This is a genomic window from Dictyobacter halimunensis (genome assembly GCF_036245075.1).
On sequence record NZ_BSRI01000001.1, the window covers coordinates 1555697 to 1613367 of the forward strand.

Below are 57671 nucleotides of genomic sequence, written 5' to 3' on the forward strand. Positions count from 1 at the left end.
CGGCAATCGAGGGCAGCGCATCGACCAGCATTCGCTATACGTTCCGCTTTACCGGCTGGCCGAGCCTATCTCAGCTGGTGGCGGTGGCGGTGGCGACAGCGGTCTATACCGTCCTGTCCTGGCTGGGGGTTGTAACCTTGCCAGGACCCGCATTCGGCGTGAGCACCATATTTATCGCGATCGGCTTTGGCCTTCCCTTCGCCCTCTGGTTTGGCGGCTGGGCCTTCGTCATCGCCTATATCGGCAACTTTGTGGGAGCGGGACTGCTCTCTGGCATTCCAGTGCTGGTGGCGATTCCGTTCGGCGCCGCCGACTTCATCCAGCTGTGCATCCCTATGCTGCTCTACCGCTTCCTCGCCTATCGCTTCGGCGTCAGCCCGGTCGGCAAGGATGTCTTCACAGTGCGCGGCTTCATCTTTTTCTTGCTGTGCGCCGTTATCCCCAACAATATCATCGGTGGCCTCTATGGCAACCTGGTGCTGCTGCTGACGGGACAGGAGCCGGCCAACGCCTTTATTCCCGGCTGGGTCACCTGGTCAGGTGTCAACATCATCATTGTGCTGGTCATCGGCTCGATCCTGCTTTCGACCCTGACTCCGATCGTTGAGCGCTTCGGCCTGACCATTCGCGACGCCCTGCGCTAATTGCCTCTCTACCCGATAGAAAACCAGCCCGCGCCTCTCAGATGGGAGAGGCGCGGGATTATTTTTTTTGCCGCTATTGTTGCACTGATTAGAGAATGACCAGAAATGAAAGAACTGAGGTAATCGACGATGGTAGAGATCTCGATCATGATCGAGGGTCAGAATGGGCTGAACTGGCCGTATTGGAAGCGAATGGCGGTGGAGGTTGATCAACTTGGCTTTGCCGGGCTCTTTCGTTCGGACCACTATACCAATCCCAATCCACCCGATTTAGATTCGCTGGAGATGATTGTGTCGCTGACCTACCTGGCTGATCGGACACAGCATATCCATTTTGGCCCGCTGGTGGCGCCGGTATCTTTCCGCGAGCCAACCATGCTGGCCCGGCAGGCCGCGGCCCTCGATGATCTGAGCAATGGGCGCATGATCCTGGGACTGGGGGCTGGCTGGCAGGAACGAGAACACAGTTTATTTGGCTACCAATTAGGGAATGTAAAGACGCGCATGGACCGTTTTGAGGAGGCGCTGGAGGTGATAACACGTCTGCTGCGCAGCGACGAGCCGGTCACCTTTGAAGGCCACTTCTTTCAGGTGCGCGGTGCCACGCTACTACCCCGTACTCAACGACCGGGTGGACCACGCATCATGATCGGCGGCAACGGCATCAAACGCACCCTCCCCCTGGTCGCGCGCTATGCCGATATATGGAACACCGTTGCTCCAACTCCCGCTGATTTCAAAGAGCGCTCCCAGATCCTGGATAGGCTGCTTCAACAGGCGGGACGCCAGCCGGATGCGGTCAAGCGCACCGTGATGCACAGCGTGGTCTTTGCCCGCGATAGAGCGGAATTGGAACACAAGCTCAGCCAGTACCGCCAGGAGCCGGAGTTCACGACAATGAATACCGATGGGCTGGTCAAGCAACTGATAGCGGCCAACAAAACGATCATTGGGACACCGGACCAGATCGTCCAGCAGCTTCAGGCCTATGCGGACGCCGGAGCCCAGGAAATTATGCTGCAGTGGTTTGATTTTGAGGATATCGAGGGATTGCGCGCATTCGCCAGTAGCGTGCTACCACGCGTGTCTACTTTATAGCTGAAAATGTTTTGCGGCAACTGCATATGTACAGTTGCCGCAAAACATTTTCAGTGATTGCCAACACCGCAGGCTTGCAACTTTAGAGCTGTCGCGTTGGGCGACGTGGGATGGCAAAGGGGACTGTTTTCTGCCGGTGGGCTTCCATCTGCCCTGGCTGAGACTCTGTTTCCGCCTGCATGGATAATGGTGGTCGTGACTCATCAATGCGCGGCGGCAGAGGCGATGGTGGCAGGATGCGATGCAGATAGCGGACCCGCGGACGAGCCTGGCCGGGCAGCAGACTGCTGAGGCGCGTCCTTAAGACATAGGTAAAGGCCTCCAGTACAATGCTGCGCGACATTTTGGACTGGCCGAGCCGGCGATCGACGAATATGATGGGTGTTTCGGCCACGGTGAAGCCCTTATTCAAGACCCGGTAGGTCATCTCCACCTGAAAGGCATAGCCACGCGATTGGACGCTATCCAGGTCAATGGCCTCTAAGACCTCGCGCCGATAGCAGCGAAAGCCGCCGGTACAATCGCGCACCGGCAGACGCAGCACGGCTCGCGCGAAGATATTGCCGCTACTACTGATCAGGCGGCGCGGCAGCGACCAGTTGGGCGTACTTCCACCAGGAATGTAACGCGAACCAATCACCAGGTCAGCATCTTTAATAGCGCTTAGAAAAGCAGGTAGGTGCTGTGGATCGTGAGAGAAATCCGCATCCATCTCAAAGGCGGCATCATAGTGATGGCTTATCGCATACTTGAAGCCAGCGATGTATGCCGTGCCCAGACCCAATTTGCCCGGCCGGTGTATACAATGAATCCGTCCATCCTGCTGGCTCAGCTCCTCCACCAGCTGGCCCGTCCCATCTGGCGAATGATCATCCACAACCAGCACATCTGTCTCAGGTACGTAGGCAAAAATACCATGGAGTAACGAGGGCAGGTTTTCAACTTCATTATATGTTGGAATGATAATCAACGTTTTCATGATCTTCCCTTTTGGTGCTGTTAGTTTAAATTCAGGTTTCTGTTCACACAACGTTAAACAGACCTATTCAGCTACACAACAAAGTGTACCGTTTCATCCAAATCTCCTTTACTGTCAGACATACTTTTTACAGGCGCGCGTCCGCTGCGCGGACGCGGGGAGGGATGTTGGTGGGTCGGGTGCGCGAATGCGCACCCGACCCACCAACATACAAATAGCCCCTCAACACCGCAGGTGCGAAAATCCAGGCGCAAGGCAAGCAATAACCATACAAAAAGTAAGCACTGCAGGTGCTCTTGGGTCGTCTGCCTCAAAAAGCTCTGGTACCACGTACTAAAAGGGAGATACAGAAAACATATAGGATTATGCCTTCCCGGTTTCCAGGGCAGAAAGCTATCGTGTTTTCGGTACACAGAGTGCAATGGAGGAAGATGAATAGATGAAAGCTGAAGATACGCAGAAAGCGTTAAAGAAAGCTGGCCTGGAGCGCTTGAATGACTACGTTCAGGTCCTGGTGCAGCCCGCGATCAGCCTGAAGGCGTCGCCCGTGAAAGATGAGGCAGGATTGAAGGTCGGCATTTCGAAAATAGGTGGCATACCAGATCTACCCCAGGGACAGCAATGGCCGATGAAAAAGGATGTGCCCCTGTCATTTGTGGCTCAGATCCGGCTGGATGAGGTCGCGCACTACGATACCAATCATCGATTACCCCAGCAAGGTATGCTCTGGTTTTTCTATGATTCCAGCCAGGAAACGTACGGAGAAGATCCACAGGATGCTGGCGGCTGGAGCGTCCTCTACAGCAGCGACGTCCAGCATCTGCAGCCCGCCACGGTTCCCACAAAGCTGCCGGAAGAGGCCCGATTCAAAACCAGCACGGTTAGCTTCGATGCGATGTCGACGATGTCCCAACAACCCCAGTTGGAGATTGCCGACCTTGCCTGGAATAATGATGATCAGGCAAAATATGATACGGTATACGCCCGCTTTACAGGCAAGCCCTCGACCCAACCGCACCATCAGATGCTTGGCTATCCTGAGACGCTGCAGGATGACATGCGCCTGCAGTGCCAGATGATGACCAACGGCATCACCGATGCCGATGATCCAAAGGTGGCTGAACTCTCAAAGAGCGCCAACGAGTGGCAGTTGCTGTTGCAGGTTGATAGCGATGAGCGTATCAACATGAACTGGCCCGGCTCTGGTATGCTCTACTATTGGATTAAGCTCGCCGATCTACAGGCACAGAAATTCGACGCCACCTGGCTGGTGGCCCAATCTTCCTGAGCTCTCGGTAGATCACCACAACTGAAGGATCAGGCAGAAGGAGACGTTGGATGATGCGCAAAGGTATGATGTGGGTGACGCTGTTCACGCTTCTTGTCGTTTTTTTCAGTGCGTGTGACCTTCCCTTTACTACAGCTATCCTGACTGGCCACCAGTCAGGTAGGACACAAACCACGTCCTGGGGCGCCTCCGCTTCCTTTGATAGTGCTGCTGTAGCCCCTGCCTGGGGCCACCGGACCAAAACCAGTGGCTGCCAGGCGCAGGGCCCGCTCCAGGATATGGCGTGCACCCCCGGCGATATCTTCCCCAATCTGACAACAGCACAGGTCTGTACTCCGGGCTATGCCACCTCTGTACGCAACGTGCCGGTGAGCCTCAAAAACCAGGTCTACACCTCCTACAGCATCAAGAAACGCGCACCGGGACAGTATCAGATCGATCACCTGGTGAGCCTGCAGCTGGGCGGCACAAACGATATCTCGAACCTGTGGCCGGAGAGCGCCACACCGATTCCGGGCTATCATGAAAAAGATAAAGTCGAAAACTATTTACGCGACCAGGTCTGCAGCGGGAAGCTGAGCCTTCAGGATGCCCAGATCCAGATCGCCACGAACTGGCTGGCAGTATACAACCGCATGCCATACAAATCATCCAACAAATACAACGGCCGTTCTATGAAACTTACCCGAATATGGACATGCCATACGCAGTGTTCACTTCCTGCTTCCTCCAGGGCAGTTTCACTCGCTCTCGCGAGCGAGCCAGCGCTGCTCTGTCCACAGGCGTCCATTCCGACAGAACTTGCCGTACTCTTCTTCGTTATCCTGCCGCCTTGAGGGCAAGATTGATGGAGGCATTCCGGTCGCGATCGATCACCGAGCCACACTCCTCACAGTGGAAGAGGCGGTCAGAGAGCGTGAGATCCTCATCCATCCAGCCACACCACGAACACGTTTTGCTCGACGGCTCCCATTGAGACACCGTGTAGACCAGCGAGCCGGCCTGCTGCGCTTTATACTCCAGCTGCCGGCGGAACTCGGCAAATCCCATGTCTGCGATGGCTCGACTCAGTTTCCGATTCTTCAGCATGCCGCTCACCTGCAGATCCTCCAACACGATGCACGTCGGACGCTGCTGATCGGGCTTGGTTTTCGCCACAATCAGCGAGGTCACCTGATGCACCGTGTCTTTGCGCAGGTTGGCGATATGGGCATGCAACCGGGCCAGTTTGCGCGCCGCTTTCTGCCGATTCTTACTGTCCGGCTGTTTCCGCGCATGCTGACGGCTGCATCGTCGCAGCTGTTTGAGATGCGATCCCAGCGCTCTGGGATTGCCAAATACCCGACCATCCGAGAGGGTCGCCAGCGCTTTGATCCCCAGGTCGATGCCGATGGTCTCTCCCAGCGCGATCCCTGCCTCAGGTTGTTCCTCCTCCACCTGCACACTCACATACCAGCGCCCCGCGTGTTCCGAGACGGTGGCCGAGAGGATGTGCACGCCTGTGGTGGGAAGATAGCCACGTTCTTTGAGGCGCAGCTTGCCCAGGCGGGGCAATTGCACCCAATCCTCCCCAATATGAATGGCACCGGTGAGACGGAAACTGCCAATGCCGTGCTTTTTCGACTTGAAGCGTGAATACCCGAGCTTGCCACGCCACGTGCCCTGCTTCTTCCTGGCACAGCGTCTCCAGAAGTGTTTGAAGGCCTGTTCCAGATCGCGTAAGCTCTCTTGCGGGGCGGCTTTGCTGACGTCATACATCCAATGCAGCTCGGTTTGCTTGAGGGCGTTGAGTTCTTTGTGTAAGCTGATGGCCGTGGGCGCTTTGCGCCCGGCGGCATGCTCCTCTTGATAGCGGCGCAAACCCCAGTTGAACGCCCAACGGGCGGTGCCGGCGTGTTTGAGGCAGGCGGTTCGTTGCGCATTGTTGAGCTTGAGCTCGGTTTTATAGCCACGGACGACGAGCGTCATACCTCCTCCTCTTCCTCCATCTGCTTCTCGATACAGGCTTTGATCTGTGCGGCACGGCGTGTACTGTTGCGCCGACCGTAGATACGGGCCGCCATGCTGCTGATCACGCTGACGAAATCGTCAACCAGATCATCGGTGGTCTCGCTGGGAAAAATAACTTCGACGCGCCTGCCTTCATTGGCGAGCAACTGTTCAATGTAGTGAAAGCCAAAGCGGGTCAGGCGGTCCCGGTGCTCAACTACAATCGTGCCGATGCTGTGATCTTGCAGCAGTTTGCTGAGCTTCGGGCGTTGGTCATTGAGTCCGGAGGCGATCTCGGTCACTTCTTTGGCGACCTGATAGCCACGCGCGAGGGCATAGGTGCGTAATCGCTCCATCTGACGGGCCAGATCCTCTTTCTGAGCCGCCGAGGACACCCGCGCATACAAGGCAATGCGCCCGGTTGAGGGTGCCGCGGCGGGTTGATCGCGCACAATGACGGTTCCCGTGGCCGTTTGATAGGCATCGAGCTGTCCGGCTTTATACCATCTCCAGGCCGTTTTGTAGGAGATGCCCTGCTGTTTGGCGTACTGGCTTAATTTCATGGCTATAGTTTACCATGGATTGCCCCTATCCGTCAATATAATAAGAAACTAGTTATTATCCCTCTGATTAAAAAAGTGTTGCGTCTCTGACGACACCACCCCGACTGAAAATATTCATTTTCAGAGGAGGCAATCACAACGAAAAAGAGGCCATGCAACGACAACGCTTACTGGCCTCTTATTCTTCTGGAAAGGTACGAATAATTAGATGCTCAGCGGACTACTCGCCCTTCCGTACTGGCTGAAGGTCTGTTATTTCCCATATAGGAGAACAGATAATCCATAAACAAGAGAGGCAAACGCCACCAGCATCAAGAAAAAGTGTTGCGCGCAGACCAATGGCAGTGCCGAGGAAACCGCCTAACAGGGAGGAAAAGGCAACAACACCGCCAGCAATAAAACGTATGGTGGCATTGACCCGCCCTTGCAAGTTGTTTGGAGTTCTGATCTGGCGCAAACTCAGTTGGTTAATATGGTATCGCGGCCGACTTCTCCATCGCTCTGCCTGCCTTCATCTAAAAATTCGGCTTTGCAGAGACCCCTGTGCTTCAGCCATGGGGAGGAAGCAAAGCCGCTCCTTTCCTTGTTTTGTTGACCTTTCACAAAAGAAACTGGCAAAGGCCCAGAGACGACATGCCAGGAAGAAAAAAGGGTCCAAAAACCGTGACAAGGCTCGTCTCAAGGTGGCTCGTATCCATGCCCGTATCGCTGATCGCCGCCGTGATTTCTCCCACAAGCTTTCGACACGCCTGATCCGTGAAAACCAAACGATCTGTGTTGAGAGCTTGCAGGTCAAGAACATGGTCAAAAATCGCAGTCTCGCTAAAGCGATCAGCGATGTCGGATGGAGTGAGTTGGTGTCTCAACTGGAATACAAAGCGCAGTGGTATGGCAGGAACCTTGTCAAGATCGACACGTGGTATCCTCCTCCAAACGCTGCTTTGACTGTGGACATATTCTCGACTCCTTATCGCTTGATGTGCGAATGTGGACCTGCCCGGAATGTGGCGTGGTCCATGACCACGATAGCAACGCCGCAAAAAACATCAGGTCCGTGGGACTCACGGTCCTTAACGCCTGTGGAGAGGCCGTAAGACCCGGTGCGGTGAAAACCAAATCGGGCAAGCCTCTACGAAGCAGGAAACCCTAGAGGTGACTCGAGGAATCCCCCGGATTGAGCCGTGGGGAGGATGTCAACAAGGTTCCCATCTACCAGATACTCTTCATCCTCTACTGGTTCTGGGCCAACCTGATGAGTCCGCGCTTCCACATCCCGACCCTGGTCGGCACCATGCTCAATGCCACCAGACCCTGGGAGCAGAAGGCCTTCTTTCACTTCCAGTGGGTCTTCCTCAAACTCAATCCAACCATCACTCAGGGACTGCTGAGCATTGCCCTACTCGTTGGCTCTGGATTCGCCGCTATCGCCCTGGCCTGGTTCTACCTGCGATGGAAGAAAGGTTTGTGAGAGGGATAGGCAGAATGGTACCTCGCACCGGCTCCACCTATCCCTCTCAAAAGCGGCAGGCCGCTCCCCTGGCATGCGCTTTTGCGACATGCACTCTAGATTCACGACCAGATATCGATAGAAACTGACATTTGTATCTCTCCAGTGTTACAATAAATTTCAACGACGAAGCTACCAGATACACATGTATTTATGCATTTGCACACAGAAAAGAGGAATACACTTGCCTTATCACTACCTAAAAACCCAGCGCGCATTAGCAGCGACGTTACAGCGCATTGAGAAGGCTATCTACACACCTCTGGCAGAGCTACAGACCGAGGCATGGATTACGCCGGAGCCGGTGCCGTTCGCGGAGCGCCAGTCGGGTCGGCATGCGACGATCGCCCTGAGTCAGAGTTGGGGGAAGCTGTGGGACTGCGCCTGGTTCCATTTTACCGGCCAGGTGCCCGAGCAGGCTGCCGGACAGGCTGTCGTGTTGTTGGTCGATCTCAGCGGCGAAGCCTGCGTCGTGGATGCGAGCGGCGATCCTTTACAGGGATTGACCACGGTGAGCTCCGAATTTGATTACAGTCTGGGCAGGCCGGGCAAACATGTATTTCCTCTGACCAATCGTGCTCAAGGCGGCGAGAGCATTGACCTGTGGGCCGATGCAGGCTGCAATGATTTATTTGGACGCTATCAGGACAGTGGTACATTGAAGGAGGCGCATGTAGCGCTCTTCCACGAGGAGCTGTATCACCTCTACTACGACTTCGAGGTCCTGCATGAACTGATGACGAAGCTTTCACCAGATACCGCGCGCCAGCAGCGTATCTTGTTCGCGCTCTCTCAGGCGGACGGTGAGCTGGTGGAGTATACATCGGAGGAGGCCAGTCGGGCCCGTGCCATCCTTGCTCCCGAGCTGGCAAAAAGCGGCGGCACGCCTTCCTTGCGATTGAGCGCCATTGGTCATGCCCACATCGACCTGGCCTGGCTCTGGCCGATACGCGAAACCATCCGCAAAGGGGCGCGCACCTTCTCGACCGCGCTGGCCCTGCTGGATCGCTATCCCGATTATATCTTCGGCGCCAGCCAGCCGCAGCTCTATCAGTGGATGAAAGACTATTATCCACAGCTCTTTCAAAGGATCGCGCCCAAAGTCGCCGAGGGTCGCTGGGAAACGCAGGGCGCGATGTGGGTTGAGCCTGACACCAATATCTCAGGCGGAGAGGCTCTGGTACGTCAGATCATCTACGGCAAGCGCTTCTTCCGCGAAGAGTTTGGTACCGAGCCAAAGATGCTCTGGCTCCCCGATGTCTTTGGCTATTCGGGCGCCCTCCCCCAGATCCTGAAAAAGGCTGGTGTCGATTACTTCCTGACCATCAAGCTATCCTGGAACACCTACAACGTGTTTCCGCACCACACCTTCTACTGGCAGGGCATCGATGGTTCACGGGTACTGGCCCATATGCCGCCCGAAGGAACCTATAATAGTTCAGCCGCGCCACGCGCCCTGCTCGCCGCCGAAAAGAACTTCGCCGATAAGGCCATCTCCGAGTACAGTACGCTGCTGTTCGGCATCGGCGACGGCGGTGGCGGTCCTGGAGTCGAGCACCTGGAGCGTCTGGCACGCGAGAAGAATCTGGCTGGCCTTCCCCCGGTCAAGCAGGAGCCGATCGAGACATTTTTTGAGCGCATCGCCACTGATACTGACGACTATGGAACCTGGGTCGGTGAGCTCTACCTGGAAAAGCATCAGGGAACGTATACCACCCAGGCCCGCAACAAGCGCTTTAATCGTAAGCTGGAACTGGCGCTGCGTGAGCTGGAGTTTGCGGCCGTGCTGGCAGCCCGTACGCCAGGCTATACCTATCCGACAACCGAGCTGGACGCGATCTGGAAGGAGGTCCTGCTCTATCAGTTCCACGATATCCTGCCCGGCTCCTCCATTACGCGCGTCTACGATGAATCTCTGGCACGCTATGCACAACTGTCCAACCAGGTGCAGGACCTGACCCACCAGGCGCGGGCAACATTGCTCAAGCAGCCAGAAGATACCACAGGGGCCGTTACCCTCTTTAATTCGCTCTCGTGGGAGCGCCAGCAGTGGCTGCAGGTTGAGGGAGCGTGGCGCCACGTTACCGTGCCCGCCCTGGGCTACGTCTCCCTTGAGCAGGCCAGTAACGGTGACGCGAAGGATGTGGGAGCACAGCTAGAGGCCAGCGCGAACGTGCTACAGAACGATAAGCTGCGCGTCCAGTTCGCCCCCGATGGCAGCATCCAGTCTATCTTTGATAAGGACCTGCAGCGCGAGGTGCTTGAGTCCGGAGCGTATGGCAACCGGCTGGCGCTTTATCATGATGAAGGCGATGCGTGGGACTTCTCGATCCAGTACGATGAGCAGACGCCGCACTACTTTAAGCTGGAGGAGATGTCGGTTCGCGTCAATGGTCCCCAGGCCATCGCGGAGCAGCATTATCGTTTCGGGCAATCAACCCTGCAGCAGCGCATCATATTGACGGCTGGGAGCCCGCGCCTGGATTTTGTCACCCACGTCGACTGGCAGGAAAATCATACGATGCTGCGCACCAGCTTCCCGCTGGCCGTGAACGCCTCCGAGGCGACCTGCGATATCCAGTTTGGTTCGATCAAGCGTCCTACCCACCGCAATACCAGCTGGGACATGGCCCGTTATGAGATCTGCGCCCACAAATGGATCGATCTCTCGCAGTGGGATCATGGCGTCGCCCTGCTCAATGACTGCAAATACGGGCATAAAATCACCCAGAACACGCTGGATCTCAACCTGCTGCGCAGCCCATCATATCCCGATCCAGCCGCCGATCGCGCGGAACACGATTTTACCTATGCCCTCTATCCCCACGCCGGAAACCACATCACCGGCAATGTGATGCGCGCTGGCTACGAGCTCAATGTTCCCATCCAGTATGTACAGGGCGAACCCCAACAGGGCTCGTCGAGCGTCACCTCCCTCGCGCAGGTGGCGGCGGAAAATGTGATCATCGAGACCATTAAGAAGGCCGAGAAGGGAGACGATATCATCATTCGCCTCTATGAGGCCTCGGGCTCCAGCACCCGAACAACCCTGACCGTCAACGTGCCCATCAAAGCGGCCAGCAGCACCAACCTGCTGGAAGCAGTTGAGGCCACGCTACCAGTACAGGATACCCATACGATTGAGCTCGACTTCAATCCATTTGAGATCGTCACCCTCCGCATCCAAATATAGGTATGCATAAGAATTATTTCCTTGAAAAGAGGTTGAAAAATGTTATTTGCAGTGATTGGCTGCAGCGCAGGAAAGACTCGCGACGAGATTATGGCCATCTACCCTCGCCACAAAGCATTCCTGGATCAGTTCCTTGCTCGTGGAGAGATAGTGGGAGTAGGCCCTTTCACAGACTCAGGAGGCGGAAATATGGCGCTCTTCCGCAGCCGGGCTGCAGCCGAAGCCTTCGCCAGGTCAGATCCATTCTACCTGGAGGGTGCCGTGAAAGAATATCAGATCAAGGATTGGGGCGATACCATGCTTTCTTGATCGAGGGGTTGACGAACCGTTGGTAGGCGAAAAACGGATTCACATATCAGGCGAGAATGCTCATGGCCGCACCGGAGGGACAAGCATGGAGAGGCGGGCATGGAGGATGGAAAACGGGGAAGTCAATTCCCCGCCAAATCTACGAGTCGGGAGTATTACCAGGTATGCTCCTCTCCATCAATCTATACGGAACGGGGTACCGATTTGCGAAAAAAGGCTGGTATGTGCACTAACAATAGGAAGGGGAGAGCGATATCAGCGATGAGGCTGTACGTCAGGGTTGTGCTGCTGTAGCGCGCCATGGCAAAGGTATAGGTGAGGTTGGCGATCATCGGGATCCAGCAGGCCCACCAGGCCCAGCGGGCACGTCTGCGGAATGGAAGAATGACGATGACCAGGAAAAGCAGACCGAAAACGAGCTCATGCACGGCATACGTTACCTCTAACAGCGTGGTGTAACTCGTGATGCGGGGTGATGCGATCTTTGCGGCGTTCCAGGTCATGCCGGTAATGCTGTGGAATACCTCCAGGTGATCGGAAGGCAGACCGACGCGGGCATCAGACGTAAGATCAGAGAGAGAGGCGAAGAGGAAGAATCCTCCAATAAGCATAAGCAGAATCCAGGCCACCAGCAAGAAAACTGGCTGTTTGGAAGCGACGCGTTTCTGGGAAGTATGAGTTTCATGCGTCAATTGCGCCATCTCATTTGAGATGGGTTGTTCATCGAATTGTGCGTCCATAATGTATCCCCTCATATGAGAATATCGGGCTACAATTGATCATTGTTGTATTTAAGCATGGCCAGGGCAGCGGGAACAGCGCCAAGAAACAAAAGGGCACAGATCAGATATTTCGCTATGTTTTGAAAGACGACGATGTGAATGGGAAAGATAACAATGGTAAGGGGGGCTGGAGAGGGCAAAGGCCCAGGCAGTCCATGCGGGAATGATACGGAGCCGCCCCAGCATAAATCCGATGAGGATGGCGCTGAGCAGGTGGCCGATGATATAGATGAGCAGGTATGCCGTCATGAAGGTGTCACCGTTGAAGTGCCTCCAAAGGTCGGCAAACTGACTGGTAGCCCCGGACTGAACAATATCGTAGGCCAGGTCATCCAGACCCATAAGGGCTGCCCAGGGAATCCAGCCGATGAGTGAGAGTGCCGCCGAGAGCGTAGCAAGCCAGGGTGCACGTCTCATGCCCAGCAGCGACATACCCAGGTAGCCTGACGGGAGGAAGAAGGAGGCAGCCATTCCACCAATAAGGTGGAGAATATTAGCAGTTGGACTGGCCGCTGCGCTGGCGGCGAGAGGATCGCGTAGATTTCCGTCCCACGTGACGAGATAGAGCGTAATGCTCAATGGTGCAAGAATAATACAGGCCGCCAGCAGGAGACGCTGGAAGGCAAAGGCCTGGGATGCTGATCGTTGCTCGGAACGAGAAGCCGGTAGTTCCATCTCTATGTTCCTCCTTGCATAAAAAAGACTATCGATTCAGATAGATAGGTTAACGCCAGCTACGAGAGTGGTTCATGATGCAGGCGGCAAACAACGCGGTCGCGCAATGCTTGCCCCCACGTTATTTCAAGCTGAATCTGCTCGATTTTGAGGCGCATAAACGCCTGAACGCCTTCAGAAAAGGTATCGTTCATGTGTACATGTTTCTCGGCATCGGCTCCAAAGCGGTGAACTTCGGCCTGCTTATCCCGAATGAAGTTCTGACAGGCAAGCAAAAAGTGCTCAATCAAGAAAAGTTGCCGTTCCGGTGGCAAAAACTCCAGGTGCAAAGCTTTTATGTGGAAACGTGGGATATCCAGCTGAGAGGGCGCATCTAGCATGAGTTGTAAAAAGCGCTCACGACCAGCCGGAGTAATCGCCAGGACGCGAGAAGGGCGATCCGAAGGGAAAGGCGCCTCCGAAGACGCCGCTTCCGTAACGAGGCCAGACTGCTCAAGCTTTGCCAGCAAACCAGACAGAGTTCCACGACTGATGTTCCCAGTTGGACCAAGAATATTGTTGGCGATTTTAGCTAGCCGATAGGCATGCAGAGGCCAGTGCATAAGCAGACCAAGAACAAGCAGTTCGTTCATCATACGCCCTTTTTTACGCGACCAGTCGCAAGTGATAGTTTATTTCAAACCGTTTGTTTAAATCTATTAATGATGAGTATACCTGAAAACATAGAGGCCTGTCAAGGAATACAGAAAACGCACTGAGACTCCACGACGTGGTTAAACGTGCCTATAAAGAATTTAAAAGACTGGTCGTTTTTGTTTCACCTTCAGAAACATGTACGCAAGCCATAGTAGATTAAAGGATGGTGTTCATGAAAGCTATTGGATTATATCGCTATCTACCGATTGATGATCCGGAGAGTCTGATCGATCTTGAGATCGATACCCCTACCCCCGGTGGTCGTGACCTCCTGGTCAGAGTACAGGCGATCTCAGTTAACCCTGTTGATACCAAGATACGCGCACCCAAACCGCAGCAAGAACAGGAACCGAAGATTTTGGGGTGGGATGTGGCCGGAGTCGTCGAACAGGTAGGGCCTGAGTGCCAGTTATTTCAGCCGGGCGATGAGGTCTATTACGCCGGGAGCGTCGCACGTCCAGGTGGCAATAGCCAGTTTCACCTGGTCGAGGAGACCATCGTAGGGCACAAACCCACAAGCCTGGATTTCGCGCAGGCGGCCGCGCTCCCCCTCACCTCCCTGACGGCCTGGGAAGGTCTGTTTGATCGTCTGGAAATCAGCCAGGATGCAGCCGCCAATGCCGGCAAAAGTATCCTGATCATTGGGGCCTCCGGTGGCGTTGGTTCGATCGCCACCCAACTGGCTCATTTCGCGGGACTCAAAGTGATCGGTACTGCTTCACGGCCGGAGACGATTCAGTGGGCAAAGGACCATGGTGCCACCGAAACCATCAATCACCATCAGCCCTTTGGCGAGCAGTTAAAGGCACTGGGGATGGAGAACGTCGACTATATCTTCTGCCTGAACAGTACAGATAAGCACTGGGAGAATATGGTGGACGTCATCACCCCGCAAGGGAAGATCTGCTCCATCGTCGAAACGCATGGACCAATAGATCTCAGCGCGCTCCAATCCAAAAGCGCGACCTTTGTGTGGGAGTTTATGTTTACGCGCTCGCTGTATCATACCAACGACATGATCAAGCAGCATCAGATCCTCGACTTACTGACCAAACTCATCGATAGGGGCAAAATCAAAACGACGCTGACCGAACGTGTATCGCCCATCAACGCGGCCAATCTGCGCGCCGTCCACGCCAAACTGGAGAAGGGCAGCACCATCGGCAAGATCGTATTGGAAGACTTTCGTTAGCCATCCCTGCTTACACCTCGATAACCAATAATAAAGGAATGCAGGACTTGCAAATCCTGCACTCCTTCTAGACTGTAAAATAGGAAGAGAGGATGCATACCCGGCATGGAGACTGAACAGCTGGCAATTTTTAGCGAGACTATGGAGCGCATCGGTGTGCGCACGCGCGCGGAAGTTCACAGCCAGGGATACTGGCATGAAACCTTCCAGTGCTGGTTCGTACAAAAGCAGGCGGGCAGGCGCTCTATCCTGTTCCAGCAGCGCGCGGCGCAGAAGAAAGATTTTCCCAATCAACTGGACATTACGGCTGCCGGCCATCTCCTGGCCCACGAGTCGTTTCGAGATGGGGTACGTGAGATTCAGGAGGAACTGGGCCTGCAGCTTTCAATTGATGACCTTGTTCCGGCTGGCATCGTCCCCGATCCGATCTTGCTGCCAGGCTTTCAGGATCGTGAGTTCTGCCACCTGTTCTTCTACCTGCTGCCGTGCCCCATCACCAGCCTCGTACTCCAGCGCGAAGAGGTGGCCGGCATCGTCTGCATCGAACTCAACGACTGCGAACGCCTCCTACACCATGAAATCAGTGATCTCTCAGCTCAGGTGTACCTCAGTGATGCCAATCATCCCTGCAAGGTCATTACCAGAAATGTTCAGCGCCAGGATCTCTGTCCCCACAATGATGCGTATTACGACACCGTATTGAAATATGCCCACCGCTTGTTAGATTGACACTCCACCTGCATAAATGCGGAGGATTCTTCTTTCATCCATCCAACGTGCTTAACAGGATTGCTCCTGAGAAGTAGGGGTCCGATGTCCAGAAGCGTTTTATGCACTCACAGGTGCATCAGTTCCCGTCTGCCCGACGGTACTGAGAGCCTTGTTTAAAATGTTCACAGCGGCATTGTGATCCCGATCCATCACCAATCCACAGTCAGGGCAGATATGTGTACGCACGCTCAGGCTCTTCTTGACGAGCGTGCCGCATCCACTACAGTTCTGGCTGGTGAAGTGTGGTGCCACCTTCACAACTGGAATGTCGTGCATAGCTCCGTAGTAGTTGACCCATTGGAGGAATTGTCCCCAACCGGCATCATTGATACTCTTGGCAAGGTGCCGATTGCGCACCATATTGGCAATCTTCAAGTCTTCATAGGCAATCAGGTCGTGAGACGTGACGAGCGCGTTCGCCTCTTTGCGGGCAAAATCCTCACGCTGCCTTTGGACTTTCAAATGTGCTTTGGCGACTCGTTGGCGGGCTTTCTTCCGATTGTTGCTTTTCTTTGCGGTGCGAGACAAACGGCGTTGCAGTTTCTTGAGTCGTTTTTCTGCCTTGCGATAGTGGCGCGGGTTCTTTACCGTGTTGCTATTGGAGTCGGTATAGTAGGCTTTGAGTCCCACATCGATACCAACCGTTGCGCCGGTCATCTCATGCTCAATGACCCGATGTGCCTGCACCGCAAACTGGGCATGGTACCCATCTGCCCTGCGGATCAGACGCACCCGCTTGATTTGTTTGATGGGGAACGTTTCAATGTCACGTGTCCCCACTAAACGCAGACGACCTATGCCACACCCATCGATCAAGGTAAGATGCCTGCCATCAGGCTCTAACTTCCATCCAGTCTGCTTGTATTCAACTGAGCGATTATCATGCTGGAAACGGGGATAGCCCTTCTTCCCAGGTTTCTTGGCTTTGCAGTTGTCATAAAAACGTTGAATAGCATTCCACGCACGATCAGCAGCAGCTTGACGAGCCTGAGAATTGAGATGGTTGGCGAAGGGAAACTCTTTGGCAAGGACGGCGCAATACTTCTGCAAGTCATTCTTGGTGGCGTGGTCGTCCGTCCATAGACGGAGACACTTGTTACGAATGAACTGGCAGACACGAATCGCTTCATCAATGGCGGCATATTGTGCCTTACTGCCATCAAGCTTGTATTCGTAGATCAGCATGGCGTCCTTGTCCTTTCTGTATTTGTATGGTATAGTATACACCCTAATAGGGTACCATGTCAAACAAGAAAAGAAGGCCCCATGAGGAAAGAGCGAACAAATATCTACATCACTGAACGACAAAAGAAACAACTGGAAAAGAGAAGCCTAGAGGAAGATTTACCCATGGCTGAAATTATTCGGAGGGCGCTTGATACCTATCTGGCATGGGATGATCCGACGTACCAACCCAAGCCACCCAAGCCCCAAACAAGGAACGGCGATTCATCCCCGCCATGAATGGACGGGGCTTTCTCGCTCGTCTCCTGTAAACTGATGTGCTCTATTTTTCATCAAGATCGTGATTATGGTGCCTTCAATTGAGAGGCCTTTGTGACACCGTCCAACTATACTGTTGGCATGGATGGAAAAAGAAGGCCCGGCTCGTTCATAAAAAACATGCATGACACTGATAGTTTGACCGCAATTTCCATCCAGCTTTTCTCATCCGTTGGCACTCACAAAGGTGTGGCTAGTCTGTATTAATCACTGGTAGCCGCTTTCTTGAAGGCAAGAAAGCGGCTATTTTTCTCTGCTCGCTTACTGATGAGGCGCCAGGGCATCGCCCCATTGTTCGACGGTGAGCAATGGTGGCAAAGCGGGCTGAAGATGATACAGGCGGCGACTGAGCTCCGCCGCCGCCGGTGGGCGCAGACCGGTGCGCCGCAGGATCTCCACGTTGCCAAAGAGGTCTGCCGGGGTACCGGTAAAGGCAAGATCGCCGTCGCGAAAAGCGACCACGCGCTGGCAGTATTCGGCGACCAGCGTCATGTCATGGGTGATCACCAGGATGGTTTTCCCCTGCCGCTGCAGATCACAGAGCAGACTCATGATACTGGTAATCGAGCGCTGGTCCTGGCCGGTCGTGGGCTCATCTACCACCAGGATGTCGGGTCCCATGGCCAGTACAGCGGCAACGGCCAGGCGCTGACGCTGTCCTTTACTCAAGAAGAGGGGATCTTCATCCGCGTAAGAAGAGAGGCCAACGGCAGTCAGCGTCTCCTCAACGATGCTCCGCCGCTTCCTGGCGTTGATGCCCAGGTTCTTCAAGCCATATTCGATCTCATCGCTCACCTTACGGCAAAAGAGTTGGTGATCAGGATTTTGAAAGACATAGCCGACAGAGCCGGGCAGGCGGGCACGCACCTTGCGCGCCGCCACATTCTGCCCAAATACCAGCAATTGTCCCTGCGTGGCGCGATAGATGCCGGCCAGCAGCTTGGCGAAGGTGGTCTTTCCGCTGCCATTGGGGCCCAGCAAGGCCAGCATCTCACCACGATACAGGGTAAGATCAACACCCTTGAGGGCCAGCGAGCCATCTCCGTAGTTGTACACGATGTTTTTCGCCTCAACCACCGTCTCCTGTGGAATTGAAGCCGCCGGTTGGCTGGCCGTGAGGCGCTGCTGCTGAAAAGCGGGGGTAAACGCCTCCTCGGCTTCCGCGAAGGTCAGCGGGGGACGTCCATGGAAGGTGTAACCGGTGCGCCAGCAGATGCGCGTCAGCTCGCCCACCGAGGCACCACAGCGCTCCAGGATGGCGCGTTCGTTGTAGAAGCCGCTGGGAGTCGCCACCAGTTCAATGCGTCCCTCGTGAAGCAGAGCGATACGATTGCAGAAGGTAGCCAGGATCTCGGGATCTTGCTCGACCAGGATCACGGTCATGTTGTAGTCCTGGCGCAGGCGGGCAATGGTCTCGATCACTTCACGCTTGCCGACGGGGTCCAGGTCGCTGGTCGGCTCATCCAGAATCAAGATCTGGGGGCGCAACGCCAGGAAGGCCGCGATGGCGACGCGTTGCTTCTGACCTCCCGAGAGATCGGAGGGATGCAGGTAGAGCGCGCCCTGCCATAACTTCTGGAGTCCCACCCATTGTAACGCCTCATGGATGCGCTGCACAATCTCGTCCTGGGGCAACGATTGGATCTGCAGTCCCAGCGCCAACTCATGCAACAGGCTCATGCGCAGAAACTGGTTCTCAGGATCTTGCAGGACCATGCCGACCTTATGCGATGTGGCGGTCTCGTGGGTCACCGGCTCCTGTAGGATCTCAAGCTGGCCGCGAAAGTGATGCGGCAGCTGCTCATTGGTCAGGCGCGCCGTATAGGGCAAAATCCCCATCAGCACCCGGCAGAGCGTGGTTTTCCCGGCACCGCTGGGACCGGTAATGCCGAAGCATTCGCCTTGCTTGATGCGCAGGGCGATATCGCGCAGGGTCCACGCCCCCGCCTTCTCGCTAAAGGTGGGGTAGCGCCACCAGAGGCCGGTTACGTTGACCGCATCCTGTCGACTATCGGTGGCGCTCATGGTTTGTATCCCCGCCTGCGCAGTGGCTGGCTGCTGTTGATCGCTGAACTCTTGTGCCATCATCTAAATTACCACCTCTGAATAAGCGCCGTCAGACCGGGATAGGGGCCGATGGCCAGGTACAACAGGACGAGACATGCCAGCAGGAGCAACCAGTCGATGGCACGGAAGGGACTCGTCTCATAGAAGTCGACGTCGCGCTGGCGCAGGGTATACCCTCGTGCCATCAGGGCATCCCCGATTTCACTGGAGCGCCGGATCATCATGGCCACCATTGGGACCGCGATACTGGCCAGGTCTCGCAGGCGACGCACGAAGCTCCGTGGCCGGGCATTGATGGCCCGCGCGATCTGCGCCTGGTAGATCGTCTCGTAATCGGTCAAAGCCAGGTTGAGAGCGCGAAAGACGGTGCTTAAGAAGAAAATAATCGGTCGCGGGATATGGATCTGGCGCATCGCCCCCATCAGTTCGATGTCCCGGCTGGTTACCACCAGCGCGATGGTCGAGAGCATCATGCCCGAATAGCTGACCACCTTGGTCAGGGCCAACAACAATCCCTGCTCGCTGATGTAGAGCGTTAACGGATGGAAGAAGGGAACGCGCGCGATGGTCCAGGCCGGCAGAGGCAGAAGATAGGAGAGCACAATAGCGGCGACGCTGGCCAGGATGATCCCGTTCACAATCCCACGCTTCCACCGATAGTAGAGCAATACCATACCGACCCACAACAGTTGCCAGACGGCCAGACTAAAGGTCAGAAAACCAGGATAGACCTGCTGCCGCACAAATGTTATATTCCCCGCCACCGGATTGAGCAGTGTCCAGGAGAAAAAAAGGCTGAAGATGGTTGGCACCATCAACAGCAGATAGATACGGGCCACCTTGCCGTGCATGCCGCTGATCAGGAAGATGGCGATGCTCGGCACCAGTAAGACGGTTGCCCCCACAATATCCGGGTGGGCCGTATTCATGGTACGCAGTTGAGCCGCCGAGAGGCAGATCACCAGCAGAGCGCGTACCAGCAGGTGCACACGGGCAAAAGGGGCATCGACGCGTCGCGAAAACAAAAATGAGCGCACATAGCGACGTCCGGCAGGCGGCTGGAGATAGATCGCCTCCTCGGCAGTCGCTGAGAATGATTTCAGATCAGACAAGCAGTACGGCCTCCCTCATATGCATGCACCGGAATACGCTGGCACGTAGAACATATACAAATTATACGATATATTTCCGTGTAGCTCAGCTTACCATCCAGGCACGGCCGGAGGATTTCAGTGCATGATCGTCATAAACGTAGCGCTACCAGCAGATAGAGCAACAGTTTGAGAGTATATACAAACAAACCGGTCTCCTTCATATTTTGGGATAGAAGTCCTTGCTACGCGTCCGCGAACCGCTAATGATGGGGGTCAAACGCGTCGCGCAGACCATCTCCGATAAACGATATAGACAACACAATAATGGTCAGAACACAGGTGGGCACGAAAATCTCCCACGGATGCGACTCGGTCACCTCCAGGGCGTCCGCGATCATCAGTCCCAGGCTTGATCCGGGATCCTGTACCCCCACGCCCAGCAAGCTCAGGCCCGCCTCCCCGATAATGGTTCCGGCGATATTGAGGGTCGAGGCGATAAAGACCAGGCTGAACAAATTAGGGACAATGTGCCGGATGATGATGCGCCAGTCAGGGGTCCCAACCGTACGGGCGGCCTCGATAAACTGCCGCTCCTTGATCTGCAAGGTCTGACCGCGTACGTAGCGGGCCATCAAGGGCCAGGCGGTAAACGCCAGGGCCAGCGAGACGATCAGCAGGCGCGAGTTGCCAGGATCCCCAAAGAGCGGAACCTTTTCAAAGAAATCATTGGCCCGAGGGCCGAACACCCCTACCAGCAACAGGGCAAATAAAAGCGAGGGAAAAGCGAACATAATATCGGTAAAGCGGGCCAGCAGTTGATCGATCCAGCCACCATAGTAACCTGCCAGCAGGCCAACACACAGGCCGAGTCCCACATCCACCACCTCGACCATGATCGCGACGGTAAATGAGATCAGCAGCCCCTGCATCAGGCGCGCCAGAATGTCGCGTCCCACGCTGTCCGTCCCCAACCAGTAAGCGGACGAGGGCAGCTGGTCCTGCCTGGAGAGCTCTTCATGATAATAGACATGATAGCGCTCCGGCCCGATGCGTCCCGCCAGGTCGCTTTGAATACTGATCCCGACGTGTTGATACAGAAAGGGACCAAACATAGCCGTCAGCAACATGAGCAGCAGCACCAGCATACTCACCAGCGCCCGGCGGTCGGCGAGAAATCTCTTTAGCGCCTCCCGTAAGGGACTGTACACGCGCCGAGCGTCATCTTGATGTTCCTCGCCCGGCGGCAGTTCTTGCACAACGCCCGTCGTGGCCAGTGAGCGAGATTTGAAATTTTGTCTGTTCATTCCCCACACCACCTCCCTAAGACAGCTTGATGCGTGGATCAACGATAGTATACAGGATATCCGAGATCATATTGCCCAGCACCACGCCCAGGGCCGCCAGCAGGGCGGTAGCCTGGATGACCGGAAAATCTCCCTGGCTGACGGCGTTGATGGTCGTCAGCCCTATCCCTTGAATGTTGAAGATGCGCTCGATAAAAAACGCGCCGGTAATCAACAGGCCAAGCGAGAGTCCGAATACCGTGATCAAGGGCAACAAGGCGTTACGCAAGGCATGGCGATAGACAACAGTCCGCTGATGCAGCCCTTTGGCGTGGGCGGTACGAATATAGTCCTGGCGCATCACCTCCAGCATGCTGGTACGCGCCAGCCGCGCATAGTAGGCGTATCCAGCCAGGCCATACACCGTGATGGGCACCAGCTTATACTGGATGTCGCTCCAGCTATATTGCCAGGGGGCACCCCAGTCGGTAACCGGCCAGCCCAGTCCCCAGTTCACGTTCAGCCACACGACCAGCAGTTGAGCGAAGATAGCAATGATAAAGACCGGCAGCGCATACAGGATCAGGGCCAGCACCATATTCGTGGTGTCGATCCAGGTATTCGCCTTGATTGCCGACAAGATGCCAGCGGGAATACCCAGCAAAAGCGTGATCAGCAATCCCCAGGTGGCGATCTCCGCCGAAATGGGGATGCCATCTTTGAGCAGATCAATCACGCGTCGGCTCTGATTGTGGATAGAACGACCCAGATCAAAATGCAGCAGGTTCACAACATAACGAAAATATTGCATGTACCATGGCAGATCCAATCCATACGCATGGCGCAGGCGAGCATAGCTCTCCGGGGTATAATGTTGTCCTAACTGCTGCAACACCGGATCAATCGGCGAAAAATAGCCAATGATAAACGTAATAAAAGAAACGCCGAGCAGGACAAAGAGGAGTCCAAGCAGGCGCTTTAAGAGAAATTGCAGCATGAGCTCCCTCACATTCAATCGCATTGTCAATGCACATCAACTGGTGCCGCCCTTCGGGCGACGGGGAGAGGTGAGGGAGTTGGGGGCACAGCCCCCAAACCCCGTAGGTGCTGGGCTTGCCCCAGCTTAAGGTTGCCACCCCTTGCATCCCCGCTAAGATTGCGATAGCCAAAAAAAACTATAAGAAGTCAGGCGTCCCGGATTTTTATGTGTTGCTGCGGCAAATGCGCGCATAGCGCATTTGCCGCAGCAACACATAATATATGTCGAGCGCCGCAGGCGCTCAGGTCAGGGACGGAGGGACAAACCGCTTGCTTCGCAAGCACAACTTACCGGGTTATGTAGATGTCGCCCCAGTCTTCGGGGTCGACGACGCCGAGTGGATCGTTAATGTAGCCGTGGACGTGTGGGCTGAGCATGACGTCGGCGGTGGTTTGATACAGCGGGATCCACGCGGACTCGGATGATAGCTTCTGCTCTAGCTCGTTGTACTTTTTGGCGCGAGCGCCTTTATCCAGAATGTAGTCGGCTTTCTGGAGTTCGGCCTGGACCGCCTGTTGCTCTTTTGCCGTCGGCGAGTTGTTCTGACCATAGTTCGTGGAGTTCTGCAGTTCGCCTTTGCCGAAGAAAACATTCAGCCAGTCATGTGGATCGGGAAAATCAGCCTGCCAGGCATAGTCCCACATCTGAAGGGTGGCCTTGCCGGCGTTACTGTACAAGAGTTTACTATAGGTCTGCGTGTCAACCGTGTTGAGCTTGATATTGACGCCCAGGACAGTTTTCCATTGATCGATCAAGGCGTTGGCACGCTTGAGGGAATTGGTGGCATTGGCTTCGGTGAAGGTGATGGTTGGAAGAGCGGCGACACTGCTATAGCCATCCTCCTTCAAGCCTTCCTGTAAAAGCTTTCTGGCCAGTGCCGCATTACCGGCCGTGCCGGTTGTGCCATCGGGACCTTTGATCTCTGTAGGACTGGCGCCATACATCCCTGCGGGAACAAAGCGGTTGGAGGGGATCACCTGATCACGGAACAGGGTCCTGGCCAGCAGGTCGCGGTTGAGGGCAAGATCAAAGGCCTGGCGCACCTTTACATTATCAAATGGCTTCGCCAGGTAATTCATCTGGATCATGCGCAGCCCCAATACAGGGATATGCACATGGTCGGGACGCTTCATTGCTTCATCCAGTTTGCCCGTGGGAATACCGGTGTAGTCAAGTTGACCACTGAGGTAGGCGTTATAGGCGGCCTCAGGCTGGCCCGTCATGTGAATCTCTACCCGTTTCAACTTCGGCTGCGTCCCATAGTACCTGCTATTGGGAACCAGGTCCAGGCCAACCGTATGGCTGTACCTGGCGACTTTAAAGGGACCAGTTACGCCGCCCTCGTCCAGATGGTCGGTCCAGCTTTTGCCATATTTCTCAACAATGCTTTTCTCCACCACATACGAGGTTGGATAGGCCAGTGTCTGGAGGAAATAGGCGACCGGCTGCCGAATAGCGATAGAGATGGTCTGGGGATCTCTCACGATCAGGCTATCGTTCACCAGCGTCTTGATTTTGCCGCTCACCATCGCATCGGCGTCTTTGACCAGGCTCAGGTACGCACTCACCGGTGATTGCAGTTTGGGATCAAGGGTCCGATTGATGCTATAGGCAACGTCGCTGGCCGTTAAAGGCGTGCCATCACTAAAGCGTAGATTTAGCCTCAGTTTGAAGGTATACATCAAACCATCGGGAGAGACCTGGTAGCTCTGCGCCAGTTGCGGTTTGATCTCGCCTTTATCATTAAACTGAACCAGTCCGGTGAAAAGTGTCTGAATAGCCGCCACATCGGTCGAGTCCGTTGCTAACGCCGGATCTAACGTGGTAAAGTCCGTGCTACCAAGGATGCCCCAGCGGAAAACCTGTTGGCTCGCAGGAGCCATGATGCCCGAGGTTTTCTGCGCCATCTGCGCATTGGAGCCGCAGGCCGATCCAAGCAGGCCCAACAGAGCTAGCGCAGAAAAACAGAGAAAAATACTATACTTTTGAGCAATTTTATGCATATAGAGTACTCCTATACAACTACACCAACAACATATCCTACCATCCCTCTTATTGCATACAGTACATTATGCCACATTAATATTCAGATTGCTACAAAAAATGCTGAAGGTATTTTAATTATTCGTACATATATATTGTATAATGTGCAAGCTTATAACTGAAAGCTGTAGATTTGGTGTCTGCGACCTCTGACTCTACGCGCCTACGGCGCTCAATGGTTTTATGAAGGGTTGGCGCAACACAACGGGTGGATGCATTCGCACCTACCCGTTGTGTTGCGCCAACCCTTCATAAAAATCGGAATTCAAACTCATTTCAAAAAACAAGCGACCCTCCTCTATACCAGAGGAGGGTCGCCTTCATTCCCTGCAACCTGTTTATCGTGATGGCGATGAGCCAGCCGGGTGGCTGGCTATTGCCAGGGAGTGTTTACGATTGGATCATCTGCATGAATTCGGCGCGCAGATCACGATCGGTGCGGAAGGAACCGCGCATGACAGATGAGGTCATCACGCCCGGGGTGCGGATCCCCCTGGCGGACATACACAGGTGTTCGCCTTTGATAATGACGGCGACATGATTGGTGCCGGTGATACGACAGACCTCATCAGCGATCTGCTGGCCCAGCCGCTCTTGAATCTGCAACTGGTGCGCGAACTGATGGGCGATACGCGCGAATTTCGAGAGCCCCAGCACTGTGTCGCCGGGAATATAGCCAATGGCTACATCACACCACATAGGCAACAGGTGATGCTCACAGAGGGAAAAGACACGCATGCCTGAAACGCAAACGATCTGATCGGTTGAGACAGAGCTAAAGGTAGTTCCGGTTGTTCCTGGATCATATTCAATAAACTCGCGCCACCAGTCAGCCCAGCGGCGTGGTGTCCCTGCTAATCCTTCACGATCAGGATTTTCGCCCAGGGCCACAAGCAACTCGCGCCCCAGCTCAAGCAAGCGGGGATAATCAACCTTTGCTGCCGCTGGCCGCTGCTCTTCAGTTACAATAACCTGCTCCTGTTCGCGATCGAGCACATGGGCATCTTCTTTATGCCCATTATGCTGAGCATGGCCATTGTTCATTGAGTGATCCCGATCTAAGTGCAATACCATAATTTACCTATCCTTATTTCAGTGCGTTTGTGCGTTGCTCGATGGGAATTGAGAGTTATACGCCCCGCTTGTTTCCCCACAACAGGGTATGCAGTTGTGGGAGCACTGTTACCTCATACCAGCGATCCGCGATCGTGCGCTGTATGAGCCAATCCATACGCTGTAAAATGCCGGATACGTCGATCTCTTCTGCCTGCTGCGGGGGCGTGTGATTTCCTGCCTGTAAGTACATGGGTATGGCGGGATAGCGCTCGGCAACGTATCTGGCATATGCGTAATCATCCTCATCAAAGATAACAATTTTGAGGTTGATTTGTATTTCATGTTCGTGCCTGGCATTGGTTGCATACAATATACTACGATCAAGCCGCTCCCAACGCGTCACCTGCTTACTACTGGGTGGCTTGGGCGAGAGCGTCAGGTAGTCTAATTTCGCGAACCAGGGCCGCGCCACGCTCCCTTGCGTCTCAATGGCAAATGTGTAGCCGTGCTCATGCCCGAGATCGATCAGTCCTTCCAGCGGCTGAATCGCGGGATTACCACCCGAGAGCGTTACCAGCAGAGGGGTGTGGCCCGACAGCCGTTCGACCTCGGCAAAGATCTGCCGGGTGTCCATGCCGTGCCATTCGGCTTTATGCTCCGGCAGGACCGCGTACAGGCTATCACACCAACTGCAGCGATAATCACAGCCACCGGTACGCACAAAAACCGTCGGTTTCCCTATCAGCGCGCCTTCACCCTGAATCGTGGGTCCAAAAATTTCGGACACCTGAATCGTTTTCGTGCCAACACTGATATTCTGCGCTGTTTGCGTCATTGCCTACCCCTCCTCGCGCTCTGCATGCGTAATCTCCACATATCCTTTTTCTGTTTCCCACAATCTGATGCGGTAAAGCAGAGCATCGGGTACACCGCCCGCTACCAGGGCATCCCATATCCAATGTACCAGATTTTCGGCTGTTGTGCGAATGCCGGTCAAGGCGTTGAGATCGTTGTGATCCATGCCGCCCTTTTCCACGACCTGTGCCGCGTCCCCGCGCGGCACAGCGTCCGAGAGTTGCTCAAGAATCGTGGCGTTCACGATGGTTTTCAGGTCATCAAAGTCCATCACCATGCCGTCGCTGGATTCGCCGGGCGCCTGTAAGATGGGTCCACGCAAGGAAATCTGGAGGCGGTAGGAATGTCCATGCAGACGACGGCACTTGCCACGATGATTGGGAAGATGATGGGCGGCCTCAAAGGCAAATTCTTTGGTAATAATGGCGTATCTTGTCATAGATTTCCTCGCATCGTTTCTGTCTTGTATCTATGCGTCAGCACGACCAGGGATATGCAGATATTGCTCTGGATCATTGGCGTAGACGGTTGGATCGGGCACACCGGCCTCCTTGAAGGCCTCATACCGTTCGACGCAGGTGCCACAGATACCACAGTGCCGATCATCCAGACCAGAGCTCCCACCCTCGTAACAGCTCCAGGTGTGCTCAAATGGAACATTCAAATTGGCGCCCAGACGCGCGATCTGCGCCTTGGTGAAGCGCATAAACGGGGACTCAACGTTGATCGTCTGCCCTTCCATCGCGACGGCCAGCAGGTTATTGAAGGCGTCCACAAACTCTTCGCGGCAATCAGGATACTGTGAGTAGTCACCCTGGTGCGCGGCATAAGCGACGACGCTGGCGTGCTCGTTCCAGGCGACGGTGGCCGCCTGCAGCAGCATATTTGGATTGCGATAGGGCACGACGGTGGCCTTCATGCTATCGTCGGTGTAGTGGCCGTGCGGCATCTGACGCTCGGGATTGATCAGGGCTGAATCCGAATTGGTCAGCAATTGAGCAATCGGCAGATCGATGGTATCGTGTACGATCTCCAGCTGGCTGTAGCGCGCACTCAGATCGGCGATATAGCGCTCGGCATAGTCTAATTCTTTGACATGCTTTTGTCCATAATCAAATGAGATCAGGTGCAGATGAAAACCTGCCGCGGCGTAATAATGGGCCAGCACACAGCTATCCATACCGCCGCTCACAATTAATACTGCCCGATTGTTTATAGGCATAGAAATTCTCCTCGTAGGGTCTGGTGAACATGTGCAGAATAGGATTAACCGATAGCGGGCAAGAACCGTTTGAGATCGGGGCGCGGGCCATGATACTCGGGGTTAGCGTATTCTGTCGTAATAACCGTTTTAATATTGCCGCGTACAGTGAAGTCTCCCACCACACGCATCCAGCGCGGCGATAGCAGCGCCACCAGGTCGTCCAATATCGCATTCGTCGAAGCTTCATGGCTGATCTGGCGATTGCGATATGTATTAATATACAGCTTCAAACTTTTTAATTCAACAACATGTTTATCAGGAACATAATCTACAATAATGGTGGCGAAATCCGGGAAACCGGAACGTGGACAAAGACACGTGAACTCCGGAATCTCAAAATGGGTCACATAATCGCGCTCGGGATATGAGTTGGGCCAGGCCTCTAATTGATTGGCCGCAATCTCATCAAAGCCATAGCGACCGATAACACGATCCTGCTCAGACTCTGACATTGGAAACCTCCATATAAAACTAGATGATCTTTCAATATCAACAATATCACAACCTCGCAATACAATCGGGCAAAAAAATCACGCTGCCCCGGCATGTCATGAAGTCATTTTACTGCGATAGCATCCAGTTCTTGTACGCAGGTCCAAAAAGATTACGACGTCTCAACGCGGAGAACATTCGATTTCGCCCAGGGACGCCTCTGGCAACACTGCCTCATCACTACCCTCTGGTGAACCTCTCAGCGAGCGATAAAGCAGAAAAAGGATGTCGGTATGGCCCTTCCTGACACGACGGCTGTTATGGCGTTGTCTGCCGCCATTCTCGTTTCAGGATGGCGAAAATCAGGGAATCGCAGAGCTGCCCTTTGATCAGCTTGTTTTCACGCAGATGCCCCTCCTGTTGCATGCCGGCTTTCTGCATGACGCGAATCGAGGCGACATTGTCGGGTACGCAGGTGCCGATGATGCGACGCAGTTGCAGCGTGTTAAAACCATAGGCAATGATAGCCCTGACCGCCTCGGACATATAACCCTGGCCCCAGTGGGCGCTATGCAAGGCGTAGCCCAGTTCCGCCTCACCAACGGCCCGGCTGGTAATCTGCAGACCACAGGTACCGATCAACTGCTTCTCGCCCGCCAGTACCATCGCCAGGTGGAAGACCAGGCGCTGCGGCTCATGCTGGTGCCCGACCAGAAAATCCAGATTGACCTGGCATTCCTCTGGAGAGCTGGCTGGATACACCAGATAGCGCGCTACGGCGGGATCGCTTTCATACGCATAGACCTCCGGCCAATCCGTAAGCTCGAATTCGCGCAATGCTAAACGCCGGGTGGTTAACGATACCATCAATCTTCCTTACCTTCGCTGGCGATGCAGTCAGCACCATCTACGTTCTTCTCATTTTCAACGCCCGCTACGCTCTTGTCAAGCAAAATAGACACAAAAATCAGGCATCTCTCTTCTGAACATGAACAATTTCATGTTGGGCGGTATCACCAAACATGAAATTCTTGCAGCAATCTTATTGACGGGATCATTATCGGCGTAGGTGCACGGGTTGGCTTTGAGGGTTTCCTGCAAGGTGCCGCCGAAGGGGGCGCGCTGAGTCCAGCGACCGAAGGTCGGATCATAGTAGCGGATGCCGAGTGCGCCGCGTGACGCGGCCTGATATCCCCGATACAGTCGGGAAGAATTTGGAGGAACATTCTTGGATCATCACGCTTACCTGAAGTCGAAAGGCAGAGGGGACAAGAGCATGCGTGAAACGCATCGATACGCTAAAGATGTTGAGGCGTAGGCGATGCAAGATTCGCACAGTAGGGTCAAAGCTGAATTGCCTGAAGCCCAATTCCCAGAAGGAGGATCCGCTCTCCCATCGATACAACATCTGTAATTCGATGCTCATGCGTAGATTGGTCCGTTTGGTAGACCAGTCTAACCTCCTCGCATGAGACGTTTGGCACTGAGCCATGAGAAGGGAATGAAAAGGCGACCTACCCTGTGCTCGCAACGTATCAGGTCACCGGAACGCGGGATCACCTACCGGTCTCAGGGAGACCTATGGTGACGGAGCACCCATAGTACTCATCAACAGATGCGGGTCCATTCCGCAAAGGGGGAAGGGGTGCAAGGAGTGTCCATACCACGACACAGAAAGGAGCATGAGATATGCGTTCTTCCGACACTGTTCTTGGTATGCTTCAAGATCGAGGCAAACGAGGCAAACCGGTAGAGGATCTCTACCGTCAACTCTACAATCCGATGCTCTATCTGCGAACATACGGACGCATCTATGCCAACGATGGCGCGATGACTCCCGGCTCAACACCGGAAACGGCTGACGCGATGTCAACGACCAAAATTGAGCGGATCATCGATGATCTGCGCCATGAGCGCTACCGCTGGACTCCCGTTCGCCGAAAGGAGGTTCCCAAAAAGAACGGCAAGATGAGGCAGCTTGGCCTGCCAACCTGGAGCGACAAATTGCTTCAAGAAGTGATTCGCAGCCTGCTGCAAGCCTACTACGAACCACAGTTCAGCGACCACTCTCACGGTTTTCGGCCCTATCGCGGCTGCCATACCGCTCTCAGCCAGATCCAGCACACCTGGAAAGGGGTCCACTGGTTCATCGAAGGCGACATCAAAGCCTGTTTTGACCAGCTTGATCATACAATCCTGCTGGCTATCCTGGCAGAGAATATTCATGACCCACGCTTCCTGCGCCTGATCAAGCATCTGCTTCAGGCCGGGTATCTGGAGGTGTGGCGCTATCATCCCACGCTGAGTGGAGCACCACAGGGCGGCATTGTCTCGCCCATCCTCAGCAATATCTACCTGAGCAAACTTGATCACTTCATGCACACGCACCTCATCCCGCGCTTTACCCGTGGGAAGGTCCGCAAACACAATCCCGTCTATCAGCACTTCATTAGAAAAAGCGCCACGGCACGCCAGCACGGGGATCGTCATCAGGCCCTTGCCTATCTGCGCACGGCCCAACAACATCCCACGAAGGATCCGTCCGATTCAGCATACCGTCGCCTTTTGTATATCCGCTATGCGGACGATATGTTGCTCGGATTTGCCGGACCACGAGCTGAAGCTGAGCAGATCAAACGAGAACTGGGACACTACCTGCACGATCATCTCAAGCTGGAACTGTCTCAGGAGAAAACGTTGATCACACATGCTCATCGGCAGGCCGCTCGTTTCCTGGGCTATGACATTCAAGCCCAATACTGCAATGAGAAGCTCTCCGCAGACGGACGACGACGCGTCAATGCTCACATAGCCCTACGGGTGCCCAGGGATGTGATCAAGAAGAAACAAGCGCTCTATCAACGAGGAGGAAAACCCTTGCGGCGCCATTCACTGGCGTCCCGCTCTGATTATACCATCTTGAAAACATATCAAGAGGAATATCGGGGCCTGGTCCAGTACTATCAGTTCGCCGTCAATGTGTCCTGGTTGCACTCCTACCACTGGACGGTCCAGCAATCGTTGGTCCATACACTGGCAGCCAAGTATCACAGCAGCACTCGCAAGATGGTCAAACGCTTCCAAACCAGCATTGAAACACCCTTCGGACCTATGAAAGGACTGGAGGCCAAGCAATTACGAAAGGGGGGAAAGCCACCATTGGTGGCACGGTTCGGAGGCATCCCACTGCGACGAAAGACACAGGCTATCCTCGTTGACCACTCTCATTCCATCATCCCCTATGAGCAAAAGGAGGTGATACGAAGACTCATGGCGGGTACGTGTGAACTTTGTCAGATCAAAGACGATCAGTGTGTGGTTCACCAGATCCGAAAACTCGAGGATCTCAGGAAGAGTGGGAAAGATCAACCACCATGGGCGCAGATGATGCTGAAGCGAAGAAGAAAAACCCTGATTGTTTGCCAATTCTGTCATGCCGCTATCCACAGGGAGCAAAGCAGACAGAACGATTGAGAAGAGAACATAACTGGAGAGCCGGATGAGTTGGAAACTCTCACGTCCGGTTCGGGGGAGGGGAACGAGAAACGGGCTGCTACGCAGCAACGCGCTCGTTCCCTATCCTACACTTGGTCAGACCGGTGACGCAGTCGTAGTAGCCGCCGGCGTACTGCCAGGGGTTGACCACGCCGCTCTGGATGTTGCTGCCCGCGACATTGCCGAAGGGATCATAGTCGTAGCTGGCCACCAGGGTGCCCGCGCTGTCGGTCATGCCCACAATCGAGCCTGCCCGTTAAACAGGTAGTAGTAGACCTTGTCGGCTGAGGTGCGCTCGCTGTTGAGCAGGCCGCAGCTACAGCGGACGTATTCGTACGTGATGCCTCCTGTCTTCTCTGTGCTCAGACCCAGGCCGGTGTAGCCGTAGCTATAACTCTGCGTCGACCCCTTGGCGGTGCCGCTGCCCGCCACGTCCTGGTTGGCGTTGTTGTAGCTGTGCGTCTGTGCATAGGAGAGCGCCCCACGACCGTCGCTACCATTCGTGATACTGGTCAGGTTTCCATTGCCATCATAGGTGTAGGTGGCACTCCCCGACGTTGGTTGACCCGCGTAGGTACTGGTACTGGTTGCGCTCGTGGGCTGATTATCTGCATTATACGCGCATAGCCATAGGTGATGGTGCGCGTCTTGCCACCGACGGCGGTATTGTCGACGATCTTGTTCACCTGGTGGTTGCTGTCCTGGGTGACACTCACAGTGCGTCCCTGCGTGTCGGTCGCCCCGGTCCAGTCGCCGTTGTCCAGGTAATCGTAATCGATCAGATTGTTGTTCTTGTCCAGCACTTCGTAGCGCGTGCCCCACTGGTTGAACAGCCAGCGCTCACCGCTCTGGTGGAACTGCAGGATATAGACCCCCGCGTTGAGGGGCAGCAGCGTCACGTCCAGGCTGGGAGCATCCTTGAAACCACCACTGCCGTCAGGCGCGAAATACGCTTTGAGGCCCGTCGGCAGGTTCAGCGTGATGCCGCCGGTGGTGGAGAGATCATCTAAATACAAGGAGGCTCCGCTTCACAAAATATGCAAGAAACAAGAGAATAAAGATATGCAAGACTTATTGCGATTATTACTGACTTCTCAAATATAAGACATAGAAGAGGTATATGTCAATATTATTTACGACGATTTTTGATATTCCTTATTTTCTCGCCTTATTCCAAGGCAAGCAAAATAAAAACGCACCCCATCCAATACGACCCTCAAACACGAACCGTAACCCGGCGCGACCATGTCCCCCCAACACGATCCGTAATCGTAGGGTCGACCCTCGAGGTCGACCGGGCCGCCAGCGCCAGCGACGGCGGCCCACGTGCCCGGCCGGTTCGGCTTCACGTGGAAATCATCTCGCCCCAACGTGGTACCCCAGGAGGAACGTTCGTTTTTGGGTACGCCTGTGCAACGTTGGTATGCGGGAACCACGTTTGCCGGCGTGGAAGACGAGGGAAGCGGTGTCGTGGGGGGACGGGGGCCGCAATCGCTGACGCTCGCGGCCCGGTCGACCGTTGAAGGCATCTGTTGATACTAAATCACGATGAAGGTGAAAAAACGAGGCACAAAGTCGGGTCGATCCGAACGTGACTGATGGATACGATGGGCGTAGCGTGGCGTGCGGATGGTCGGCAGATCAGGTGGGGCCGGGGCGTAGGACCGAAGCAGCGCTGGGACGACTGGCTCAATGCGCCGCGAGGGCCGGATCAAGCCCTGGCGCCGACCCACCTCGAGCAGTCGCTGGATCAGGGGCTGCCCATCCGATCGCGTAGGCGCCTGAGCAAGCAAGGTGGCAAGCACGGGCAAGGACACGTCGAAGAGGGGGACCTGGGCGGCGAAGGCCACCTGAGCATGGAGCGCATGGAGCACCTGAGCCAGGATGAAGGCGGCGAAGAGCTGCTGAAGCACCAGGAGGGGATCGCAGGACCACCACACGCGAATGCCCAGCGTGCATTTGAGCGCTTTGAAGGCCAGCTCGATCTCCCAGCGCCGCGCGTAGAGGCGAGCGGCCTCGCTCATGCTCAAGCGATCGGGTTCGCAGATGTTGGTCAGATACTGGTACAGCTTGCCGTGATGCTCAAACTGGATCAGGCGCACCCGGTGGGCACAGCGATCGGCGCGGTAGGCTCCCAGCCAGATGAGGGCGTCTAGCGTGGTGCCGTGTTGCACAAAGACGTGCAGGATCTGGTAGGAGGTTTTCTCCCGCATCCGCGAGAGCCAGAAAAAGCCCTGGTCCGTCAGCCAGTCAAACCAGGGAAAGCTGAAGTAGCCCAGGTCGGCCAGCAGCAGGCTGCCAGCGGGCAACCCGCGCACCACGTCCTGGACGAGGAGTTTTTCATTGGCAAAGACGTCCTCACGAAAGAGGATACGGACCCATTGCTGGCGGCGGACATCAAAGAGGGCGGCCAGTCTGCCGACCAGCAGGCGTGGACTGTCCACGGCTTCATCGCGCACATCCTGCATGCGCCGCTGGACAGCATCGAGCGTCGTTTGATCAAGAGCGAAGATATGGGAAACCCAGGGAAGCAGATCGCACTGGGCTACCGCCTGGGTTTGGGCATGCAAGCCGGTGCTCACGCGCAGCAGGAGGCGCTGCCAGACGTCGAGGGAGGTGTGCAACAGGCGTTTGCGGATGGCGTCACGAGTATGGGGCAAGAGAGGAAAGTGGCCGACTCCCGACCAGGTGATCAGGCGCCAGACGCAGGCATAGCTCTTCAAGCCGCGCAGCAGCGCCAGCAGGACCGCCAGACACAGATGCTCGGGGGAGAGCACCGCGGGTCGTCCACGAGGGCGGCTCACTGCAGCAGCAGGGGGATCAGGAGGGGCGATGATGCGTTGCAAGCAGTCAACCATCTGTTGTGAGAGCGAATCGGCATTCGCCTCTTCTGGCTGAGATGCGGTATGATAAGGCATACGAGGAAGATCCTTTCGAAAACGTGTGAAGACAATTTCTTTGGATTTTCCTCGATGTTTGCCACGCTGGCAAGTCTCCCCCCAATCCAGAGACCTTTTGGCTATTTAGTATCAACAGATGCCGTTGAAGGTCGACCCTACGGGGGCGTTCCACGTTGGGGGACATGCTCTCGCCGCGTTGCGGGTCGTGTTGGAGGTTGGTTCGGATGGGGATGGGCTTTCTTTTGGGAGGGGGAATGAGGTGGGCTCTCACGATGCTGTGTACGCGGGAGCCCACGGGATCAACGGTTTTATTTGCCGGTTTGTGGTATGCGAGGGCATTGCGGTAGACTTCTACGTAGCGCAGAGCGGAGGCGTGCCAGACGCCCGTGCGCGGAATGATCAAGGGCCACAATACGACGCACGTCTAGCACTTTCACAGCATCCAGCTGGTGTTTTCGGCATCCTCGCCACTGACGATGCCAACGGCGATCACGCTGATATTGTCGGCGCCACCATGGTTGAGCGCGGCCTGTACCAGCAGGGCGCTGAGCTGCGAGGGATTGTGCGCCGAAGAGGCGATGATGCGCTCTAGCGCCTGGTCGCGGACCATCTCCCACAGACCATCCGAGCAGAGCAGCAAAACGTCGTTGAGCTGCAGTGGGACGGCAAACGAGTCGATATCGACCGAGGCATGCTCGCCCAGGCAGCGATAGATCTGGTTGCGTTGCGGATGGGTATAGATGTCGTCACGCGTAATGACCCCATCCTCTACCAACCGTGCCACCACCGAGTGGTCATGCGTGATCTGCACCAGGCCCTCCGATGGCCGATAGAGATAGGTGCGGCTATCACCCACATTGGCGATATACGCGGTCCTATCCACCACCAGGGCAGCCGTCAGCGTGGTGCCCATCATGCGCGGCATCTCGCGGTTGCGTCGATACAGCGCGATATTGGCCCGGTGCACGCCATCTTTGAGCATATCCTGGAACAGGGTCTTTTCTTCTTTGGCATTGCTGCCGCTGACGTCACGCAGCAGCGCGGGCACAATCACATCGCTGATGGTATGGATAGCCGTGCGGCTGGCCTCTCGTCCATTGGCATGCCCCCCCATGCCATCCGCGACCATAAACAGGCCGGCCGGCTTCGATTCTTCATTGGTAACGCGCATCCCCTGGATCGCAAAGATGCTATCCTCGTTCGGCGAGTCCTTACGTGCCAGGCCGGGATCCAGGCCGATTCCCACCACGTAGCGGGTCGGCGCGATCTCCGTGGTGATACGGGCCTTGCGGGCGGCACGCATTGGCTGATACTGCTGCTGATCAAAGTCAAAGCTATCACCAACGCTCAAGGGATTCTTGCCCGCCTGCTGTTGCTGCGGCTCGGGAGCAGGCGGAGGAGGCAGGGTCGCCTCCAGATCCTCCTCGGCCTCATACTGCTCAACATCGATCTCTTCATCCACATCACCCGGCCGGGTCTCCCAAAGGTCGATGTCGAGCTCATCCTCATCCGTTTGTCGCTCAACTGAGCGCTGATCTCGTTCAACCTGTGTCGCAGACTCTCCTGGCAGCTCGGTAAAGTCCTGCTCAAAATCGTCCTCGCTATCGGGCAGGTCCTCTGGCTCAATGGGCGGCACGATGCGCAGTTGCTGGCGAAGCGCCCTGACCGATTGCGTGACGGGTCGTGAGGACTCCGCCGGGCGAGACGGCATCGGCGCGGGCTGGCGGAGATCGGTGGTGCGCCGGGCGGTGGTTGGTGACGCCCCCTGGCCGCCCTGGCGCAATATCGGCGTTGGATAGGTCAGTCCGGGGAAGCTGACGGCCCCGACCGCCTGTGGCGCGGCCGCATAGGCGGCCTGGCGCGCTACAGGTACCTGGTTAGGGCGTATCTCTGGCCTGGTCATCACGCGAGCTGGCTGCGGGACCGTTGCCTGGGATGGTGGCACGCGGCTGCTCAGTGACGCGGTCGTCCTGGGGCGTCTCGCTGACGCAGGTATCGGATCTTCCTCTGTCTGATCAGCTTCCTGCCGCGCCGCTCGTGCCGCCAGCATCTCGGCCTCGCGCAGATCGTCTTCAAACGACCGATGATCCGTAAAATCATTCCAGATATGCTTCGATACCTTTACCAGCAAGATGATAATAGCCAGCCATAAGATGAGCAGCGCCAGCGAAAGCAAGCAGAGTCCAAACAGCGGTAATACGATAGCCGCCCCCTGGCCCTGCCAGAGGACAGGAACCTGTGGTAAAACCTGGAACAGGAAGCGCCATGCCCATGGCGGGAAGCCTCCCGAACAGATTGTCAGCAGGAGACTACTGATACACAGGCCCAAAAACGCTGCGACCTTGACCCGGCGCTGATGTATATATGCCTCTTTTAGATTCTCGCTTATCATATCTCATCCAGACTTTCTTGCTCGATCATGTGTTACGTCACCATGGTACATATCAGTAGCTCTACCATATGCATCTCTCTATACATCATTTCCCATTGTGGCAGGCACCGCTTGAAATGAGGCAATGCTCATGACGGTGGTTGGCTGGATGACCACGCGTAAGCCGGCCTGCCCATTTTTTAAATCAGGATCAGAAATGGTGATCATCCAGCGCGCAGGTTCTGGGAGATCGGCTCGCCACACTTTCGCGAAGAGCATGGCTCCAATAGCTTGAAAACGAATCGTGTAGACCCTGCCATTTTGTGCCTGAAAGGGCACCGTACGTACCTGCGTCGATTGGCCATTGACCCTTTTTAAAATGCTTAAATGCTCGCCATCGATGAGGGCTTTATACCAGTTTTGTCCATCAGTCCAGCGCAACAGGGCCCCCAGGTTCACCCCGTTGCCAAACTGATTGACGGACCCACTTAACAGGGCGCTGGCATTATCGCTCACCGGACCCAGCACGGCGTTGACCGTCCCCTGCCCATTGGCGATCTGGCCCGTAGACCCGACAATCGAGAAGACCTTCGAGGTATTGGCGTCCCCCTGCCACTTGCGGCCATCGGAGGCCTGGCCCCAGAACAGCTGATTGGTGCGCTGAAAGGTATCCTGTGCCAGCACATTGGTTGGCGCCGGTGACGTTATATTCTGCATGTTACCCGCGTTGGGCGTCTGCATTGGCCTGGCCTGCTGCGTGCCTTTAGCGGGCAGCGCCGGGCTGGCCTGCCCCCGCGCCGTATTCATAGTAGTCGTCTGCGTTGTCAGGGCCTTCTGGATGGGGCCAGAAAAAAGTCCTGCCACCAGACCGCCAATGACAAGCATAATGAGTAGCGTGATAGCCAGCAAACGTCTGTTCATGCGCTTTTCCCCCATCATTATGCGATCAATAAGCATTGCAAAGTGTGAGTGTATATGATTTCTGGCGTTCCATCATCTTTTGGCCGTATTCAGTACAATTGCCCTGGGATGTATGTTGCCGGGTACGATCTGCGGCACGACTCCGCTAGAATCGGGCTTGACCGGGTCCAGGTCGATACTGGCCAGGGCCTGCATGTGATCGTGGAGCCAAGTGACTCCCTGGCGCATCTGATTGGTCGATGGGTCCAGTTGACCGGCGAAGGCATGGTTGGTATTGTCAATCATGTCATTGATCAGCGTGAGCGTCCCCGGCTGCTTCAACTGGTTATCGTCCATCTTGACGATTTTCTGCGCATCCTGCCGCACCTTGCCCAGCCAGAAGTTGATATTATCCAGGGATGTCGAGAGATCATTGATCTGCTTGCGCAGGGCTGTCGAGGTAGTATCCGCCTCCAACAGGCCGCTGAGGTGATGCTCAATGTGATCCATATAGCTCGGTGGCTGCTGGTTGGGACCCGCAATGTTCACCAGGCCAACGCGCGCCAGTCGCTCATTTACCAGCAAGGGTGATTTGGGCGGCAGGTCTTTATACAGATAGGTGGTTCCATCCAGATAGGCCAGCACGCGCAGCGTCTGGCGACGAATAAACTCACTATCCTTGGTGCCCTGCCAGGTCTCGCGCATGCTGGTGGTCCATTCAACGAGTTTGCCTGTATTGTTGTACAGCCAGATATTCAACCCGCCGGGCAGTTCAAGCTCATCCAGCGTAGGATCGGCGGCCAGCAGGTGACGCAGATGATCCAGGTAGCTATAATTTTTGGTATTATCGGCGGCCTTGATGGGTGTGCTGGAAAATTCCCCATAATAGCGCCAGGTATGCATATCCACTGAAGGCGACAGCGGCGGCATCGTCGCATCCTCCTCGGTGATTAGGACGCGGCTGGACTTCAGGAGCAGATTGGAGTGCTGCGCATCTCCGGCGTAAAACAGGTGCGCGCTCCCATTAGTGATATTGAGCGCTCCCAACGCGATGGAGGTGGGATCGTTCTGACGTTTATCACCCAGCAGCCAGGCATAATATTTTTCCCCGGCCGTCGGTGCGGGCAGATTGTGCACGTCCAGCACCACCTGATCGGCGATGCCCTGGCTGCTACTCTCGTTCAGCTGACCACTGCTGGTAAAGGCCAGGCGTCCAATACTGGCCGGGGGCGCCGTCTGCGAAGCGATCGATTGAAATGAGTGCGAGAAAACCAGGAATGAGCCAATAATCGCCAGGATCAGCGCCATCGTAATCACAGCAAAGATAGCGGGCATGCGCCGGGGATGCTGCCTGGATGGCCGCACAGGCGGCGGGGGAGTCTGTTGCAGCGGTGGCTCGATCGGCGGCAAGGGTTGCGATATCTGCGGCCTCACCGGTGGCAGAGGCTGCGATATCTGCTGCCTTACCGGTGGCAGAGGCTGCGATATCCTTGATTGTGGCTGTGGCTGCGGTCGCGCCGGCAACGGCTGTGATATCCTCTGCTGGGGTCTTACCGGCGGCAGGGGATGTGGTGTCTCCGGGTTAAACGTAAGCTGCGGCGTGGGAGCAAATGTCGGGACCTCTTCATGGATCGGAAAAGGGATATCCGCCAGCGGTGATGGCTGCATGCTTTGTGTGGGTCCGCTGATCGGGCCCGCGGGACCACCAGGCTGCCCTTTTGATTCCAGTGGCAACGTGTTCCTGTTCGCTATCCCCACCCCCTTCATATCTTGTTTGGGCGCGAGAGGAACGGTAGAACGGGCCAGGGTGCGCTGGCGAGTGAACTGGCCGGCTTTCACAGCCTGAACCAGACCCTCCATGGATTGATAGGTCGGAAAGCCATTTCTGGATGCCAGCTGCGCCTGCTGCGCGCTATGGGCAATCACAAAAATGATCGTCAGATCATACTGACGCTTAATATGCTTCAACGTTGTAAAATCATCCGGACGTTGGAAGGTCTGTACCTGCTCAGCCAACATCAGGACGATCGGCTTCTTTTGTTCAGCGATCACCGGGAAGAGCTCGGCCTTGTCATCGGTCGGCTCCACATAGAGCACACTGAAATCGCCCGCATCATTTTTCTTCATCTTTTTCTCGCTTCCATGGCTCCATGCTCGTCCCCCCCAGGACCAGTGCTGCTCTACATCGCGATACGTCCGTCGCTGCGCGACCATCGTATGTCGACCGGGGACATGGGTTGGAGCTTCATATATTTGATCGTCTACCGGCTCAATATGCGCCAGTCGCACTGGTCGGTGCGTACGTCGTGGTTGTAAGAGCTCTGCGTTGATAACCGGGATGGCGATCGTGTTCTGCGCGTGCTGCGTGTATCCCATCTGCCTCAGGGTGCGCATATCGTGTTCCACGATGGAAGCGCTACTAGATGCGAACAGTTTGCTGCCCACCCGGTAAAAAACCAGCAGCCCCAGTACAATCAGGGCCAGCCAGACTACCAGCCAGCACGCGGATTGGGCCAGTAACAGGATCATTTCCATGCGCTGTCCGCTATGCAGCAACACCGGCAACTGTGGCCAGTCACGATAGAGATCCAACCAGACGGCGGGTGGAAAACCGGCCACCTTGAGCACAATGCAGGCGCCCAGCACACAACAGATCAGCGGATAGAGAAAAGACTGAAACCAGGACTGCTGGAGCTGCTGGCGGGACTGCGATTGCGCCTGGATGCGCGGCCGCTCAACGGTCCCCCAGGTATGGATCAATACTCCGACCACTACCAGCAGGCCACCCAGATACCCATCCAACGACACAACCTCATGCAGATAAAGATAAGCGACGAGGGTTCCAAAGATCGGTTCCAGGATATAAATGAAAGAGACCGTTACCGGCGAGATGTAGCGCTGCAATACCACCGTAAATAGCGTGGGCAGAAAAATCGTGCCCAGCCCGATGTAGAGGACGATGCCCATATCCCAGGGCATCGAGAAGTGCATCACATCCCAGTCGCCAAAGAGCAGGGCCAGCAGATTGGCCCACAGCCCCATCGTCAAGAGCTCGATACCGAAGAGCGGCCAGTACGCGGCCTGGTCCTTTTGCTCATGGTCGGCCAGAAAAACGTACAGCGTGCATAGCAGCCCACCGATAAAGGCGATCAGCGCCCCGCGTGCCCCACCCATCGATGCATTGGCCATCAATAAGATGGCGCCACTCACCGAAACGATCCCGGCAAACCAGGTAGCCTTACTGATCGGCTGGCGTAGAAAGAGCCAGGTAAAGATGGCCGCCAGTAGTCCATTGAGGGATGGGAAGAAAGCGGTACCAGTCGCGCTGTTATATTTGAGGGCGACGGCCAGGGAAAATAATCCCAGGCACAGGCAGGTTCCCAGCAAAAAGCCGCTCCGAACCGCGCTACGCGTAATGTGTCGTCGGGAAAGAATCAATATACAAATGGCCGGAGGAACCAATGTCATCATGGTGAAAAAAGTAAAGACAATAGGATCAACACGTCCCAGCATCTCTTTGCCAACTGAATAGTAGGAGCCAAAGAGGAACGTGTTCAGCGCGAAAGCGATTCCGGCCAGCACCTTTAATTTTTTCACAGGATACCTCACAAGCCAGTTCAGGTAAACAGAATTCGGGGGTGCGTGAGGACCGATCCAGCTAGAGCGCGGCCAGATGGTAACCAGGAGCTTAAAAAGCATAAGGCGGTAGGAAGCGGTATACCGTTTAATGTTTTACGAGAAAGTAGCGATACTACTCTCCGGTAATCTCAGTACACTTCTCAAGTTCTCTATCACACACCCTGCCAAAAGTATACCTAAATGCAACCCTGGCATGAGGCAATTTCTTCTACAAATTGCCTGTGATTGCTAGCAGAGCGAAACCATAAAGCCATTACATTTTTGGACGCAGTATGCGCTATTTTCAGTCATGGCATTGCACAATTTTTGGACGTCCCGCCATCTTTTCGCCAGCAGAAAAACCACAACAACCATGCTCGACCTCATTGTGGTCCCCCTCCCCCATACCCATCTGGCAGCCTCTTAAGCCGATTTGTCGACCTTAGAAGAGAGATCTCACATTGAAATAGTGGCATACTACTATATATAGCATCGTCGCGCGCAAGATCATCGCCTGCCACGTATTCAAGTTTTCGCACCTGCGGTGATTGTATGTGTGGAAACAGTGGGGGCGCGAACGCGCCCCCACTGTTTCCACACATACAATCACCGCAGGCCCTAATATGGCAAGAGCTGATCTTTTGTATATTGGTGCGTCGGGGGCGCGGATGCGCCCCCGACGCACCAATATACAAAAACAGGGCGACCGCTGCGCGGACGCCCGTGTGGGAGCGCTCAAGGCGTGAATGTCTGTTATTGGCGTAGTACTTTATGATTATTGAAGTATACAAATCTACGTCCTTATACTATAAAATAGAACGTAAATAACCTATGTAAATATCTCGTGCAGGCAGCATCAGCAAAGAAAACATATAGGGTTCATTAAGCAACTGTCCTCTTCTGCCGTTGGCGGCAAATTGAACATGCTCAACTTGAATTGGTGAGTATACTTGTAAAAAGAGGCTTCGCGTAAATCCTGTTTAGCAGGATTTACGCGATACTATAAGAAGGCTATGGCGGAGACAAAAGTCCCATATTTCCAGTGCCCATTCTTCTTAATGAAGACGAGAGAGACAGCTGCGGACGTTCTATAAATAGATGGTATAGCAGGATCCAGGCATATATTTTTTATCAATGATTGGAGTTGGAGAAGCTTAATGGAAATATTTCCTTCACATACCATTCATGACCGATCCACACCACCACAGAAAGAGCAGAGATTGAGCGTGGGTTCGCGAGTTCGGCAACTGTTTGTGCGATCATCTACAGCCCCGGTCGCGGCACAGCAAAAGCATGGGCAAAAAACACGTCCCCTGGCCCTCAACGTGGCGCAGCGCACCGACGTTGGAATGAAGCGCCAGCATAATGAGGATAGTGTTGCCTATATTATCCCCAAAGATCAGCAGTTATTAGAGCAGAAGGGTGCCTTATTTATTGTGGCCGACGGTATGGGAGGACATGCAGCTGGTGAGGTCGCCAGCGAGATTGCCGTTGATTCTGTCTGCACGCTCTACTACCAGGATACCGATACCGATGTTCCCGCCAGCTTAATACGTGCAATTCGCTATGCCAATGCAACTATTTATCAACGCGCAACAGAAAATGCTCAGCATAGCGGCATGGGGACCACCTGTGTGGTCGCGGTCCTGCGTGGCGACATCGCCTATATCGCCAATGTCGGGGATAGCCGCGCCTACCTGGTCCGGCATGGGCAGGTACGGCAGATCTCACAAGATCATTCCTGGGTCGCGGAACAGGTTCGCATGGGCCAGATGACCGAAGAAGAAGCACAAATGCACTCTATGCGCAACATTATTACCCGCTCCCTCGGCCCCTTTCCAGAGGTTGAAGTCGATGTCTTTGTGGAACAGGTTGAAGAGGGCGACGCGCTGGTCCTCTGTAGCGATGGATTGTGCGGCATGATCAACGACCAGGAATTGACCAGTATTGTCGAACAATTTGGCCCACAGGAGAGCGTCACTCGCCTGGTACAGTATGCCAATGCCCAGGGCGGCATCGATAATATTACAGCGATCGTGGCACGCGTTTATCGAAGATAGCTCTGCTCGATCACGCACATATATCAAAGTATATCGATCAAAAAACCCTGAAGCGGCCATGCTCCCGGCCTGAAGAGCGCTCTGTTCGACGACCGGTGGAGACATGACGCGCTCCTTCACCCGTCACGCTATGCCTGCGCGAGCCACTGTTCGGCCTTCTCCACGATCTGCAGGTGCTCTGTGCTCCTTGCCTCCTCCATAATCTCCTCAAACGCCTGCCTGGCCTCCTGCTGCTGACCACGCATCAAGGTAATCTGCGCCAGGGCAAGTTGCCCCTTCATCCGGGTCTCAGCCTCGACCTCCAGACCCAGCGCACGCTCGATATCAGTCTGAGCATGACACAATAAGAGGGCACGCTTGCGCTCATCTCCCTGGATGGCCGTGGCCTGCGCCAGGCGTATGTTCGCCAGCGCGACCAGCGCCTGGCCAATCGATGGCGCGTTTTGCATCGAGCGCGCCACAGAGAAGGCTGTACGGATACACCTGGCCGCCTCAGCCAGTTCGCCGCGCGCCTGGAAGATACCGGCCAGGTTGGAGTTCCATTTGCTGGTATATTCCCGATCACCCAGCACAAGGCTCAATTGTAAAGCGACCTCGTATTGCTTTTCGGCCTCAACCAGGTCCCCCAATGCGGCATCCAGTTCGCCGAGATTGCTGGAGACCAGCGAGAGCAACGGCCGGTCTCCAATGCTTTCAGCCATCCATTGCGCGCGCCGGAGCGCGGCCTGCGCCTCCGAGTACTGGGCCATTTTAAGATGGATAAAGCCCAGATTGGAAGAGATATGGGCGATCTGTCTCTGCTCCTCATATTGCTCGAAAAATGCCAGCGCCTTATTCTGATAGGCCAGCGCCTGGCTGAGTTGCCCCATATCGACCGCGATTGAGCCCATATGCCGCTGCAGGCGTCCCAAAAGATCAGGATACCCTTCGATGATGCGCTGCATCAGCGTCTTGCACGCTTTACGATCCGTGGGAGGCCGGACCGGGCCCTGCTGCTGGCCTTCTTCTAATAATAAGAGGGCTTCCTGCGCGCTATGCAGCGCCTGTTCGTACAAACCCTGCATCTGATAGAGGTTGCTGCGGGTATAGTACAGGCGCGCCCAGACGGGTCCACCAACGACTCCCGCCGCGCGTAGCAATTGCTCGCCCTGCGTCCAACAATGCCAGGCCTGCTGCGGATCACCCCGGTAGCGCCAGGTCCAGCTCATCTGATCCCAGAGTAGCGCCTGCTGTCGCGCTTCAGATTGTGGATCCAGCATGGCCATATGACTGCGGCGCAGTTCAAGCGCCTCATGAAACAGGCTACACACTTTTTCGGAGTCACCACCGCTGTTCATGGTACATTCAGCCAGCAGTTCCAGCAGGGAGATAAGCTGTGGCAGCATATCCTGGGATCGAACCTGCTTTAAATACTGCACCGCTATCTGGTAATGGGTCGCGGCGGCGGCGTAGGCCGATACACTGTACGCATTATTGCCAGCTAGCTCCGCGTAGTAGGCGATTTTATCGGCCTCCGCTCCGGCTCGCAACAGGTGCATGGTCACCGTCGCGGCCACATTCTCTTCACGCCCCTTATTTAAGCTGATAATGCTCTCGGCAGCCTTGCGGTGCAACATGGCCCGTCGCATGGAAGAGAGATTATCGTAAAGATACGTGACCAGCAACGGGTGCCAGAAGTGATAGGTGATGCGTGTACCACTGCCCTCATCAGTAATCACGCCAAATTTCCATGCCTCATCCAGCAGCGGCAGGATAACGTCATTATCATCGGTATCAGAGCCTGTTTCGAGCATGCAAATCATAGGAAGCTCAAACGAGCCCCCCAGTACGGCCGCATGCTGCAACAATTCCCGGCAGTTAGGCTTGAGCAGTTTGATACGCGCCCCCAGGGCTTCGATGATTGTCATCGGCAGATTGGCGGCATCAGAACGGGCCAGTTGCTCGGCGAAGAAAGGATTACCATCCGCGTGCGTTTGAATGCGGTTCACAACCTCCTCGGGGAGAGGAGACAGGTTGGTAACCAGTAGCTTGATCTGCTCGGGGGAGAGCGGCTTGACGTCCATCGGCAGAATAGTATGCTCACGCTGCATCTCCAGGATCATCTTGCGCAATGGATGAGAGGCCTCCTTTGGCACCTCGGATTCGCGACAGGTGGCAAAGAAGGCGATGGGATAACCGGTGAGCTGGCGCGCGAGGTGACCGAGGAGCTCGTAACTGCTGACGTCCGCCCATTGGATATCGTCCAGGACAATCAGCACGGGACCGTTATCGCTCGTCTGCTTGAGCACGTCGCTGACGGCGTTATATAACGCGTATTTGGCCTGTTCGGGCAGCAGGGAGAGCGAGGCGCTACGTCCGGCGATATTTGCCGGAAGAACATCGAGGAGTCCACTTAATGTCGAGAGGGCGCGCAGCGTTTCCGTGCTGAGCGAAGAAATGACACCGGGACTCTTGATCAAGATGTTGCGCAGCGCCTCAACCCAGACACGATAGGGGATCACACTTTCGATTTTGTAGATGCGGTTCCAGATAACGTTCCAACCATTGCTCTGCGCCTCACGCCCTAGCTCTTCCGCCAGGCGCGTCTTGCCGATGCCCAGGTCGCCCTTTAATAAGAGAAATTGTGGCTGCCGCTGGGTATCCAGCGGAATTCCACCCACGCGGCGCGCTCCCACCAGTTGCAGGCGTGCGTTCTGCTCAACATTGCGCAGGAGCATGCGCATAGCCAGCAGTTCATTATCGCGGCCAATAAGATCCCCCTGATGTGTGCGCCCGATTGGTTCGCTGGAGGGAGGCGCGGGCAACACGTGACGAGCCTGTGCGGAACCGGCCGCCACGCTCCCGTGTCGACCCGTCTTCTTGCGCATAGAGGCCGGCTTTTCTGGACTCTGGATGGCCGCTGACTCCGCTTTCAAGGCGATATCGGCCAGCCCCTCGCCAGAACGAATCGCGGCGTGCAGGGCACGCGTTTCAGCGGCCGGAACAGCCTTGTAGTCGCGATACAAGATCTTTTCAAAGTGCTGATACGCCTGAATGGCTTCACCGCGCCGCTTTAACTTCATCAAAGCAACCAGCAGTTGCTGGATGGCCAGTTCATTGGCTGGCTCTTTCAGCAACAGATTATTCAATACATTGATAGCTTTCGCATACTCATTGCGGTCCGCGTAGAAGCTGGATAGCTTCAAGAGGAGATCGATCCATTTTTGCCGCAAGGACTGGCGACGACTGACCGCCCATTCAGAGGTACGCTCCTCAAGAAGGAAATCACCCTTGTAGAGTGCGATGGTATCCTGTAACACTTTTTCGTACTGCGCTAAAGCACTGCCACCCTGCTCTATCTGCTCAGCCATGCGTTCAAATTCATCGGCATCGATCCAGACCCTTTCCTGGCCCGCCAGGGCAAACCAGTCACCATCCACAACAAAACGTTCACCGGCATTGCCAGGCTGCTCCTGGCCCGGTTTGACCGAGGGATGCCCTAAGATCTTTCGCAGGGAGTTCAGGGTCTTGTTCAGTGAGTTGTTGGCGACCGCAAGATCATCGTTGGGCCAGAGGGTCAGGATAGCCTGGGAACGGGTAGAGCGTCGGCCCGGACAGCAAAGGAGATAGGAGAGCAAGGCGCGCACCGAGCGTTGTTGCCAGGCGGCATCATCAATCACACGCCAGTTACGTCCCTTCTGCTTGCCACGTGTTGGTGAGGCTCGTTCTTCCAGGCGAAACTGACCCAGCGTCGAGATACGCAGCACAACATTGTCCACATCGGCGATCGCTTCGGATTCCGGCGCGGTCGTGGAGAGTGGGGAGAAATGTAAGATCACAGCACTATCTCCTGTCACGGTTGACGGTGTATCCAGAGTTTGCTGTACCTCTGGAGGCAGATGCTTCCCGATGTAGGTCCGCGTAGTCTGCCCATTCACGGTCTTGTACGCATACCAGTACGGACCATGACCAATCCCTTCGCGGCACCTTCGACAACGTGGCTTTCCACAATAAGTCACTTGTTGATGATAGGTGATCTTGTTATGCTGTGTCATGCCACACACTCCTCGTTATAGGTCTACGCTTCTCGCGCCTGCCAATGCCATGAATAGACAGAAGAACGATACCTGCCCTGGTATAGTCCCGGCCTATTGTTCTGTTATGACACATGCCTGCTACTATCAATCGATTCCTACTTTTTAATAGAAAAAATATACTGGTAAATAGCTATAACCTGGTCATCTTAGTATGCGCTTTAATTTCAGAAAATATCACACTTTTTCAAAATCATCAATATTTTGCTCTAGTTCGCGAGTGGCCCTGTAATCTCTTCTTCCTTGCACTGTGGAATACGGTAGTGTTGTTGTCCCGCTTTGAATGATCCCATGAAGTGGAAAAGTCAGTTCTTCATGATTTCAAACTGCATTGGACTGAGATAGCCCAATGTGGAATGCTTGCGCACTCGATTGTAGTACACTTCGATGTACTCGAAAATGGCCAGACGTGTTTCCTCATGGGTCACAAAGTGTGCCCGTGAGGTACATTCTCGCTTGAGGGTTCCAAAGAACCGCTCCATGACTGCATTGTCCCAGCAATTGCCTTTCCGACTCATGCTGATCTGAAAGTCGAGACCTTTGAGCAAGGCTTGGTACGCCTGGCTGGTATATTGGCAACCACGGTCTGAATGATGCAGCAGCCCTGCTGCAGGCTTGCGGTGGGTGACCGCCATGGTTACTGCTTGCTCCACGAGCACCTCATCTTGTCTGTGGTTCATCGCCCACCCGACAACGCGTCGAGAGAAGAGATCAAGCACCACCGCCAAATACATCCGGCTACTCCCTGTCGGAATGTACGTAATGTCAGCAACCCACTTTTCGTTAGGTCGCTGCGCCAGAAAGGCACGGTCAAGCACGTTTTCCGCAGGAACTGCGGCTGGGTCTGCTCGTGTGGTCATCACGCGATGGGTCGTGTGATGGGCTGCCAGTTGTGCCTGCTTCATGAGGCGTACGACGCGTTTACGCCCGACATGAATGCCTTCATCACGCAGTTGTGCATGGATCCGTGGGCTGCCGTAGCGCCCTTGGTGCTGGCGATAGATGTTCACAATCTGTTCGGTAATGGTGCCATCTTCTTGCTCTCTGGCCGAGGCAGGACGTTTCCTCCAGGCGTAGAACCCACCAACCGAGACCGAGAGCACGCGGCACATGAGGCGGACCTCAAAGTGGCCTCGATGGAGCTCGATAAAGTGGAAACGGTCTTCTACCGGTGCGAGAAGATGGCGAGCGCCTTTTTTAAGACATCACGCTCCTGTCTTAAGATCTCGTTTTCTCGGCGTAAGCGGCGCATCTCCTCCGCTTCTGGCTGCAGATGTCCACTCCCGATAAACGCTCGTTCTCCGTTGGCTGCCAATTCTGAGCACCAGCGGCTCAGCGTGCTCATCGCTATTCCCAGGTCTTCTGCCACTTGCCTTTGTGATTTTTCACTCGTTTGTACCAATCGCACTGCCTCTTGCTTAAAGGCTTTGTCGTATGTCTGTCCCGTTGCCATGATTTCCTCACTCCTTCTCCGACTCTCCATGTTCAGTTTATTGAGTCATCCAAACCGGGACAATTACATAGTGACCTTTGTATCTCATAAAACAATTTTACTACCATCTTCTCAGAAAACGCAAAAAATAGGAACTATCGAGACAAAAAGAGCGGGACCTTGTGGTCCCGCTCTTTTTGTCTCGCTGAGATTAGAACGTAGAGATCTGTACGGTGCGCTGGCGTGGGCCGTCCAGCTCGACCAGTACGATGCGCTGCCAGACTCCCAGGAGCAAGCGGCGGTTCGTGTATGGTATGACGAGCGAGGGCCCGATCAGTGAGGAAAGAATGTGGTCCGGCGTATGTTCGGGATTGTGTGGATGACGATAGTTGAGATCGGGTTGCATAGCACGCAAGGCATCCAGGAAGTCCAGGTCGGTACCGGGATCCAGATCAGCGGTCGTAATGGCACAGGTTGTGTGGGCTACGAAAAGCGAGCAGATGCCGCTTTCGTTTCTGGTATGCTGGATATATTCCTCTACCGTCTCGGTAATATCGACGATCTCATCTTTTTTCTGGGTACGAATGTGCAGTGTCTTCATTTGAGTATCGATGCTGGCCTCCTCCAAGTAAAAAAAGTGTACTCGCACTTGATCAAATTGTAGCATGCGCCGCCAGAGAGCCGACGCGTTCCCATACGCTGTTATGGCTATGTTGTATCGTGCTTTTGCGTTGCTACACGAGGCTTTTCTTTGTATAATGCTCCAGGACGCAGCGAGCCCGCTGAATAATTTCTGCATGGAGTTCCGCAGGCTCCAACACCTCTGCCTGGTCACCAAAACTGATAATGTAGGCGCATGCCTCATCGGGCGTATCAAAGCCCAGGTGAAAGATCTGCCAGCCACCCTGATCAACGACCTCGGTCTGCTCAACACGAAATAATCTACTCGATCCATAGATACGCGTCACCGCATCAGGCGCGACCCGTATGGTCGCCTGGTACCAGCGCAGGGTAGAGGTAAAATTTCGCGACGACTGCGTCCAAAAAGAGGCCAGGTCGAAGTCGGATGGGCGCAAAGATGCTTCCTCCATAATACGTACACTCTGAACACGTGAAACGCGGTAGCTGCGACTCTGTCCATCCACCGCCGCCACCAGATACCACGTACTCCCTTTGGCGACCAGTCCCAGCGGATCGGCGACGCGCTCCACCCGCGTCTCGCCGCGCAGGTAGGTAAAGCAGATCTTACGCTCCTGCCAGATCGCCTGCTGCAGCGTTGGCAGGGAGGGGACAGCCTCCTCGCGGCTATGCCAGCTGGCTGTATCGATATGGATGCGCTGGCTCACATATTCAGCATCCCGGCGGCGGACCGCTGGTAACGCGGCCAGCAATTTGATCAGGGCCCCTTCGGACGCCTGGTGCAGACCCAGGTCACTCAAGACATGTGAGGGCCGGGCCAGAAACAAGGTCTGTATCTCATGCTCATTCAACCCGGTCAGATTGGTGCGATACTCCTCCATCAGACTCCAGCCGCCCCCGGTACCGCGCTCGGCCAGCACAGGGATGCCCGCGCAACTCAAAGCCTCCATATCGCGATGAATCGTCCGCTCAGAGACCTCCAGGCGTTGCGCCAGTTCACGGGCCGTCAGACGCCGGTGCACCTGTAAAAGCAACATAATTGAAAGCAAACGGTCTGCACGCATATCGCTCCTCCACCAGCAGGGATCAAACTCGTCGTTATTTCTTCCTTACTGTAACACACCAATATGACAAAGTGTGTCATGAATGATTCTGAGGAGAAACCGTCGCATTCAATTCTTAACGTGTGTTTGGGAAATAGGCGAAAGACCTCTCGTGTGATAAACTGAAAGAGATGAGAACCAATTACCCGGGCCATCTTCCCGACCCTGCTATCATGGACGTGCAAAGGGCGAAAACGGTTGAGGGGGTTAAATGATGCCAGGCCGAGAGAGGCTGGCATCTGTTGTTCCTTTGCGCCTGCTGATCGCCTGCGTAGCACCGGGCCAGGTATGAGGATCGTTAATCCTCACCAGGTATAGAAACTATCCACCCCATAGGTTCCCAGGGCCAGGGATAGCTCGCCTCCATGATGGATCTCATGTTCCATGACATGCCAGACAATCCACTGCCGAGCGTGCGCAGACTCCTCTTCCAGTCCTTGATTTCGCAGCCATGCCTGATGGGAGGCCGAGGGTGGAATAAGTTGCTCCAGATCGGCGGAAGTCCAGCGGTCCAGGGCAGAAGAGATCACGCGCCAGGTCTCCTCAAACATGACGACCAGTTCTGCTGCCTCAGGCACATATGATTCGTCTCCCCATCCGACCAGAGGAGCGTTTTCTTCTCCCATCCATCCAGAGAACCAGTTGACCCTTGCACTGATCATATGCTCAAGAAGCTCTCTGATCGAGCGGTGATGGGTTGTTACAGAGAGGGCAAGTTGTTCGGAGGAGAGCGGTGCGATCGTTTTGACAATGGCTTGTTGATAATTCTCCCAACCTGGTTTGTAAAATGTGGCCAGGGGAGATACCTGTTCTGTCATAGCTGTCTGCTCCTTGCTTCTGATGATGTGCTCCTATGAGGAGAAGTGTAAGTACCATAGCACAGAGAAAGATGCAAAACTTCTTTTAACTTGCTCTTCTTGCCACGCAGGATCACCGCGGGGCATTCCAAAACACGATCTTATGAAAAGTATCATGAAAAGATTTTGAAAAAGGTAAGCTATACAGAGAAGCATGTGCTACTATAACAGGGGACGTGCGTGGTCCACACATTGTTAGAAGGACGGAAGATATACGTGAGTACACATGACATTCAAAGCAGCGAGCTGTGGGAAGTTTCTCGTCGGCTGATCAATTTTGATACCGTCAGTGCACATAGTAATCTGGAAGCGGTCGAATATCTGGAAGACTATTTAAAAGAGATCGGCTTTAACGTGAAGGTGATTACGGATGATGTTGATGGGGTCAAAAAGGCGTCGGTCCTGGCGTGGTTTGGTCCCAGACAGCCAGGTGGCCTGATGATCTCGGGACACATCGATGTAGTGCCATTTGATGGTCAGCCAGGCTGGAAAACCGATCCCCTGGTGATGGAAACAGATGGCAAACGCATCTATGGGCGCGGCACGGCCGATATGAAGATCTTTATCGCGCAGGCCCTGGTGGCGGCCAAACAGGTCGTTCAACAGCACCAGGACTTTAAGCGTCCCCTCCTGTTTGTCTTTACCTATGATGAAGAGGTGGCGGGGCAGGGCTCGGGCAAACTGATCAAGATACTGCCTCAATTCTTTGAGGAGACCTTCCCGATGCCGGAGATGGCGCTGATCGGTGAGCCGACAGACTTTGAGATCTATTCGGCCCATAAAGGCTATGCCACCTTTGACCTGGTCGTGCACGGCATCGGCGGCCATAGTAGCGTGCCGAAAAAAGGCTTGAATGCCATTGAAAAGATGGGTGATGTGATACGCATCATCACTGAAATCGATGGGGAGCTTGAGCAGCATATCACGCCCGAAAATACACAGCTCTTTCCCGAGTGTCCGCCCTCGGCCTTTAATTTTGGCATCATCGGTGGCGGACTGGCGGCGAATATGATCGCGGATACCTGCCGTCTGAAGATGAGCCTGCGTGTCTCACCCGGCGATACGTCCGAGGAGATTCTAAGGACCATGGAGGATCGCATTGAGCGCGAAGTTATCAGTAAGATGCGCGAGTTCTCTCCTGAATGCAACGTGACGATCGAGAATCTACATGCCACCCCACCGATGAAATCGCCGCAGCAGAGTCCGCTCAGCGCATTGCTCAGTCGCGTCTTTGATAGACCTGTTGAGCATGGCGCACCCTATGGCACCGACGCGGGCAATTTTCAGCATATCGGTATCAACTCATATGTCTGTGGACCAGGCGCGCTGGGACAGGCGCATCAACCCAATGAGAGCATCCCGGTTGAGCATTTCTTAAGCGGACAGGAAAAGGTGGAACAGATCATCACGGAGTGGTGCGCCCAGGACTAGTCCCGAACGTACACAGCAAAACAAAAGGACCACTATTGTAGTGGTCCTTTTTGATCGGGCTCCTCGAATAGGACTCGAACCTATAACCCATCGGTTAACAGCCGATTGCTCTACCATTGAGCTATCGAGGAATAACGTTGCTCTTGAACGTTGATATAATAAACCACGACAGGTCATTTGTCAATACCTACCACACCTGAAATTCTCTCTTTTTGGGGGAAAATCGGTAGCGTTTATTCAGCATTTTTGATTGCCTGATATACTCTTCAATAGAAGAGGTACAGAGGTATAATTAAGCTTATATAATTCCCTGTCTAGACTCAAGAAAAGAGAGATTACATTGAAGACCTCAGATGACCCCCTGGCATCAATAACCAGTGCCTTCTTAGATATCAACACTGATGGTGAGACCATCGTGCTGGCGTCACTGTCAACTGGCGTCACGCTCCCATATGCAACGCAGGATATAGCCGTCACTGACGTGACTGCCGGACAACGTGTCGGGGTAGCGGTCATGAAAAATGCGCATACCTATCACGCGATTGTCGTGGGCGATCTTCAGCATATCCTGGGTGCGCCCAATGACTGGAATACCGATGACGATCATACACGTCTGCACGAGGTACATCCCAATCTCTATCAATATACCGCCTCACTACCAGCTGGCACCTATCATTATAAGGTCGCGTTTAACAATGGCTGGAGCGATGTGATACCGCCAGAAAATATCACGCTCACCATCGCGACCGATCATACGCCTGTTACGTTTTCTTATGTACCAGATAGCCCGGTCACCCGGCAGGCGGAAGTATACGATAGCATCAATAATCCCAATGCCATCCTGCCAAAGGCGGCTGACACCACCACGGCTCTGATCGCCATTACGCTGGAAGCGGCGCCCGATGTTTCCCATACGCTGGAGCTTCAGTTGAGCGGCTACGCGGCGGCCCCCATCGTGCCCCGCACGATCCTGAATGCTGACCAGTTTGTCTATCAGGGTGATGACCTGGGCTCTACCCTGACGCCTCAATCTACAGCCTTTCGTCTCTGGGCTCCTACTGCCGAGGATGTGCAGCTGCTCCTGTTCGAGAGCGAGACGGGCGGCATTACACGTCAGCTGGCTCTGCAACGAGCAGAGAAAGGGACCTGGTACGTCAACGTAGAGCAGGCATTGGAGAACTGGTACTACCTCTACCTTGTAACCGTGCAAGGGCAGACCCAGACGGCGGTCGATCCTTATGCGCGCGCGCTGGCGGTCAACGCAACCCGCGCCATGATCGTCGACCTGGCGAAGACCAATCCTGCTGGCTGGGAAGCAGATCGTCCGGTAGCCCTTGCCAACCCGGTCGATGCCGTCATCTACGAGCTCCACGTTCGCGACTTCTCGATCAATCCCAACTCGGGCATGGAACATAAAGGGAAGTTCCTGGCGTTCACCGAGCGCAACACCAGCAGCCCCGACCAGATGTCAACCGGCGTGGAAAGCTTAAGAGAACTTGGCATCACCCATGTCCAGGTACTGCCAGCCTTTGAGTTCGCCAGCGTGGATGAACGCAGACCCGATGAATATAACTGGGGCTACGATCCTCGCAACTACAACGTGCCCGAAGGTGCCTATGCGACCACCCCTCATGGTGCCACCCGCATCAACGAGTTCAAGCAGATGATTCAAAGCCTGCACCAGGCTGGTATTGGGGTCGTGATGGATGTCGTCTATAATCATACCTTCTTGACCGGCAACTCGGATTTCGATAAGATCGTGCCCGGATACTACTATCGCACCAATACCAGTGGTCAGTATACCAACGGCTCGGGCTGCGGCAACGAGATCGCCAGTGAGCGCCCGATGGTGCAGAAGTTCATTCGCGATTCCCTCCGCTACTGGGTACGAGAATATCATATGGATGGCTTTCGCTTTGATCTGATGGCTCTGCTGGGTGTGGATACGATGAGCAAGATTGAGCAGGATCTACACGCACTCAATCCGGGACTCCTGATCTACGGTGAGCCCTGGATTGGTGGCGCTTCAGCCCTGCCGGTCCAGCAGTTGTTTACCAAGGGCCAGCAGCGCGGCAAACGCATGGCGGTCTTTAATGACCACATCCGCAACGCATTGATCGGCAATGTCTTCGCGCACGATATGAAAGGCTTCGCGACCGGCGATAGAGAGCAGGTGGACGAGATCAGAAGCGCGGTCAGCGGGAGCATTCATGACTTTACAGACACGCCAGCTGAGGCCGTTAATTATGCCTCCAGCCACGATAACCTGACGCTGTGGGATAAGATCACGGCCAGCAGCGAGCAGGCCAGCGAGGCCGAACGCATCCTGATGGATAAACTGGTGCTGGCGATCTTGATGACCTCCCAGGGGATACCCTTTTTCCAGGGCGGCGATGAATTCCTGCGCTCAAAGGGGGGAAATGACAACAGCTACAACGCGGGTGATGCCGTCAATCAGTTTGATTGGTCTCACAAGGCCAAATATAAGGATGTGTTTGAATACTATGCCAGCCTGATCAGGCTACGCAGGAATCATCCCGCCTTCCGCATGACCACGGAGGAAGAGATCAATGCGCATCTGACCTTCCAGGATGGTCCCGCCAATACCGTCGCCTTTCAACTGGGGCCGCATGCCAACCAGGATAGCTGGCGGCAGATCCTGGTCATCTATAACCCCAATAGCGCATCCACGTCATTCACACTGCCCGAGGGCAACTGGGCGCTGGTCACCTCACGGGATCAGGTCAGCGAACAGGGACCGGAACAGGTAAGTGGAACCCTCGAAGTGCCCGCCATAACCTGTCTGATCCTGTATCAAAACGCATAAAAGGCAGGGCACAATTGCCAGGATAGATCGTTTTGCATCTCCATAACTCGACCGTACGTGTACCACACTAGTTACGTAATTTTTTAAGTATGGAGAAACCATGTCAAGTACCCCACGCCTTCAGGCGGGGGCTTGTAAATAGGGGTGACTTCTGCCCGGCTATTGCAGGTCCGGACTTGACCAGCCCCAGCCAGGGCTTTCTTCGGAAGGCTATCGGGCTACGTTCGGAAGGAATGCATAGGTACCTTGGAATGCATTGCCAGTTCCAAGCTCTACAGAATGTGGCTAAACAGCCAGACGGGGTTCGAGGCGGTGCCGTATTCAAGAAACCCTTTCGGCACACATTACCCGGGAAACCGGTGCGGGTTTGGCCGTTCCCACCAAAAACGGCTCCCCGCAAGGGGCGATAGAAAAAAGGTGACACGAGAAAGAGTCACGCAGGAAAGGAGTGCGTGATGCTCCTCCCCATGGGTGAACCAAGGGGGACCTGCATCACGCAAATTGTTATATGGCTGATGCAATCGATTCTATCGGACAACCTGTGGTAGACCCCCGGCATCCGGACAAGACCATTGGAGGAGAAGATCGACATGATACCCATGTGCGACGTATCATTGAAAGACTTCTCTGGGTGCTCGGGTTATGTCTCTTAGCCGGAGCTGCTTATTACCTGCACCTTCATAAGGGACCCCTGCCAGGCGAGGTGGCATTCTCGCGTGCCGTGCAGGCCATTCATTATCCCGCCTGGCTACTTGCTGTGATCACGTTTTTTAGCACCGTCAATGATATTCCACCCTCAATTGTCGAGACCACCGTCGTCTTTATCTTCTTCTTACTGATTCGCTGGTGGAAAGATGCCCTCTTCTTTATACTGACCATCGGCGTTGGCAACGGCATCAACATCTTGATCGCCGACCTCGTCGTACGCCCACGTCCAAGCCCGAAATTGATCCACGTCTATACGCCGCTCACGTATAACAGTTTTCCATCCGGTCATACTGAACATGATGTCGTCTTCTATGGCTCGCTCTTATATATTACCTTCACCAGGCAGGTGCGCGAATGGCGCTACCATTGGGTCTTAATCCCGTTCCAGATCTTCGCCGTCATGGCCATCCTGGGCATTGGCTATTCACGCGTCCTGGAGGGCGAACACTGGCTCAGCGATGTGCTCGGCGGCTACCTGTCAGGCACCCTGTGGCTATTCTTGCTCATCTTCTGCTACCGCTGGGTCACGAACATGCAATATAAACGTCGCCTCAAAAAAGAGCAGACGAGTATGTAATAGAACGCAATGGGTGTGGTGGGCGATCGCCCACCACACCCATTGCGTTCTATTACATACTGCTTATTAGAATTTACGCAGGAGCGGACGCGGAGACTTCTTCTCCATCTGCTGCTTGATAAGGTTGGTGTAGAAACCGTTCTTCTGCAGCAGATCCTGGTGCGTGCCGCTCTCGACGATCGTCCCCTGATCCATGACCAGGATGACGTCGGCGTTACGGATCGTGCTCAGGCGGTGGGCGATGATGATCTGGGTGCAGGGCACGGTTTCCAGATTCTGAGCGACCATCTGCTCTGTGACCACGTCCAGGTTGCTGGTTGCTTCATCTAAGAGCAAGATCGCAGGATGATGGGCGATG

At 54.9% G+C, this 57671-nt stretch carries 46 protein-coding genes, 1 tRNA gene and 1 pseudogene (2 of these 48 running past the window's edge); 17 read left to right on the top strand and 31 right to left on the bottom strand.

The genetic code is table 11. From position 1 onward, the window contains the following. Window positions 1–644, top strand: partial view of a hypothetical protein gene (locus AABA21_RS06205; RefSeq protein WP_338248114.1) — the 3' portion only. Its footprint begins 64 nt before the window's first position; the window shows 644 of its 708 coding nt (coding positions 65–708); its start codon lies off the left edge, out of view; it ends in the stop codon at window positions 642–644. 129 nt (window positions 645–773) lie between these two features. Beyond that, on the top strand, window positions 774–1742 hold the full coding sequence (locus AABA21_RS06210) for a TIGR03560 family F420-dependent LLM class oxidoreductase (RefSeq protein ID WP_338248115.1): 969 nt from the start codon (window positions 774–776) through the stop codon (window positions 1740–1742). 82 nt (window positions 1743–1824) lie between these two features. Here the strand turns inward: AABA21_RS06210 and AABA21_RS06215 are convergent, their stop codons facing one another. Beyond that, window positions 1825–2721, bottom strand: a complete 897-nt coding sequence (locus AABA21_RS06215) for a polyprenol monophosphomannose synthase (RefSeq protein WP_338248116.1) — start codon at window positions 2719–2721, stop codon at window positions 1825–1827. Window positions 2722–3160: 439 nt separating this feature from the next. Between AABA21_RS06215 and AABA21_RS06220 the strand changes: the two genes are divergently transcribed. Together AABA21_RS06220 and AABA21_RS06225 are read left to right on the top strand one after the other, a co-directional pair. Further along, window positions 3161–4009, top strand: a complete 849-nt coding sequence (locus tag AABA21_RS06220; protein WP_338248117.1) for a YwqG family protein — start codon at window positions 3161–3163, stop codon at window positions 4007–4009. A gap of 50 nt (window positions 4010–4059) precedes the next feature. After that, window positions 4060–4845, top strand: coding sequence for an HNH endonuclease (locus tag AABA21_RS06225; protein WP_338248118.1), 786 nt, complete (start codon window positions 4060–4062; stop codon window positions 4843–4845). Here AABA21_RS06225 and AABA21_RS06230 read toward each other — a convergent pair. Continuing rightward, complete coding sequence (locus AABA21_RS06230) at window positions 4829–5977, bottom strand: RNA-guided endonuclease InsQ/TnpB family protein (protein ID WP_338248119.1); 1149 nt, start codon at window positions 5975–5977, stop codon at window positions 4829–4831. The genes AABA21_RS06225 and AABA21_RS06230 overlap by 17 nt on opposite strands. After that, window positions 5974–6567, bottom strand: a complete 594-nt coding sequence (locus tag AABA21_RS06235) for an IS607 family transposase (protein ID WP_338251006.1) — start codon at window positions 6565–6567, stop codon at window positions 5974–5976. Before AABA21_RS06235 ends, AABA21_RS06230 begins: the two co-directional genes overlap by 4 nt. A gap of 596 nt (window positions 6568–7163) precedes the next feature. Here AABA21_RS06235 and AABA21_RS39305 point away from each other — a divergent pair. From AABA21_RS39305 to AABA21_RS06260, 4 genes and pseudogenes are all read left to right on the top strand, one after another. After that, window positions 7164–7711 (top strand): annotated as a pseudogene (locus AABA21_RS39305) (RNA-guided endonuclease TnpB family protein); the annotation flags it as partial. Window positions 7712–7735: 24 nt separating this feature from the next. Further along, a complete protein-coding gene (locus AABA21_RS06250) occupies window positions 7736–8029 on the top strand; it encodes a hypothetical protein (RefSeq protein WP_338248121.1) in 294 nt (97 codons plus the stop codon). 223 nt (window positions 8030–8252) lie between these two features. After that, entirely contained in the window at window positions 8253–11261 is a 3009-nt protein-coding gene (locus tag AABA21_RS06255) for an alpha-mannosidase (protein WP_338248122.1), read from the top strand. A 39-nt stretch (window positions 11262–11300) separates the two neighbouring features. Beyond that, window positions 11301–11570, top strand: a complete 270-nt coding sequence (locus AABA21_RS06260) for a YciI family protein (RefSeq protein WP_338248123.1) — start codon at window positions 11301–11303, stop codon at window positions 11568–11570. A 182-nt stretch (window positions 11571–11752) separates the two neighbouring features. Here the strand turns inward: AABA21_RS06260 and AABA21_RS06265 are convergent, their stop codons facing one another. The 3 genes from AABA21_RS06265 to AABA21_RS06275 are packed head-to-tail and all read right to left on the bottom strand — an operon-like array spanning window position 11753 to window position 13662. Beyond that, window positions 11753–12310 (bottom strand): hypothetical protein, encoded by a 558-nt coding sequence (locus AABA21_RS06265; protein ID WP_338248124.1) that lies wholly within the window; start codon window positions 12308–12310, stop codon window positions 11753–11755. 51 nt (window positions 12311–12361) lie between these two features. After that, complete coding sequence (locus tag AABA21_RS06270) at window positions 12362–13027, bottom strand: hypothetical protein (RefSeq protein WP_338248125.1); 666 nt, start codon at window positions 13025–13027, stop codon at window positions 12362–12364. Between the two features lie 59 nt (window positions 13028–13086). Beyond that, entirely contained in the window at window positions 13087–13662 is a 576-nt protein-coding gene (locus tag AABA21_RS06275) for a PadR family transcriptional regulator (protein WP_338248126.1), read from the bottom strand. A 233-nt stretch (window positions 13663–13895) separates the two neighbouring features. Between AABA21_RS06275 and AABA21_RS06280 the strand changes: the two genes are divergently transcribed. Both AABA21_RS06280 and AABA21_RS06285 read left to right on the top strand, forming a co-directional pair. Further along, the gene (locus tag AABA21_RS06280; RefSeq protein WP_338248127.1) at window positions 13896–14915 is read left to right on the top strand and encodes a zinc-binding alcohol dehydrogenase family protein; all 1020 of its coding nucleotides are present in this window, start codon (window positions 13896–13898) and stop codon (window positions 14913–14915) included. Window positions 14916–15020: 105 nt separating this feature from the next. Further along, entirely contained in the window at window positions 15021–15644 is a 624-nt protein-coding gene (locus AABA21_RS06285) for an NUDIX hydrolase (protein ID WP_338248128.1), read from the top strand. A gap of 99 nt (window positions 15645–15743) precedes the next feature. Here AABA21_RS06285 and AABA21_RS06290 read toward each other — a convergent pair whose 3' ends face one another. Beyond that, entirely contained in the window at window positions 15744–16871 is a 1128-nt protein-coding gene (locus AABA21_RS06290) for an RNA-guided endonuclease InsQ/TnpB family protein (protein ID WP_338248129.1), read from the bottom strand. 81 nt (window positions 16872–16952) lie between these two features. On the opposite strand from AABA21_RS06290, the gene AABA21_RS06295 reads away from it, so the two are divergent. After that, the gene (locus AABA21_RS06295; RefSeq protein WP_338248130.1) at window positions 16953–17150 is read left to right on the top strand and encodes a ribbon-helix-helix domain-containing protein; all 198 of its coding nucleotides are present in this window, start codon (window positions 16953–16955) and stop codon (window positions 17148–17150) included. Between the two features lie 300 nt (window positions 17151–17450). Here AABA21_RS06295 and AABA21_RS06300 read toward each other — a convergent pair whose 3' ends face one another. From AABA21_RS06300 to AABA21_RS39310, 12 genes are all read right to left on the bottom strand, one after another. Beyond that, entirely contained in the window at window positions 17451–19277 is a 1827-nt protein-coding gene (locus tag AABA21_RS06300; protein WP_338248131.1) for an ABC transporter ATP-binding protein, read from the bottom strand. Window positions 19278–19282: 5 nt separating this feature from the next. Next, window positions 19283–20368 (bottom strand): energy-coupling factor transporter transmembrane component T, encoded by a 1086-nt coding sequence (locus AABA21_RS06305; RefSeq protein ID WP_338248132.1) that lies wholly within the window; start codon window positions 20366–20368, stop codon window positions 19283–19285. A 242-nt stretch (window positions 20369–20610) separates the two neighbouring features. Further along, the gene (locus AABA21_RS06310) at window positions 20611–21654 is read right to left on the bottom strand and encodes an ABC transporter permease (RefSeq protein ID WP_338248133.1); all 1044 of its coding nucleotides are present in this window, start codon (window positions 21652–21654) and stop codon (window positions 20611–20613) included. 16 nt (window positions 21655–21670) lie between these two features. Beyond that, entirely contained in the window at window positions 21671–22630 is a 960-nt protein-coding gene (locus AABA21_RS06315) for an ABC transporter permease (protein WP_338248134.1), read from the bottom strand. Between the two features lie 329 nt (window positions 22631–22959). After that, the gene (locus AABA21_RS06320) at window positions 22960–24675 is read right to left on the bottom strand and encodes a peptide ABC transporter substrate-binding protein (RefSeq protein ID WP_338248135.1); all 1716 of its coding nucleotides are present in this window, start codon (window positions 24673–24675) and stop codon (window positions 22960–22962) included. 430 nt (window positions 24676–25105) lie between these two features. Further along, the gene (gene folE / locus AABA21_RS06325) at window positions 25106–25789 is read right to left on the bottom strand and encodes a GTP cyclohydrolase I (protein ID WP_338248136.1); all 684 of its coding nucleotides are present in this window, start codon (window positions 25787–25789) and stop codon (window positions 25106–25108) included. A gap of 55 nt (window positions 25790–25844) precedes the next feature. Further along, window positions 25845–26606 carry a 7-carboxy-7-deazaguanine synthase QueE gene (gene queE, locus AABA21_RS06330; protein WP_338248137.1) on the bottom strand — a complete coding sequence of 254 codons (762 nt, stop codon included), beginning with the start codon at window positions 26604–26606 and terminating at the stop codon, window positions 25845–25847. A gap of 3 nt (window positions 26607–26609) precedes the next feature. Beyond that, entirely contained in the window at window positions 26610–27065 is a 456-nt protein-coding gene (locus AABA21_RS06335; protein WP_338248138.1) for a 6-pyruvoyl trahydropterin synthase family protein, read from the bottom strand. A gap of 30 nt (window positions 27066–27095) precedes the next feature. Then, window positions 27096–27848 (bottom strand): 7-cyano-7-deazaguanine synthase QueC, encoded by a 753-nt coding sequence (gene queC / locus AABA21_RS06340; RefSeq protein WP_338248139.1) that lies wholly within the window; start codon window positions 27846–27848, stop codon window positions 27096–27098. Window positions 27849–27892: 44 nt separating this feature from the next. Then, complete coding sequence (gene queF / locus AABA21_RS06345) at window positions 27893–28342, bottom strand: preQ(1) synthase (protein WP_338248140.1); 450 nt, start codon at window positions 28340–28342, stop codon at window positions 27893–27895. 298 nt (window positions 28343–28640) lie between these two features. Next, window positions 28641–29189, bottom strand: a complete 549-nt coding sequence (locus AABA21_RS06350) for a GNAT family N-acetyltransferase (RefSeq protein ID WP_338248141.1) — start codon at window positions 29187–29189, stop codon at window positions 28641–28643. A 78-nt stretch (window positions 29190–29267) separates the two neighbouring features. Continuing rightward, complete coding sequence (locus AABA21_RS39310; RefSeq protein ID WP_420917138.1) at window positions 29268–29525, bottom strand: RHS repeat-associated core domain-containing protein; 258 nt, start codon at window positions 29523–29525, stop codon at window positions 29268–29270. A 486-nt stretch (window positions 29526–30011) separates the two neighbouring features. Between AABA21_RS39310 and AABA21_RS06355 the strand changes: the two genes are divergently transcribed. Next, on the top strand, window positions 30012–31796 hold the full coding sequence (locus AABA21_RS06355) for a reverse transcriptase/maturase family protein (protein WP_338248142.1): 1785 nt from the start codon (window positions 30012–30014) through the stop codon (window positions 31794–31796). 25 nt (window positions 31797–31821) lie between these two features. Then, a complete protein-coding gene (locus AABA21_RS06360; protein ID WP_338248143.1) occupies window positions 31822–32085 on the top strand; it encodes a hypothetical protein in 264 nt (87 codons plus the stop codon). A gap of 244 nt (window positions 32086–32329) precedes the next feature. On the opposite strand, the gene AABA21_RS06365 is transcribed toward AABA21_RS06360, so the two are convergent. From AABA21_RS06365 to AABA21_RS06385, 5 genes are all read right to left on the bottom strand, one after another. Further along, window positions 32330–32833: a hypothetical protein gene (locus AABA21_RS06365; RefSeq protein WP_338248144.1), complete on the bottom strand. Its 504-nt coding sequence runs from the start codon at window positions 32831–32833 to the stop codon at window positions 32330–32332. Window positions 32834–33355: 522 nt separating this feature from the next. Continuing rightward, window positions 33356–34735, bottom strand: a complete 1380-nt coding sequence (locus tag AABA21_RS06370; protein ID WP_338248145.1) for an IS4 family transposase — start codon at window positions 34733–34735, stop codon at window positions 33356–33358. A 415-nt stretch (window positions 34736–35150) separates the two neighbouring features. Then, complete coding sequence (locus AABA21_RS06375) at window positions 35151–37109, bottom strand: PP2C family protein-serine/threonine phosphatase (protein ID WP_338248146.1); 1959 nt, start codon at window positions 37107–37109, stop codon at window positions 35151–35153. 78 nt (window positions 37110–37187) lie between these two features. Further along, window positions 37188–38009, bottom strand: coding sequence for a hypothetical protein (locus AABA21_RS06380; RefSeq protein ID WP_338248147.1), 822 nt, complete (start codon window positions 38007–38009; stop codon window positions 37188–37190). Between the two features lie 72 nt (window positions 38010–38081). After that, window positions 38082–41585 (bottom strand): EamA family transporter, encoded by a 3504-nt coding sequence (locus AABA21_RS06385; protein WP_338248148.1) that lies wholly within the window; start codon window positions 41583–41585, stop codon window positions 38082–38084. A 1247-nt stretch (window positions 41586–42832) separates the two neighbouring features. Here AABA21_RS06385 and AABA21_RS06390 point away from each other — a divergent pair. Further along, window positions 42833–43666, top strand: coding sequence for a Stp1/IreP family PP2C-type Ser/Thr phosphatase (locus AABA21_RS06390; protein WP_338248149.1), 834 nt, complete (start codon window positions 42833–42835; stop codon window positions 43664–43666). 128 nt (window positions 43667–43794) lie between these two features. Here the strand turns inward: AABA21_RS06390 and AABA21_RS06395 are convergent, their stop codons facing one another. From AABA21_RS06395 to AABA21_RS06415, 5 genes are all read right to left on the bottom strand, one after another. Continuing rightward, complete coding sequence (locus AABA21_RS06395; protein ID WP_338248150.1) at window positions 43795–47700, bottom strand: DUF6788 family protein; 3906 nt, start codon at window positions 47698–47700, stop codon at window positions 43795–43797. 344 nt (window positions 47701–48044) lie between these two features. Further along, window positions 48045–49222, bottom strand: a protein-coding gene (locus tag AABA21_RS06400) for an IS3 family transposase (protein ID WP_420917081.1) whose coding sequence is annotated in 2 segments (ribosomal slippage) — window positions 48045–48929 and window positions 48932–49222 — 1176 coding nt in all. Because the reading frame shifts where the segments join, the coding sequence is not laid out codon by codon here. A 160-nt stretch (window positions 49223–49382) separates the two neighbouring features. Continuing rightward, window positions 49383–49772 (bottom strand): secondary thiamine-phosphate synthase enzyme YjbQ, encoded by a 390-nt coding sequence (locus AABA21_RS06405; RefSeq protein WP_338248151.1) that lies wholly within the window; start codon window positions 49770–49772, stop codon window positions 49383–49385. A gap of 133 nt (window positions 49773–49905) precedes the next feature. Beyond that, window positions 49906–50874: a helix-turn-helix transcriptional regulator gene (locus AABA21_RS06410; RefSeq protein WP_338248152.1), complete on the bottom strand. Its 969-nt coding sequence runs from the start codon at window positions 50872–50874 to the stop codon at window positions 49906–49908. Window positions 50875–51218: 344 nt separating this feature from the next. After that, complete coding sequence (locus AABA21_RS06415) at window positions 51219–51731, bottom strand: DinB family protein (protein WP_338248153.1); 513 nt, start codon at window positions 51729–51731, stop codon at window positions 51219–51221. Window positions 51732–51986: 255 nt separating this feature from the next. Between AABA21_RS06415 and argE the strand changes: the two genes are divergently transcribed. Further along, window positions 51987–53201 (top strand): acetylornithine deacetylase, encoded by a 1215-nt coding sequence (gene argE, locus AABA21_RS06420; protein ID WP_338248154.1) that lies wholly within the window; start codon window positions 51987–51989, stop codon window positions 53199–53201. A gap of 59 nt (window positions 53202–53260) precedes the next feature. Here the strand turns inward: argE and AABA21_RS06425 are convergent. Beyond that, window positions 53261–53332, bottom strand: a tRNA-Asn gene (locus AABA21_RS06425). Between the two features lie 209 nt (window positions 53333–53541). Here AABA21_RS06425 and pulA point away from each other — a divergent pair. After that, the gene (pulA, locus tag AABA21_RS06430; protein ID WP_338248155.1) at window positions 53542–56028 is read left to right on the top strand and encodes a type I pullulanase; all 2487 of its coding nucleotides are present in this window, start codon (window positions 53542–53544) and stop codon (window positions 56026–56028) included. 508 nt (window positions 56029–56536) lie between these two features. After that, window positions 56537–57313 carry a phosphatase PAP2 family protein gene (locus AABA21_RS06435; protein ID WP_338248156.1) on the top strand — a complete coding sequence of 259 codons (777 nt, stop codon included), beginning with the start codon at window positions 56537–56539 and terminating at the stop codon, window positions 57311–57313. A gap of 66 nt (window positions 57314–57379) precedes the next feature. On the opposite strand, the gene AABA21_RS06440 is transcribed toward AABA21_RS06435, so the two are convergent. Continuing rightward, window positions 57380–57671, bottom strand: the 3' portion of a protein-coding gene (locus AABA21_RS06440) for a peptidase domain-containing ABC transporter (protein WP_338248157.1). The gene runs 1973 nt beyond the window's last position; only the last 292 of its 2265 coding nucleotides appear in the window; its start codon lies off the right edge, out of view — the gene reads right to left on this strand; it ends in the stop codon at window positions 57380–57382.

Coding starts and splice junctions, on each gene's coding strand:
- AABA21_RS06225 (WP_338248118.1), top strand. CDS start 4,060: ATGATGCGCAAAGGTATGATGTGGGTGACGCTGTTCACGCTTCTTGTC.
- AABA21_RS06410 (WP_338248152.1), bottom strand. CDS start 50,874: ATGCGTGCAGACCGTTTGCTTTCAATTATGTTGCTTTTACAGGTGCAC.
- AABA21_RS06285 (WP_338248128.1), top strand. CDS start 15,021: ATGGAGACTGAACAGCTGGCAATTTTTAGCGAGACTATGGAGCGCATC.
- folE (WP_338248136.1), bottom strand. CDS start 25,789: ATGGTATTGCACTTAGATCGGGATCACTCAATGAACAATGGCCATGCT.
- AABA21_RS06315 (WP_338248134.1), bottom strand. CDS start 22,630: ATGCTGCAATTTCTCTTAAAGCGCCTGCTTGGACTCCTCTTTGTCCTG.
- AABA21_RS06295 (WP_338248130.1), top strand. CDS start 16,953: ATGAGGAAAGAGCGAACAAATATCTACATCACTGAACGACAAAAGAAA.
- AABA21_RS06300 (WP_338248131.1), bottom strand. CDS start 19,277: ATGATGGCACAAGAGTTCAGCGATCAACAGCAGCCAGCCACTGCGCAG.
- AABA21_RS06265 (WP_338248124.1), bottom strand. CDS start 12,310: ATGGACGCACAATTCGATGAACAACCCATCTCAAATGAGATGGCGCAA.
- AABA21_RS06260 (WP_338248123.1), top strand. CDS start 11,301: ATGTTATTTGCAGTGATTGGCTGCAGCGCAGGAAAGACTCGCGACGAG.
- AABA21_RS06320 (WP_338248135.1), bottom strand. CDS start 24,675: ATGCATAAAATTGCTCAAAAGTATAGTATTTTTCTCTGTTTTTCTGCG.
- AABA21_RS06280 (WP_338248127.1), top strand. CDS start 13,896: ATGAAAGCTATTGGATTATATCGCTATCTACCGATTGATGATCCGGAG.
- queF (WP_338248140.1), bottom strand. CDS start 28,342: ATGTCAGAGTCTGAGCAGGATCGTGTTATCGGTCGCTATGGCTTTGAT.
- AABA21_RS06230 (WP_338248119.1), bottom strand. CDS start 5,977: ATGACGCTCGTCGTCCGTGGCTATAAAACCGAGCTCAAGCTCAACAAT.
- AABA21_RS06275 (WP_338248126.1), bottom strand. CDS start 13,662: ATGATGAACGAACTGCTTGTTCTTGGTCTGCTTATGCACTGGCCTCTG.
- AABA21_RS06405 (WP_338248151.1), bottom strand. CDS start 49,772: ATGAAGACACTGCACATTCGTACCCAGAAAAAAGATGAGATCGTCGAT.
- queE (WP_338248137.1), bottom strand. CDS start 26,606: ATGACGCAAACAGCGCAGAATATCAGTGTTGGCACGAAAACGATTCAG.
- AABA21_RS06380 (WP_338248147.1), bottom strand. CDS start 38,009: ATGAACAGACGTTTGCTGGCTATCACGCTACTCATTATGCTTGTCATT.
- AABA21_RS06360 (WP_338248143.1), top strand. CDS start 31,822: ATGAGTTGGAAACTCTCACGTCCGGTTCGGGGGAGGGGAACGAGAAAC.
- AABA21_RS06220 (WP_338248117.1), top strand. CDS start 3,161: ATGAAAGCTGAAGATACGCAGAAAGCGTTAAAGAAAGCTGGCCTGGAG.
- AABA21_RS06270 (WP_338248125.1), bottom strand. CDS start 13,027: ATGGAACTACCGGCTTCTCGTTCCGAGCAACGATCAGCATCCCAGGCC.
- AABA21_RS06370 (WP_338248145.1), bottom strand. CDS start 34,735: ATGCCTTATCATACCGCATCTCAGCCAGAAGAGGCGAATGCCGATTCG.
- AABA21_RS06350 (WP_338248141.1), bottom strand. CDS start 29,189: ATGGTATCGTTAACCACCCGGCGTTTAGCATTGCGCGAATTCGAGCTT.
- AABA21_RS06415 (WP_338248153.1), bottom strand. CDS start 51,731: ATGACAGAACAGGTATCTCCCCTGGCCACATTTTACAAACCAGGTTGG.
- AABA21_RS06210 (WP_338248115.1), top strand. CDS start 774: ATGGTAGAGATCTCGATCATGATCGAGGGTCAGAATGGGCTGAACTGG.
- AABA21_RS06355 (WP_338248142.1), top strand. CDS start 30,012: ATGCGTTCTTCCGACACTGTTCTTGGTATGCTTCAAGATCGAGGCAAA.
- AABA21_RS06395 (WP_338248150.1), bottom strand. CDS start 47,700: ATGACACAGCATAACAAGATCACCTATCATCAACAAGTGACTTATTGT.
- AABA21_RS06215 (WP_338248116.1), bottom strand. CDS start 2,721: ATGAAAACGTTGATTATCATTCCAACATATAATGAAGTTGAAAACCTG.
- AABA21_RS06435 (WP_338248156.1), top strand. CDS start 56,537: ATGGCTGATGCAATCGATTCTATCGGACAACCTGTGGTAGACCCCCGG.
- AABA21_RS06335 (WP_338248138.1), bottom strand. CDS start 27,065: ATGACAAGATACGCCATTATTACCAAAGAATTTGCCTTTGAGGCCGCC.
- AABA21_RS06310 (WP_338248133.1), bottom strand. CDS start 21,654: ATGAACAGACAAAATTTCAAATCTCGCTCACTGGCCACGACGGGCGTT.
- AABA21_RS06375 (WP_338248146.1), bottom strand. CDS start 37,109: ATGATAAGCGAGAATCTAAAAGAGGCATATATACATCAGCGCCGGGTC.
- AABA21_RS06290 (WP_338248129.1), bottom strand. CDS start 16,871: ATGCTGATCTACGAATACAAGCTTGATGGCAGTAAGGCACAATATGCC.
- queC (WP_338248139.1), bottom strand. CDS start 27,848: ATGCCTATAAACAATCGGGCAGTATTAATTGTGAGCGGCGGTATGGAT.